The following is a 54,664-nucleotide window of genomic DNA, read 5'->3' as shown; positions in this document are numbered from 1 at the left end:
CGAGCTCCTCGACGAGGTGGAGGAGTGCTACGGAACGGGGATGTCACCCGACAGGCGCGTCCGCTGCCTGTGCCTCCGTTCCAGCCTCCTGGCGAAGACGGGTCGGGAGGGGCAGGCGCTGGCCCTGCTGGACGAGGCCGTCGGCCTCGGCCCCGACGTCACCGACCGGGCCGTCGTGCTGCGGATGCACGCGTCGAGGGGCTGGCACCTCGGGTTCACGGGCGACCTCGCGGCCGCACTCGCATCCTTCGACGCGGCCAGGGCGGTCCTCCGGCAGGAGACGACACCGCACGGCGAGGCGTTCCTCGCCATGATGCAGACGGACGTGCTGCTCCAGCACGCCCGCCCGCCGCAGGAGCTGGAGGCAGCGGCCCGCACGTCGCTGGAGCAGATCGTGGAGCTCGACCTGCGCTCCACCATCCCCCACATGGTCCGGAGCAACGTCGCGGAGGCCTGGCTCGATGCGGGCGAACCGGCGAGGGCACGCGCGTTGCTGGTCGACGACGTGCAGTCGAGCGACGAGTACTCGCTGTGGCCGCTGCGCCTCGTCGCGGCGCGGTTGGCCGTCATGGAGGACCGCTGCGCCGAGGCGCTCGACCTCACGAGCCTGCCCCACCAGGACGATCTCTTCGCCCGGCTCACGTTGGCCGTGCCGACCTGTGAGGCACTGCTCTGGCTGGGACGCCCGCGAGACGCCGTCGACCGGCTGACGGACCTCCTGAGGCAGACCCTGGACAACGACACGGCCACCATCGCGGGCCCCGGCTTCGCGACCCTGGCTCGTGCGACCGCCGATCTGCAGCGGCTCCAGCCTCGCGAGGGCGCGACCGGGCAGCTGCAGGTGCTCCGGCAGTCGGCCGGCACCGACCCCTTGGGACCGGGCCCCGTCCCGGCGACACGTCCCGGTCACGCCGCCCTGTGGGAGTGCGAGATCTCGCGCGCCACCGACGAGGACACACCCGAGCAGTGGAGTCGTGCCGCCACCGCGTGGGACCGGCTCACCCGCCCTCACGACGCGGCGTACTGCCGCTGGCGGGCGGCGCAGGCGGCGCTGCGCGACGGGCGGGCCACCCCGGCCCGACGCCTCCTCGCGAGCGCGGCCGCCGACGCGCGCGAGCACGTCCCCCTACACCGGGCGATCAGCGCCACCGTCGCAGGTGGATGCTGACCGCCCGGCCAGGGGACCTGGTCCTCGTGCGCTGGTCCTCGTGCGCTGGTCCTCGTGCTGCCGACCGGCGACGCGAGCCGCCGGGGTCGGTCGCCCGACCCCGACGGACTCCCCCGCGTCCACCCCCCGGTGCTGACCCCACTGAATCCCCCGATGCTGGTCTGACGGCGCCGGCCGTCCTGCTATCGCCGGATCGAGCGAGGGCAGGTCGGCTGCGGTCCGTCGTAGGCGGTGTTCCAGTGCGACTGGATCATGAAGCAGGGCCGGTCCTTGGGACCGTCCTTGCCGGCGGCCGCCGCGCTGCTCGCGATCGGCGCGAACGCGGTGGTCGTGATGATGGCGGCGGCCGCGCCGATGGCGGCGCAGCGGCGGCGGAACTGCCTGCTGTTCATGTCTGTCTCCCCTGTGTGGACCCCGCGGTTGCGGTGGTTGTCCATCCAGAGTTGGCCCGCTCGACCCCGGGTTGACGGGAGTTGACAGAAGTGGACAGCCGGGACGGCTCAGGCGCTGAGGTCGTCGTCCTCGGCCAGCACGCGGGCGACCGCGATCGCCGCGGCCCGACCGGCACGGTTGGCGCCGATCGTGCTGGCCGACGGCCCGTAGCCGACCAGCTGCACCCGCGGGTCGCGGACGGCCGTCACGGCGCTCTGCACGGCCCCGCTCACGTCGAGCTGGATGCCACCCGCCGGCGTGCGGAGCCGGAGCGGGGCGAGGTGGCCGATGGCCGGGCGGAAGCCGGTGGCCCAGAGGATCACGTCGACCCGCTCGAGCACCGCACCCGCGTCCCAGCGCACACCGGTCGGCTCGATCCGGTCGAACATCGGCCGCCGTCGGTAGGCGCCGAGCCGCTCCGCCTCCAGCTCCTGGGGCCGCAGGGCGAGGCCGGTGACGCCCACGACGCTCGTCGGCGGCAGCCCGCGGCGCACGCGATCAGCGACCAGCGTGACGGCGGCGAGGCCGGCCTCCGGGTCGAAGTCGTCGGTGCGCCACACCGGTGGGCGACGAGTCACCCACAGGGTGTCGGCCACGGGTGCCAGCTCGCCGAGGAACTGCACGGCGGAGGCACCGCCGCCGACCACGAGGACGCGGCGCCCGGCGAAGTGCTGCGGTCCGGGGTAGTCGACCGTGTGCAGCTGCTCGCCGGCGAACGTCTCGATGCCCGGGTAGTGCGGCACGAAGGGCTGCGTCCAGGTGCCGGTGGCGTTGACCAGGGTCCGGGTGCGCCAGGTCCGCTCGCCCGCCGTCACGACCAGCAGCCCGCCCTCGCTGGACACCGAGTCGACGAGGACGGGCCGCACCACCGGCAGGTCGAAGCGACGCTCGTAGTCCGAGAAGTACGCCGGTACGACGACATTGGCCCGCCGGTCCGAGCGCCCCGGGGCGATCGCGTCGGGCAGGTCCGCGACGCCGTGCACGTCCGCCATGCTGAGCGAGTCCCAGCGGTGCTGCCACGCGCCTCCGGGACGCTCGGCGGCGTCGAGCACGACGTGGTCGATGCCGCGGCGTGCCAGGTGCCGGGACGTGGAGAGGCCGGCCTGGCCGGCGCCGATGACGAGCGAGTCGAGGATCTGGTCGTGGACGTGCACATCGGCCCAACGCCCGGGCAGCGTCCGCTATGCCCGACCCCGCGGCGTACCCTCAGCCCTCGTGAGCGAAGCTGAGTTCCGTTACTCCGACCTCCTGCCGACGGGCCCCGACGAGACGCCGTACCGGTTGATCACCACCGAGGGCGTCTCCACCACCGAGGTGGACGGCCAGACCTTCCTGCGTGTGTCGCCGGAGGCGATCCAGCGGCTGACCGCCGAGGCGATGCACGACATCAGCCACTACCTGCGGCCCGCGCACCTCGCGCAGCTGCGGCGGATCATCGACGACCCCGAGGCGTCGGGCAACGACCGCTTCGTCGCCCTCGACCTGCTCAAGAACGTCAACATCTCCGCCGGCGGCGTGCTGCCGATGTGCCAGGACACCGGCACCGCGATCGTCATGGGCAAGAAGTCCGAGGGTGTCCTCACCGGCATCGACGACGGCGAGGCGATCAGCCGCGGCGTGTACGACGCGTACACCAGGCTCAACCTGCGCTACTCCCAGCTCGCGCCGCTGACGACGTTCGAGGAGAAGAACACCGGCACCAACCTGCCGGCGCAGATCGAGATCTACTCGACGCCGCAGAGCTCCGGCAAGCCGGAGTACAAGTTCCTCTTCATGGCCAAGGGCGGCGGCTCGGCCAACAAGTCGTTCCTGTTCCAGGAGACGAAGGCGATCCTCAACCCCGAGCGCCTGCTGACCTACCTCGACGAGAAGATCCGCTCGCTCGGCACGGCCGCGTGCCCGCCGTACCACCTCGCGGTCGTCATCGGCGGCACGAGCGCGGAGTACGCCCTCAAGACCGCGAAGTACGCCTCGGCCCACTACCTCGACAACCTCCCGACCGAGGGCTCCATGAGCGCGCACGGCTTCCGCGACCTCGAGCTCGAGGAGGAGGTCTTCAAGCTGACGCAGTCCTTCGGGATCGGCGCGCAGTTCGGCGGAAAGTACTTCTGCCACGACGTCCGCGTGGTGCGGCTCCCCCGCCACGGCGCCTCGTGCCCCGTCGCCATCGCGGTGTCCTGCTCGGCCGACCGGCAGGCGCTGGGCAAGATCACCGCCGAGGGCGTCTTCCTCGAGCAGCTCGAGACCGACCCGGCGCACTACATGCCCGACGCCGGGGTCTCCGACGAGATCTCGTCGGGCGAGGTCGTGCAGATCGACCTGAACCTGCCGATGTCGGAGATCCTCGCGGAGCTCTCGCGCCACCCCGTGAAGACGCGGCTGTCGCTGACCGGGCCGCTCGTCGTCGCCCGCGACATCGCCCACGCCAAGATCAAGGAGCGCCTCGACGCCGGGGAGGAGATGCCGTCGTACCTGCGCGACCACCCGGTCTACTACGCCGGCCCCGCCAAGACCCCCGCCGGGATGGCGTCCGGGTCGTTCGGACCCACGACGGCCGGTCGCATGGACTCGTACGTCGAGCAGTTCCAGGCCGCGGGCGGCTCGAAGGTGATGCTCGCCAAGGGCAACCGCTCCCGGGTGGTCACCGAGTCCTGCGACGCCCACGGCGGCTTCTACCTCGGCTCGATCGGCGGGCCGGCCGCCCGCCTCGCCCAGGACTGCATCACCTCGGTGTCGGTGCTGGAGTACGAGGAGCTGGGCATGGAGGCGGTCTGGAAGATCGAGGTCGAGGACTTCCCCGCGTTCATCGTGGTGGACGACAAGGGCAACGACTTCTTCACCGACCCCTCCGGTGCCGTCACCGTGCCCGTCTCCGGGATCCGGGTCCGCTCCGCCGAGAAGTGAGCCGAACTGGCTCAGATGGGGCATGACACCGTCCTGCTGCGGCGCGATGCTGGAGTGACCACGTCGCTCGGGCGACACCACGACAGCGGTCGACGAGGGAGTCGAGGTGGGAGGACTGCCACGACCTGACCTCCCGCCGGGGCCCCAGCGGGAGCTCGTGGACGCCCTGCACGACCTCCACCTCCGGGCCGGCTGGCCCAGCCTGCGGACGCTGGCCCGGGAGGCCGGGTGCAGCCACACCACCGTCTCGCACGTGTTCTCCTCCGCCCGGCTGCCGGCATGGGGCGTGCTCGAGCTGGTCGTCGAGGCACTGGGTGGTGACACGTCCCGGTTCCACGACCTCTGGCTCGCCGCCGGGCGGGACGAGGAGGGGCCCCAGACCCGCGCGCGGCCGACCATGGCCGGTCGGCGCGAGGAGCTCCGGGTCGTACGACGACACCTCGAGGCGGGCGACGGCCTGATGCTGCTCGTCGGCGAGGCAGGGATCGGGAAGACCCGCCTCGCCACGGTGGCGGCCGACAGCGCCGACGGTGTCGAGGTGCTCACGGGGCACTGCCTGCACCTGTCGGTCGACGTACCCCTCCTGCCGACGGCCACGGTGCTGCGGGCCGCCCACCAGGCCGGCGACGGGACGTGGCTGACGCAGGCGCTGGCCGCCTCGCCCGGGTACGTCGAGGAGTCCCTCAAGCGGCTGCTGCCCGAGATGGACAAGGACGGGTCGCCGCCGGCCCCCGAGGACGGCTGGTCCCGGCAACGACTGATGTCGGCGATCCGGACCGTGCTCGAGGCCCTGTGCCGGGTCCGGAGGATGGCCGTCCTCCTCGAGGACCTGCACTGGGCCGACACCGCCACGCTGGCCGTGCTGGAGCACCTCGCCAACGCCGGTGCCGGGCCCCCGCTGCTCGGCACCTTCCGGCTCGACGAGCAGACGACCCGCGCGGAGGCGACGGAGTGGTTCACCCGGATCCGGCGCGTCGCCGGGGTGACCACGCTGGAGCTGGAGCCGCTGAGCCTCCCCGAGACGGCGGTCCAGGTCGAGCTGCTGGGCATCTCGATGCCTCCCGGTGAGATCGACAGGCTGCACGCGCGCAGCCGCGGTCAGCCCCTCTTCACCGAGCAGCTGCTGGCCTTCCACGACACCGGCGACCACCTGCCGGCCCTGCTCCGCGACCTGCTGGACCAGCGTCTCGACGGGCTCCGCCCCGGGTCCTGGCCGGTCGTCGTGGCGCTGGCGGTCGCGGGCCACCCGCTGCGCCTCGACGTCCTCCGCGCCGCGAGCGGGCTGGACCACGACCGGCTGCTCGACTGCCTGCACGAGCTGCGCGACCAGCACCTGCTCGCCGAGGCTGCCGAAGGACGGATCGAGCTGCAGCACCCGTTGCTGGCGGAGGCCATCGAGCGGCGCCTCGTCCCCGGCGAGTCCGCGCCCTACCACCAGCGGCTCGCCGAGGCCCTCGAGGCCGCGCCCGCGTCGGTCCCGGCCTCCGCGGTGGCCGCACACTGGCAGGCCGCCGGGCGACCCGACCGCGAGGTCGTCTGCCGCGTCCGTGCCGCGCGCGAGGCCGAGCTCCGCTTCGCGGCCCCCCAGGCGGCCACGCACTGGCTGCGGGCCATCCGGATCTGGCCCCCGGGGGCGCACCACGTCGGCGAGCCTCCGGTGGACCTCGTCGGCGCCTACTTCGCCGCGATGGACGCCTTCGAGCAGTCGTCGGAGCCCGAGCGGGCGTCCGCCCTCGCGCAGGAGGCCCTCTCCCTCGCCGCCGGGATGGGCGACGAGCAGCTGGCCGGGCTCTACCGCCGGGCCGCGGACTACCTCGGTGAGGTCGACGAGGAGTCGGCCCTGGTCCTCATCAACAAGGCCACGGCCTACCTGCACCACGTCCCTACGTCGATGAGCCACCTCGACACCCTGCGCCTGCGGGCCCGGACCCTCAGCGGGCTGGGTCGCCTGGCCGAGGGCCTGCGCGACGCCCGCCGGGTGGTCGAGATCAGCCGCGAGCTCGACGACCCCGACGAGCTGCGCAGCTCGCTGATGCACGTCGCGTGGTACGAGGCGGTGACCGGCGACTCCGCGGACGCGGTCCAGCACGCCGTCGAGGCGGCGGCGCTCCCGACGCTGCGCGACGACCCGGTCCGCGAGGTCCAGTTCGGCGTGCGCCACACCGACCTGCTCCTGATCACCGGGGGCACCGCCGAGGCGATCGAGGCCGCCGGCGCGGCGGGGCTCGAGGCCGCCGACCGGTGGGGCATCGACACCCGTGAGTCGAGCTCGCTGCGCGCCAACGTCGCCGACGCGCTCCGCCGGTCCGGGCACACGCGCCGGGCGTCGGCCATCATCGACCCGCTGACCGAGGCCGACCTCGACCCCCACCGGTGGGCCCTGCACACCGAGCGGGCCACCCTGGACATGATGCGCGGGCGCCGCGACGACGCGCTGCGCCGCTTCGAGGCCCTCGACGCCGTCGAGCTGCCGTCGCTGTGGAACCGCGCCGACGTGACGCAGTACGCCGCCCGCTCAGAGCTGTGGCTCGGCCGGCCGCAGGCCGCCTGGGACCGTCTGGTCGAGATGCTGGAGATGGCCGCCCGCTTCGACGCGATCTCCTCGCTCGGCGAGCTGCTCATGCTCGGTGCGCGCGCGGCCGCGGACCTGGTCGAGACGACCCCGCCCGGCTCGACGGCGCGACGCCGCCACGCCGACCGCCTCCGCGCCATCCGGTCGACCCCCGACCGCGACCCGCTGGCCGAGCCGTCACCCAGGGCGGTCGCCGCCTCGTGGGCGGCCGAGACGGACCGGCTCGCCGGCGGGCACGACGTGCGCCCCTGGCTGGCCGCCGCGGCGGAGTGGGACGGCCTCGGCCGCCCCCACGACGCGGCGTACGCCCGGTGGCGTGCCGCGCAGGCGAGCGTGGCGGCCGGACAGGCCGGACGCGCGGCGGCGTTGCTGCGCAGGGCGGCCCGGGACGCCCGGGAGCACGCCCCCCTCCTGGCCGCCATCCTCGCGACGCAGCCGGAGGGGACCGCCGACCCGTCCGAGTGACCTCCGTCAGACCGGGGCGACGACGAGGGACCCCCGACGACGGGCGTCGAGCGGTGATGGCCGGCGGTCGAGGCGGGCGTCGAGGACCGCCAGGGCGGGCTCCGGCTGTCCCGAGCTGACGAGGGCGAAGAGGAGGGTCTCCTCGACGACCTCGCGCTGGGCGGCCGAGCCGCCGACGCGCACGAGCGTGGGCAGCAGGTCGCCGAGGATCTCCGCGGCCCGCGTCCACTGCTGCTGGCCGGCGGCGAGGAGCGCGTCGCAGAGCGCCGTGCCGGTCGCCCGGATCGCCGGGTCGGACGCCGACCGGCAGTGGTCGCGGAGCCGGGCCAGGCGGGCGAGGTCACCGGCTGCGGCCAGCGCGAGCGCCGAGTGCATCGCCACGAACGGCGTCTCCGGGCGGTCGATGAGGTCCGCGCCCGCCGCCTCGAGCACGCACTCGACCGGCGGCGGGGCGACCTCGTGGGGGAATGCCTGCGAGCCCGCGGCGGCGTCCCAGTCGGCGGTGGTGATCCGCCAGCGCCACAGCAGCGAGGCCGAGTCGATGAGCGAGCGGACGCCGGTCACGGCCGGCGGGGCGAGCTGGCTGTAGCAGCGCTGGCGCACCGCCTCGGTGTCGCCGATGGCCAGGTCGTGCAGCGCCGCGTGCCAGGAGAAGTGCGCCCGGTGCGAGGCGGAGCGACCGCTCTCGGCCACCCAGTGGTCGAGCCACACCCGTCCGCCCTCGTGCTTGCCGGTCTCGTACATCACGTGGGTCTGCGCGTGCACAGCGTGGCCCGAGGAGGGCTCGCAGAACAGCGCGCTCTCCGCGAGCAGCCCGGCCTCGTCGAAGCGGCCCTGGTCCTGCCGGGTGAAGGCGAGCAGCGAGATGTACCACCAGTGGTCGCCGTACGCCGGGGCGAGCCCGTCGACCAAGTCCCAGGCCTCCTGCTGGATGTCGGTGACCCCGGAGAACGCGATCGTCGGCACCGCCGCCGAGACGGCCAGGACGTCGCGCGGGTGGTGGGCGATGTGGTTCATCAGCGCCGTGGCGCCCTCGTGGCGGGCGTCGTCGACCCGACGACCGATGACGTCCACCAGGCTGCGCTCGCGCTCGTCGCCCCGCGTGAGGACCGCGCGACGGGCGGCCTGCAGCGAGCCGGCCACGTCGGTCGCCGCCCCGGCCTCGTGGCCGAGCATCGCCAGCGCGGCGTGGGCCAGCGCGAAGTCGGGGTCCAGCGCCGCCGCCTCGCGCAGCAGCTCCTCACCGCCGGACTGGAGGCGCATCACCCGCTCCAGGCCGGCGTTGTAGCGCGCCGCCGCCTCCGCCGTCGCCGACAGCGGCAGGCCGAGGGGGTCGCGGGGCCGGGCGACGGGGTGGTGGCCGCTGACCAGCCGGCCGTCCTCGAGGCGGCGCGGCATCGGGGCGACGGCGTCGAGCACGTCGACCGCCAGGCCGAGCGCCTGGCTGCGGATCTCGGGGACCGCGGTCGACTCCCACAGCTCCCCCCGCCGCAGCGCGCCCAACGTCCACACGGGTGCGTCCGCCCGCCCCGTCGAGTCCAGCAGGCGTCCGTCACGGGTCCGGAAACCCATCCCGGCGGTGGCCGGCTGCGCCAAGGAGACGCCGCCGCGCACGGTGAGGAGGTCGTCGAGCACGGGGTTGCCGAGGCGTCGTACGTCGAGGGCGGGGCCGGTGCAGTTGACCACCCACCCGACGTCGTGGGTCGAGCCGTCGGCGAGGGTGACCCGCAGCCCGCCGCCGGTGAGCGGCGCGGCGTCGGCGACCGTGCCGGTGAGGTGGCGCAGCCGGTCGGCCGTCGCCAGCTCGCGCAGCACCGCCGCCGAGGTGGGCGGCATCCGGTGGCGGACCCGGTTCCAGTCGCCGGCGTCGGTGGCGAGGAACTCGGCGCGGTCGTCCTCGGACAACCGCTGCCACAGCTCGCTGACCCGGAAGCGCAGCCCGTCCATCGCCGGGCGCCAGTCGCCGCCGGTGGCCCGCACCCGCTCCACGTGCTCGGCGACGCTGGCCCGCAGCTCGGCCAGCGTGGAGCCCCAGTCGTCGACGTCGGGGATCGCGGCCAGCTGCAGCTCGTCGGCGTGCCGCGCGGGCATCTCGCCGCTGCGGGACACGGCGAGCACGCGCCGCCCCTCGCGGCCGCCGGGCCGGGTCAGGGAGAGGACGACGTCGACCATGGTGAGGCCGGCACCGACGACCAGCACGTCACCGGCGCCGACGCGGTCGCGGCGTACGACGTCCAGCGCGCCCGGCGCCCACGGGTCCGGCACGAAGAACGGCGATCCGGTGAGGCCGGGCGGCGCCCAGGCGTGACCGGCGGCGGGGACGCCGGTGGCGACGACCACCGCACCGGCGACCACGTCGTGCCCGTCGTCGAGCAGCACGGTGGCACCGTCCGCGTGGCGTCGTACGCCGACGGCCCCGGCGCGGACGTGGCGCAGCGAGGCGGTGGCGGCCGCCAGGTCGAAGGCGTCGGTGAGCGTCTCGTCGCGGTAGCGGGCGTACTGACGACGCGGCGCGAAGGTCCCCGGCTCGGACCCGGTGGCGTGCTCCTGGCGGGCCCGCCAGGCCACGAAGTGGCCCGGGTCCTGCGGCAGCGCGGTCATGCCCGCGGCCGGCACGTTGAGGAGGTGCTCGTCGTCGGTCGTGCCGAACGCGGTGCCCCGACCGGGGCGGTCCGCCGGGTCCACGACCACCACGTCGACCCCCGTCCCGCGCTGGTGCGCGGTGCGCGCGAGGTGGAGCGCCACCAGCGTGCCCGCCGCACCGCCGCCGATGACCACGACCTGGGGGCGACCCGACCCCGGAGAACCCAGCACCACGACATACCTCCTTAGACGATTGACTCACTCTACTTTCCCGCGGGCGAGATCGGCGAACGGACACGACGAGGTCCCGCGACCGGATCGGCGTCCCGGGGCAGGCAGGATGGTGCGCATGTCCGGAGACACCACCACCTCCACCGAGATCGCCCGCGCCGAGTCCCCCCGCGGCGAGCTGGTGCTGCGGCGGCGCACCAACCCCGGCGCGGCCGACGTCGTCGAGCTGCGCGTCAACGGCGTCTTCGTGATGGACACCCTCGAGACGAGCACCGAGATCGAGATGGCGGGCGTCGCGCTCGACCTCGTCGACGACCCGCGCGACGTGGTGATCGGCGGGCTCGGCCTGGGCTTCACCCTCCAGCGCATCCTGGCCGACGTCCGCGTCGAGCGCGCCACGGTCGTCGAGATCGAGGAGTCGCTCGTCGGCTGGATGCGCGACGGCACGGTCCCGCACGGGCCGGCCCTGCTCGCCGACCAGCGGGTCAGGATCGTCAACGCCGACATCCTGATGGCGATCGCCGAGGCCCGCGACACCCACGACCTGCTGCTGCTCGACGTCGACAACGGCCCGGGCTACCTCGTCCACGACGGCAACGCCGACGTCTACGGCCGCGACTTCCTGGCCCGCTGCCGCGACGTCCTCCACCACCGGGGCGTGCTCGTCGTGTGGTCGGCGGCCCGCTCCCCCGAGCTCCTCGCCGCGCTGGAGGACGTCTTCGGCGCCGCCGAGGAGCGGGCGTACGACGTCCTGCTGCAGGACCGCCCCGAGGAGTACTTCCTCTACGTCGCCCGTCGCTCAACCCCGGAGGCCTCGCCCGCGTAGGGACGGGTGACGACGACGGGCAAGGGCACGAGGGGGACCGCATGGGTCGAGGAGACCGGGACCGCGAGTTCGAGGAGTTCGTGGCCGCCGCGTGGCCACGGCTGCGACGGGCGGCCTACCTGCTCAGCCACGACTCCCACGAGGCCGAGGACCTGGTGCAGTCGGCGCTCGCCCGCTGCTACGCGGGCTGGGGGCGGATCCGCACCGAGTCGGCCTACTCCTACGTCCACCGGGCGCTGGTCAACGGCTACATCGACAGCACCCGGCGGCGTACGCCGATCCCGGTCGACCACGCGGCGTACGACGCCGACGACCGGACCGCCGGACCCATCGACCGGGCCGACCAGCGCAGCGAGCTGACCGCCCTGCTGGCGCCGTTGTCACCCCGCGAGCGCTCCATCGTGGTGCTGCGCTACTACCTCGACACCTCCGAGCAGGAGGTCGCCCGCGAGCTGGGCGTCTCGGTCGGCACGGTGAAGAGCACGGCGTCCCGCGCCCTCGCCCGGCTGCGCTCGGCCCACGCCACGACGACCACCCAGGAGCACCGATGAACCGCACCGACGACGACCTCGCCCTGCTCGTGGCCCTCGAGCCGACCTCCACCCGCTCCCCCGACCTCGGTGCGATCCGGAGCGCCGGTCGTCGGCTGGAACGCCGCCGCCGGGCCATCCACGGCGTCGCCGCCCTGGCCGTCGTCGGAGCGCTGGGGGTGCCGGCGGCGCTCGTCGCCACCCACGGCGGTGCCGGCGTCACGCCGACCCCGACCCCGGCTCCCGCGACCACCACGCCCTCGGTGACCGAGGACGGGACAGGGCCGGTCGACCAGCTCACCGACGCGCCCCCGGAGGTCATCTCACGGGGCTGCGGCGTGCTCGGCTGCCCCCGCGACGCCGTCCCCGAGACCGGGGAGGTGGTGGGCGAGCCCTGGGCCGTCGCCGCCCTCGCCAACGGCACCGACGAGGTCTTCTACGCCGTGCGCCCGTCCCCCGCTTCCGAGGTCGTCGTCGCGACCGGCTTCGTCGTCGACGGAGACCTCCAGCGCCTGGCGCTCCCCCTGCGCCCGGGAGGGGAGCCCCTCCAGCTCGTGGGCGGCGGGCGGCGTCAGGGGCCGGACGGCGCGTCGTACAGCATCGTGGGCCTGGCCGAGGACGCCACCGAGGTCTCGTGGCAGAGCCGGCCGGGCACCTGGTACGGCACCATCGAGAACCGCGACCTCGTCCCGGGGTGGACCGTCTTCCACGTCTCGGGGCAGTGGGACGCGTCCTGGCCCGCGAGTGGCGGGGCGCTGGTGTCGCTGCGCATCGACGGCGAGGTCGTCCACGGGGGGTGAGACGCCTCGCTGGGCGGTGCCCCGGGGTGGCCCCCCGGGGTGGAACGGCCCACCCCGGCCCGGGAGTAGCGTCGGGGCCATGAGCCAGACACGCACCGAGCACGACTCCATGGGCGAGGTCGAGGTCCCGGCCGACGCCCTGTGGCGAGCCCAGACCCAGCGCGCGATCGACAACTTCCCGATCAGCGGGACGACCCTCGAGCGCCGCCACGTGCAGGCCCTCGCCCTGGTCAAGGGGGCGGCCGCGCGGGTCAACGGTGACCTCGGGGTCATCACCGCCGAGCAGGCGGCCGCGATCGTCGACGCCGCCACCACGGTGGCGACCGGCGAGCACGACGACCACTTCCCGCTCGACGTCTTCCAGACCGGGTCGGGCACCAGCTCCAACATGAACACCAACGAGGTGCTCGCCTCGCTCGCGGGCCGGGCCGGCGTCGAGGTCCACCCCAACGACCACGTCAACGCCTCGCAGAGCAGCAACGACACCTTCCCCACGTCGATCCACGTCGCCGCGACGCTGGCCGTGGTCGAGGACCTCCTCCCCGCACTCGACGTGCTCGCCACCTCGCTCGAGGCCAAGGCCACCGAGTTCGCCGACGTGGTCAAGTCCGGCCGCACGCACCTGATGGACGCCACCCCGGTGATGCTCGGCCAGGAGATGGGCGGGTACGCCGCGACCGTGCGCTACGCCGCCGAGCGCCTGGAGGCGGTCCTCCCCCGCGTCCGCGAGCTCCCCCTCGGCGGCACCGCGGTGGGCACGGGCATCAACACCCCGCCCGGCTTCGCCGCCGCGGTCATCGAGAGGCTCTCGGCCGACACCGGGCAGGACTTCACGGAGGCCCGCAACCACTTCGAGGCGCAGGGCACCCGCGACTCGCTCGTCGAGCTCAGTGGTGCGCTGCGCACCTACGCCGTCGGCCTCACCAAGATCTGCAACGACCTGCGGTGGATGTCGTCGGGTCCCACGACCGGCCTCGCCGAGATCCACCTCCCCGACCTGCAGCCCGGGTCGAGCATCATGCCCGGCAAGGTCAACCCGGTCCTGCCCGAGGCCACGCTGATGGTCTGCGCGCAGGTGGTCGGCAACGACGCGACCGTCGCGTGGGCCGGCGCCGCCGGCAGCTTCGAGCTCAACGTGATGATGCCGGTCATGGCCCGCAACCTCCTGGAGTCCATCCGCCTCCTCTCGACCTCCTCGACCGTCCTGGCCCAGCGCTGCGTCGACGGGATCACCGCCGACGTCGACCGGATGCGGGCCTACGCCGAGTCGTCACCGTCCGTCGTCACGCCCCTCAACAAGCACGTGGGCTACGAGCAGGCGGCGAAGATCGCCAAGCAGGCGATGAAGGACGGCACCACCATCCGCGAGACTGTGCTCTCGATGGGGTTCGTCGACCGCGGCGACCTCACCGAGCAGCAGCTCGACGACGCCCTCGACGTGGATCGGATGACCCGCCCGTGAACCAGCTCGACGACCCGGACCACGTCCGCACCCAGTACTCCACCGAGGACCACCTCGAGACCCGCCGGTCCGTGTGGCGGCCCACCGCCGACGGCCTGGACCCCGAGACCGAGGCGCTGCGCGCCATCGACCGCGCCCTGGTCGGCGACGCCCGCGTCCTCGAGGTGGGGTGCGGCACGGGCGTGATGGCCGAGCGGATCCACGGCCTCCCCGGGGTCACCCTGGTGGCGACCGACTTCTCGCCGCGGTTCGTCGACCTCACCGCCGCCCGTGGCGTCGACGCCCGGCAGGCCGACATCTGCTACCTGCCGTTCGAGGACGCGTCCTTCGACGTGGTCTACGCGGGCTGGATGCTCTACCACGTGCGCGACCTCGAGCGGGCGCTCAACGAGGTCCGCCGGGTGCTCCGTCCGGGCGGCACGTTCGTCTCCGTCACCAACGGCCAGGACCACCTCGTCGACCTGCACAAGGACGCCGGCGGCCGGGTGGCGCGCAGCCAGTTCAGCAGCGAGACGGGCGAGTCCGTCCTGCGGCGCCGCTTCGCCGACGTACGCCGCCACGACCTCGAGACGCGCGCGGTCTTCCCCGACCACGCCAGCGCCCAGGCCTACCTCGACTCGACCGGCGACGGCCTGGTGCTGCCGGGGTTCGAGGGTGGTCGTGAGTACGCCGGGTCGGTCACGGTCTTCGAGGCACGCTGACCTCAGCGGTCGCGACCCGCGTCCGTGGGACGCGGGGTGATGGTTAGCAACCCGGTGCCGGCGTCCGTCGGCGCACAGCACTCTCCCCCGCAACCAGCCCCGCAGGCCGCGTCGCCCTCGCTGCCGTGGGCACCGATGGCCCCGCAGCACCCCTCACCGCGCCATGCCTCGATCCCCTCGCGCACCGCCACGACCGCGATGACCAGGCCGGCCACCGGGTCGGCCCACGACCACCCGAGCGTCGCGTTGAGGAGCAGCCCGACCAGCAGCACTGCCGACAGATAGGTGCACAGCAGGGTCTGGGTCGAGTCGGCCACCACGGCATTCGAGCCGAGCGCTCGCCCGGTGCGGCGCTGGGCCCACGACAGGAAGGGCATCACCAGCAGCGAGGCCATGGCCAGGCCTATGCCGACCCGGGACGGGTCCGGCTCGTGCCCGGTGAGGAGCGCACGCGCGGACTCCACGGCGACGTACGCCGCGAGCCCGAAGAAGGAGATGGCCATCAACCGCAGGGCAGTGCGCTCTCGCGACTCGGGCAGCGGGTGGCGGAACTGCCACAGGATGATGAGGCCGGAGGACACCTCGACGATCGAGTCGAGCCCGAAGCCGACGAGGGCCACCGATCCAGCCACGATCCCGGCGGCGATGGCGATGACGGCCTCGACCACGTTGTAGGCCACCGAGGCTCCGGCCAGCAGCTGGGCCCGGCGGCCGTAGCGCCTCCGGTCGTCGGCCGACAGCACCGTCGCGTCCTGGTGGGCCGTCACGACACACCCTCCGCAGCCAGCGCGTCGGTGCCGTGGGTGGCGCACAAGGTGACCGCGTGGCCGGTCAGCTCGAGCAGCTGCTCCGCGGCGGCGAGGAGCGCGTCGAGCGCGTCGGGGTGCGCCAGCGAGAAGACAGACGCCCGCCCCACGGCGTGGGACTCGACGAGGCCACAGTCCTTCAGGCAGGCGAGGTGCTTGGAGACCGTCGACTGCGCCAGCCCGAGGTGCGCGACCAGGTCGGTGACCCGGTGCTCACCGAGCGCGAGGTGCCGCAGGATCACGAGGCGGGACGGGTCGGAGAACCCGTGGAAAAGGCACGCCGCGGCGTGGAGGGGTGCGACGTCCGTCGCTGTCATCGCCATGTGACGATGTTATCCCCTACCCCGGGCACACGGCCGCGGGGCGTCAGTACCAGTTGTTGCCGGCCTTGAAGGACCAGGCGTTGCACGGCGTGCCGTAGGTGTCCTGGATGTAGCCGAGGCCCCAGCGGATCTGCGACTCGGCCGACGTCATGTAGTCCGACGGCAGGTCGTGCAGCTGGGTGAGCGCCTGCGGGATGCCGTAGGCCGACGAGGTCGGGTTGTCGGCGGTGGTGCTCCAGCCGGACTCGCTCATGTAGAGGGAGTCGAGGCAGCTGAACTGCGAGGAGTCGAAGCCGAACTCCGGCAGCAGCGCGCGGGCGATGTCGCGCGGGTCGGCGCTCGAGAGGTCCTCGGTGCGGGTGACGGCCGGGCCCTCGGCCACCGACAGCGCCGCGCGCTTGGTCGCGTCGGTCGCACCGCGGCGGTCCGAGCGGGACACGGGTACGACGGACTCGCGACGCTCGAGGGCGCTCGGGTCGGCGTCCGCGGAGGCCACCGTGACGCCGCCGACGGCAGCCGAGGCCAGATCACCCGCGGCCGTGCCGGTCGGGGAGCCGAGGACGCCGCCGGACACGCTGACGCCGGTCACGGCGGCCGCGACGCCGGTGAGCACCACGGAGGTGCGCACCATCCTGGCGGGCAGCGAGCGGGTCGCCTTGTGCTTGCCGGGGGCGCGGTGTCGGGGGACGTACTTCTCGGGCTTCGACGCGGGTGTCAAGGGCACAGGGGAGCTCACGGGGTAGAGGTCAGGACGATGTCGCGCCCGTCAGGAATCAGGGGGGAACGGGCTGCGACAGGGTGTGGAGATCACGAAACGATCACGGGCCACCATGCAGGAGTGCGGAGGCCCATGCAAACCGAACGACGAAACTCGTGGCATTTTCCACCACATCCCCCGCCACACGAGTCACGGGGGTCACACGAGCCCCGCCGGCCACGCCTCAGCGGCGGCAGGTGAGGGATGACACGGAGCACGACGACCCGGCTCGCGCCCGGGACGTGGGCGCAAGCCGGGTCGGCGTACCGACCTCGACGGGGTCAGAGGACGACGTTCTCCAGCATCTCGGTCACCAGGGCGGCGATGGGCGACCGCTCGGACCGGGTCAGGGTCACGTGCGCGAAGAGCGGGTGGCCCTTGAGCTTGTCGATCACCGCCACGATGCCGTCATGGCGTCCGACGCGCAGGTTGTCGCGCTGCGCGACGTCGTGGGTCAGCACCACCTTGGAGTTGGCCCCGATCCGCGACAGCACCGTCAGGAGCACGTTGCGCTCCAGCGACTGTGCCTCGTCGACGATGACGAAGGCGTCGTGGAGGGAGCGGCCGCGGATGTGCGTGAGCGGCAGCACCTCGAGCATCCCGCGGTCCATCACCTCGTCGATGACGTCGGGCGTGGTGAGGGCGCCGAGGGTGTCGAACACCGCCTGGCCCCAGGGCGACATCTTCTCCGACTCCGACCCCGGCAGGTAGCCGAGCTCCTGGCCGCCGACGGCGAAGAGCGGCCGGAAGACGACGACCTTCTTGTGCTGGCCGCGCTCGAGGGTGGCCTCCAGCCCGGCACACAGCGCGAGGGCGGACTTGCCGGTGCCGGCCCGGCCACCGAGAGAGACGATCCCGACCTCCGGGTCGAGCAGCATCTCCAGGGCGATCCGCTGCTCGGCCGAGCGACCGTGGATGCCGAACGCCTCGCGGTCGCCGCGGACCAGGTGCACCTGCTTGTCGGGACCGACGCGACCCAGGGCGGTGCCCCGGTCGGAGAGGAGGACCAGCCCGTTGTGGCACGGCAGGTCGCGCGCCTCGGCGAGGTCGAGGACACCGTCGTCGTACAGCTCGTCGAGCTCGGTGGACGTCACCTCGAGCTCGGCCATGCCGGTGTAGCCGGTGTCGGAGTCGCTGATCGCCTCCGCGCGGTACTCCTCGGCGTCGAGCCCGACCGCCGAGGCCTTGATGCGCAGCGGCAGGTCCTTGGAGACCAGCGTGACCTGGTGCCCCTCGTTGGCGAGGTTGCGGGCCACCGCGAGGATCCGGGTGTCGTTGTCGCCGAGCCGGAAGCCCGACGGCAGCGACGCCGGGTCGGTGTGGTTGAGCTCGACGCGCACGGTGCCGCCCTCGTCCCCGACCGGCACGGGCTCGTCGAGCCGGCCGTGCTGGATGCGCAGCTCGTCGAGGCTCCGCAGCGCGGTGCGCGCGAAGAACCCGAGCTCCGGGTGGTGGCGTTTGCCCTCGAGCTCGGTGATGACGACCACCGGGAGGACCACCTCGTGCTCCGCGAAGCGACGCAGGGCGCCGGGATCGGCCAGCAGGACGCTGGTGTCGAGGACGTACGTGCGGTTCTGGCTGACCTGCTTGTTCGAGCTCACGGAGTGCCTACCCCTATCGGACCGGCGCGACGCACCACACCCGGTCCAGTTCAACTCATGGACCGGACGGCTCCTCGAAGTGGTGCGTGACTCCCACAGCTGCCTCCCGATTCAGCAGGCTTCCCCACCTGCCGATGAGGCCGAAAGTACGCCCGGCCAGGGCCGAATTCGGGCGACACGCCCGAACGCGGGATGAACGCTGTGTTACCGCGCTCAGCGCCCGCCCTTCGAGGCTCGGAGCTCCGCTCCTCGCACCTCAGGAACCGCCCTTCGAGGCTCGGAGCTCCGCTCCTCGCACCTCAGGAACCGCCCTTCGAGGCTCGGAGCTCCGCTCCTCGCACCTCAGGAACCGTAGCGGCGCTCGCGCTCGGCGTACGCGCGGATGGCCCGCAGGAAGTCGACGCGGCGGAAGTCGGGCCACAGCGCCTCGCAGAAGTAGAACTCCGAGTGCGCCGACTGCCACAGCAGGAAGCCGCCGAGGCGCTGCTCCCCCGACGTGCGGATCACGAGGTCGGGGTCGGGCTGGCCCTTGGTGTAGAGGTGGTCGGAGATGTGCTCGACGTCGATGACGTCGGCCAGCTCCTCCAGCGAGGTGCCGCGCGCGGCGTGCTCGTGGAGCAGCGAGCGTACGGCGTCCGCGATCTCGCGCCGCCCGCCGTAGCCGACCGCGATGTTGACCAGGATCCCGTCGACGTCGCGGGTGGCCTCCTCGGCGTCCTTGAGCTTCTGCGCGGTGCTCGCCGGGAGCAGGTCGAGGGCACCCACCGGGTGGATGCGCCAGCGGCCGGTGGCCGCAAGGGACTCGACCGCGCCCTCGATGATCTGGAGGAGGCCGGCCATCTGCTCAGGCGGGCGGTTGGTGAGGTTGTCGCTGGAGAGCAGCCACAGCGTCACGACCTTGACGCCCACCTCCTCGCACCAGCCGAGCAGCGGGAAGATGTTGTCGGCGCCGGCCTGGTAGCCGCCCGCCGTGTCGAGGCCGACGGCCTTGGCCCAACGTCGGTTGCCGTCGAGCATGAGGCCGACGTGCTGGGGGATGCGGTCGGCCGGGAGGAACTTCACGACCCGGTGCTCGTAGGCCGGGTAGAGCACCCGACGCACCGCGTCCTTCAACTTCGCCACGTCACCGATGGTAACCGGGCCCTAGGGTGTCGCCGTGCCTGATGCTTCCGACACCGACGTGTCCCTGGTCGGGATCGACGAGACCACCGCCGGCCTGCGCGACACCCCACCCCGTCGGCGGGGCCGCTGGTTCCGTCGCGCGGGAGTCGCGCTGCTGGTGCTCGTCGTCCTGCTCTCCGCCTTCGACCTCCTCGGCCCGCGCCAGGGCGACGTCACCGCGCAGAACGGCGGCTACACCCTGACGGTGGAGTATCCGCAGGTCACCCGGGCCGGGCAGCCCGCACCCCTGCACGTGACCGTGGACGCGAGCATGGGCTTCGGCGACACCGTGCAGGTGCGGTTCTGCGACGAGTTCTTCAACGACCTCGACTTCCAGAACTGGTATCCCAACCCCGCGGCCGAGACGACCGTGCCGCCCTGGATCATCTACGAGTTCGACCCGCCGCCGACCGGCACCACGATCGAGATCAGCCTCGACGCCCGCGTGTCGCCGGGGCAGTTCGGTGAGACCGACGACTGCCAGGTCAGCGTGCTCGTCGAGGACGAGCCGGTCATCTCGACCTCCTTCACGAGCTGGAGGATGCCCTGATGGACATCCTGATCAGGTCGCTCGCGATCTTCCTCTTCCTGTGGCTCATCGTCCGCGTCGGCGGCAAGCGCGAGGTCGCGCAGCTGTCCGCGTTCGACATGATCCTGCTGATCACCGTCGGTGACCTGGTGAGCCAGGGCATCGTCCAGGAGGACTACTCGGTGACCGCCGCGGTCATCGCCGTGGCCACCTTCGCGGTGGCGGGCATGGTCCTCAACTCGCTGGCCTTCCGCTATCCGGGCTTCCGTCCGTGGCTCGCCGGCCGTGCGCGCATCGTCGTACGCGACGGGGAGCCGCTGCTCGAGACCCTCGCCGGGGAGCGGATGACGATCCAGGACGTCCACGAGGCCGCCCGCCAGCAGGGCATCCGGCGGCTCAGCGACATCGAGCTCTGCGTGCTCGAGACCGACGGCTCGTTCTCCTTCTTCACCCGTGGCGAGGAGGACGAGCGGGACGGCTCGCCGGACGACCACGAGATCGCCTGAGGAGGCCCCCTGGGGGTGACCTCGGTCCCGTGACCGTGACTCTCGAGGTGCCTACGGGTAGTTTCGTGACATGAACGACCTACTCCGCCACCGGCTCGACGGGCTCCACGAGCGCGTCGACGGCGCGACGGAGGCGATCCACGAGGCGCTCGCCGAGGCCAAGCCGCACCTGCGTGGCTGGCTCCACCTCGCCACCGCTCCCCTCGCGCTCGCTGCAGGCATCGTCCTGATCGCGCTCTCCCCCGACGCCACCACCCGGATCGGCTCGGCCGTCTTCGCGGCCTCCGCACTGGTCCTCTTCACCGTCTCCGCGGTCTACCACCGCGGTACCTGGTCGCCGGGCACGCACTCGATGCTCAAGCGCTTCGACCACTCCAACATCTTCGTGCTCATCGCCGGCTCCTGCACGCCCTTCGCGCTGCTGCTGCTCGAGGGCCGCGACATGTGGACGATGCTCGGCGTGGTGTGGGGCGGTGCGCTGGCCGGCGTCCTGATGAAGGTCTTCTGGAAGGGCGCTCCCCGCGCCCTCTCCGCGCCGATCTACATCGCCCTCGGCTGGGCTCCGGTCTTCTTCTTCGGCGACTTCGTCAGCGGCGCCATGGACCGGTACGGCGCGAGCACCGGCACCGCCGTCATGGTGCTGGTCGCCGTCGGTGGAGCCCTCTACACGATCGGCGGGGTCGTCTACGGCACCAAGCGGCCCAACCCGTGGCCGCAGTGGTTCGGCTTCCACGAGGTCTTCCACACCTTCACGATCCTCGCGTTCGTCACGCACTACGTCGGCGTCTCTGTCGCCACCTACTCGCTGCGCTGAGGGCCCCCGCGACGCCCTGACCCCGGGTGAGTCCGCTCACGTCCGGGAACACGACGCGCCGGCAGGGCGTCGTACGGGGGACCACCCGTCCCCGACCCGGCTGATGTGATGACCGAACCCACCCAGAAGCACTCCCTCGACCTCTCCCTCCCCCAGGTGGTCGCCGGCGCCGTGGCGGCCGCCGCGGCGACCGTGCTCAGCTCCCGCCTCGGGCTGGTCGGGACCGTGCTCGGCGCGGTCTTCGCGAGCATCGTCTCGGCCGTGGTCACCGCGTCCGTCAGCGGCTGGTGGCACCGGGCGCACGAGGCCTCCCGCACCGCCCGCGACTGGGTGCCGCAGCGGGTCCGAGGCCTCGTGGTGGGTGCAGGCGCACTGGGGCTGCTGGTCGTGGCGTTCCACACCGGCGTCGAGCTGGTGACCCAGGACCTGCCGCGCGGCACCTTCGCCGCCCGCTGGCTCGCCGAGGTCGGCCTCACCCGAGGCTGAACCACCCGAAGACCACGAGCGCCGCGAGGACTACCGCCACCGCGAGGGCGATGGCGAGCCGTGGCGCGCGCGAGGCCAGGCGCTCGAGGAGCTGGTAGGCCAGCAGCACCGCGGCCAGCCCCAGCGTCACGTGCAGCAGCACCGCCAGCATCACCCCGGCGATCGCGCCGGCGATCCGGAAGCGGCCCCAGAGCAGGCCGAGCACCAGCGGGAGGACGACCGCGCCGGACACCCCGCCGAGGAGCTCGAGCCACCACGCCCCCTCCCCCATCCACGGCACCTCCCGCGCGAGCGGCCAGCTCCGGTCGACCAGGTCGGCGGTGGACCAGTAGCCGAGGAGGAGGATCGCCGCGATCGACGCCCCGGCGCCGATGCGGTGCGCCCACCGCACCGCGGGTGACCACGCCGGCGACCGGGGCAGTCCTCCGGGGGCGAAGATCGTCGCGGCGGTCACCGCGGTCCACACGATCCACCGCCGGACGATGCCGGTGCCGGTGTCGGCCATGGCGTCGCGGAAGACCCGGTCCGCCTCCACCCGGTCGATGGTGTGGCCCTCGGTCGAGTCGTAGGACGGCTCGCCGCCGCCCGCGACGAGGGCGTCGTGGACCAGCGCGGCCGGGAGGTGCGCCCCGGTCTTGGGCACCAACCAGGTGAAGAGCGCCGGGGTCGAGGTCAGGTCGGTGCGGAAGTCGGTGGTGGCCGGCACCAGGATCTCGCCGAGGTGGCGGTCGTCGTAGGCGATGCGCCGCTCGAGGCTGAAGACCTCCAGACCGTCCTCGAGGTGGCGCTCGAGCACGATCCGCGGGTCGTGCGCGGGGTCGGGCGGCAGCCCGATCCGGTCTCCGACGGGCAGCACCCCGCCGTCGTAGAAGCGGCGGGGCTGCGGGCGCACCTGCTCCCCCGTGGTGACGTGCTGGCTCCCGGACATGGGTCCACTGTGGCACCGACCACCGACGTGGACACGCGGACACAACTGCCCCGGCGGTCCGCACGCGCACGGGGTCGGGCGGTCGCCCCAGGGTTGTGTCCGCGTGTCTACGCGCGCGGCCGGCGAGGCGCGGGTACGCCGCTCAGGCCACGTGCGTCTCGTACATGCGCACCGCGACCAGGCCACCGGACAGGGCGGTGAGGACGGCGACAGTCCAGACGGCCGCGTCGATCCCCCAGGCGTCGGCGACGAGGCCGGCGGTCAGGGCGCCCACGGCGAAGCCGCCGTCGCGCCACAGGCGGTAGATGCCGACCGCCCGGCCGCGCCAGGCCGGGTGTGCCACGTCGCCGATGGCAGCGAGGAGCGTTGGGTAGACCATGGCGGTGCCGGCCCCGAGGAGGGCGGCGGCGACCGCCCAGGCGGCGAAGGAACCGCCGGCCGCCATCAGTCCCAGGGCGAGGGCCTGGACCCACATCCCGCCCGCGATCATCCACTTGCGACCGACCCGGTCCGACAGCGTGCCGGTCACCAGCTGGCCGAGACCCCAGACCGCCGGGTAGAGGGCGGCGAGCACGCCGATGCGCTCGACGGTGAGCCCGGCGGCGGCGAACATCACCGGGAAGAGGCCCCAGGCGAGCCCGTCGTTGAGGTTGTTGACCAGCCCGGCCTGGCTCGCGGAAGAGAGCGCCGGCTCACGGAAGCTCGTCTGCACGAAGACCTGCCGGTCGGTCAGCTCGTCGTGCAGGTGGTCGTGCCGGCCGTCCCCGCGGGCGACGTGGGTGGCCGCCTCGAGGCGGACGTGCTCCCTGGTCTCGCGGACCGCCAACGTCGACAACCCCAGGCCCAGGGCAGCGAAGGCCGCACCGAGGAGGAACGGCGCCGGCCGCAGGCCGTAGGCCTCGGCGAGGTAGCCGGTGGCCAGCGCGGTGACCGCGACCGCGCCGTAGCCGGCCGCCTCGTTGAGCCCCATCGCGAAGCCGCGCCGCTGCGGGCCGACGAGGTCGATCTTCATCACGACGGTCGTCGACCACGTGAGTCCCTGCGAGACGCCGAGCAGCACGTTGGCCGCGACCACCCAGCCCCAGCTCGGGGCCCAGATGAGCAGCAGCGGGACGGGCACGGCGATGAGCCAGCCCGCCACCAGGACCGGCTTGCGGCCGTAACGGTCCCCCCAGGTGCCCGCCAGGTAGTTGGCGACCGCCTTGGAGAGGCCGAAGACGAGGATGAAGGTGAGCCCGGCGGTGTAGCCGGTGAGCCCGAACTCCTCCACGCCGAGCAGAGGTACGACGGTGCGTTCCTGCCCGAGCATGCCCCCGACCAGCGCGTTGACCACCACCAGCAGGGTGAACTGGGCGGCGTTCTGGCGCAGGCCGAGGGTGGGCGGCGCGTGCGTGGCCCTCACGGACGCGCGAGGTGGCGGGGCTCCATCAGGCGCTCTGCGGAGCGCCGTCAGCAGCCAGCTGGGCCATGTCCAGGCCCCGGATGCCCTCGATGAGCTGCTCGAGGGCGGTCGCGGGCAGCGCGCCCGGCTGGGAGAAGACGAGCTTCCCGTCCTTGAAGGCCATCAACGTCGGGATGGAGCTGATCTGGGCAGCGGCGGACAGGGCCTGCTCGGCCTCGGTGTCGACCTTGCCGAACACCAGGTCCGGGTGGGCCTCGGAGGCCGCCTCGAACACGGGCGCGAAGTTGCGGCACGGGCCGCACCACGATGCCCAGAAGTCGACGATGACCATGTCGTGCGAGGTGATGGTGGCCTCGAAGTTGTCGGCGCCGAGAGCGATGGTTGCCAAGGGGTCCTCCTTCGGTGGGCCGGGGTGGATGTCGGATGTGGCACCCGACCCCGGGGGTTTCCTCAAGGGTAGATACCCCCGGGGGTATTTTCAAACCCTCGCCGAAGAGCCCTCGCCCAGCAGCGACCGAGGCGCCCGACAGGACAGTTCGCCGAGCAGCCGGCTGCGCAGCGCCCAGAGGAGGACCACGACGGCGACGCCCTGCAGGACGGGCTGGAACGGCTCGAACCACGCGATCGCCCCGGCACTGCCGAGGGCGAGGAGGACGAGCTTGTTGCAGACGGGACAGCCCACAGCGACGTAGGTGAGGAGGCCACCGACCCACCCACCACGGCGACTCGAGGCACGGTCGGGCTGGGACGGGGCACGCACGTACGTCGCGGTGAGCAGCCCGCCGAGCAGCGAGGACACCAGCAGCGCCGGCCACGCCCACCACGTCGGCGGGACCTCGCGGCCGAAGACCGGGGTGTCGACCAGGTCGGTCGGCACGGCGACGACGAGGACGAAGACCACGGTCGCGGCCAGGGCGACCAGCCACCGGCGCAGGGGCCAGGCCAGGAGGACCGCCGTCGGCGTCCTCATGCGAGGGACAGGAAGAGCTTTTCCATCTTCTTGACGTCCACGCCGTCGATGCCGTCGCCGGCCGTCAGGCACTGCTGGAGACCGCTGGCCACGATGGCGAAGCCGGCCCGGTCGAGCGCCTTGGAGACGGCGGCGAGCTGGGTGACGACGTCCTCGCAGTCGCGCCCCTCCTCGAGCAGGCGCAGCACGCCGGCGAGCTGGCCCTGGGCCCGCTTGATGCGGTTGATGACGGGGGTCATCTCGGTGGGGTCGAGCTCCATCAGTCCTCCTGGGTGAGCGCGGCGAGGGCCGCGGTGATGCGTTGGCGGGCGTCCGCGGCCACCCGGCCGAGGGCGGGCTGGTCGGACATCCCCATCATGACGGCCGGGTCGAAGGCCTCCACGACCGTGGTGCCCTCGTCGAGCGACCGGACCACCACGTTGCAGGGCAGCACGGCGGCGATCGACGGGTCGACCTGGATCGCCTCGTAGGCGAGGGGCGGCCGGCACGCACCCAGGATCACCTGGGGCGGCAGCTCCACGTCGAGCTTGGCCTTCATGGTGGCCGCCAGGTCGATCTCCGTGAGGATGCCGAACCCCTGGTCGGCCAGCGCCTCCCGCGTCGCGGCGACCGCGTCGTCGTACGGCAGGGCCAGTGTCGTGCTCAGCGTGTAGTCCATCCGCCGATCATCTCCTCGATCCGTCGATTCCCCTAGGAGGCTGGAATACCCCCGGGGGTGTTTTGCATTCATCGTACATACCCCCTAGGGTATTTCCCAACAGCCCGAGAACCGCACCGCAGAGAGGAACCGCATGTCCGACCAGACTCCCGAGATCTCGCTCGAGGCGTACGCCGCCGAGCGTGAGACCGGCGTGACCATCGACGTCCGCGAGCGTGCGGAGTACGCCCAGGCCCACGTGCCCGGCGCGGTCCTCCTGCCCATGGGCCAGCTGGCCTCCCGCCTCGACGAGATCGACCGGACCGCCCGAGTCCACGTCATCTGCGCCTCGGGCAACCGCTCGAAGGCCATGACCGACCTCCTCGTCGCCTCCGGCTTCGACGCCGTGTCGGTGGCCGGCGGCACCCGCGGCTGGATCGAGTCCGGTCGCTCGGTGGGGGTGGGTCTGTGATGTCGAACCTCACCATCGTCCCCATCGAGACCCCCACGCTCGGGGACCGCAGCTACCTCGTGCACGACGGCGCGGTCGCATTCGTGGTCGACCCGCAGCGCGACATCGACCGCGTCCTCGCCCTGCTCGACGAGCACGGCGTGCGCCTCACCCACGTCTTCGAGACCCACATCCACAACGACTACGTCACCGGCGGCTTCGCCCTCGCGGAGCGCACCGGTGCCCAGTACCTCGTCAACGGCGAGGACGACGTGTCCTTCACGCGCACCCCCCTGGCGGACGGACAGGTCGTCGAGGTGGGTGGACGTATGCGCGTCACCGCGCTGGCAACCCCCGGCCACACGTTCACCCACCTCTCCTACGCCCTGACGGACACCGGCGCAGGACTCGACCAGTCGGTCGGCGTCTTCTCCGGCGGCTCCCTGCTGTACGGCGCGACCGGTCGCCCGGACCTCCTCGGTCCCGACCACACCCACGACCTGGTGCGCCACCAGCACGCGTCCGCCCACCGGCTGGCCGACCTGCTGCCCGACGACGCGGAGGTCTTCCCGACCCACGGCTTCGGCTCGTTCTGCTCGGCCACCCAGTCGGACGCGACCTCCTCGACCATCGGACGGGAGAAGCAGGCCAACCCCGTCCTGACCCAGGACGAGCAGACCTACGTCGACGAGCTGCTGGCCGGCCTCGGCCCGTGGCCGGCCTACTACGCGCACATGGCCCCGGCCAACGCCGCCGGCCCCTCCGAGCCCGACCTCTCCGCCCCGGCGGTCGCCGACGCGGCCGAGCTGCGGCGTCGCATCGAGGCCGGCGAGTGGGTCGTGGACCTGCGCAGCCGTACGGCGTTCGCCGCGGGCCACGCGCCCGGCACGCTCAACTTCGGGCTGGACGGCGGCTTCGCGACGTACCTCGGCTGGCTGGTCGCCTGGGGCACCCCGATCACCCTCCTCGGCGAGACCGCCGAGGACGTGGCCGAGGCCCAGCGCGAGCTGGTCCGGATCGGCATCGACCGGCCGGCCGCCCACGCGACCGGCGGCCCCGAGGACTGGAGCGACCGCGAGCTGAGCTCGTTCGCCACGGCGACCTTCGCCGACCTGGCCCAGGTCCGGCACCACCGCGAGGTGGTCGTCCTGGACGTGCGCCGGGCCGACGAGCACGACGCCGCGCGCATCGACGGGGCGGTCAACATCCCGCTCCACGAGCTCTGGGACCGCCTCGCCGAGGTGCCCGCGGGCGAGGTCTGGGTCCACTGCGCCGGGGGCTACCGCGCCTCCGTCGCGGCCTCGATGCTGGACGCGGCCGGTCGGTCGCTGGTCGCCATCGACGACTCCTTCGACAACGCCGAGCAGGTCGGGCTGCACCTGGTGGGGCCCGCGGCGTGACCCTCGCCCTCGCCGTCGTCGCCGGCGCGCTCATCGGGCTCAGCCTGGGCGCGCTCGGCGGGGGCGGCTCCATCCTCGCGGTCCCGGTGCTGGTCTACGCCCTCGACCAGAGCCCCGCCCAGGCCACCACCGGGTCGCTGGTGGTGGTCGGGGTGACCTCGCTGGTCGGGGCCGTCGCGGCCTACCGCGCGGGCAACGTCCTGCTCGCCCGCGGCGTGGCCTTCGGGCTCGTCGCGACCGGCGGCGCGATCGCCGGGGCACGGGCCTCGGCGGCCGTCCCCGAGGCGGTGCTGCTCGGCGCCTTCGCGGTGCTGATGCTCGCCGTGGGCACCCTGCTCGCCGTCCGCCAGTGGCGCGGCCGGCACGACGACCCCGCCGACCGGCCCGCCCGCCGACCGGGGCTCGACGACCCGATCATCACCTTCAGCCCGACCTTCGCCTGCCAGTGCCCGCGCGCCCTCAAGGTGCTCGTCACCGCCACGGCCGTCGGCCTGCTGACCGGCTTCCTGGGCGTGGGCGGCGGGTTCCTCGTCGTCCCGGCGCTGCTGGTCGCCCTCAGCCTGCCGATGGAGTACGCCGCCGGCACGTCGCTCGTCGTCATCACCCTGACCAGCGGCGTCGCGCTGCTGGCCCGCGCCGGCAGCGGCGTGGCCCCCGACTGGTGGCCGGTCGTCGCGCTCACCGCGGCCGCGGCCGTGGCCGCCGTCGTCGGCGCCCGGATCGCCGACCGGGCCGACACCCGTCGCCTGTCGGCCGCCTTCACCGGGCTCGTCCTGGCCGTCGCGGCCTACACCGCCGTCCAGGCCCTGCCCGCCCTCGTCTGACCCCCGTTTCCCGCACGCCCCTCTTCCGCACGACCTGACCCACGATCCCCGAGCAGAGAGAGCCTTCCCATGACGTCGACGGCCACCCGCCGCCACGCTGCCCGCCCTTCCCCCGACCCCGATCCCGACGGCCTCGGCTACCGCCCCGGTCCCCTCGGCCGCCTCGGTGTGTGGGTCACCCACCACCGCCGGATCACCGCCGGCGTGTGGCTGCTGCTCATCGTCGGCCTCGGCGCCTTCGCGCCCAAGGTCGAGGCCAACCTGTCCGGCGCCGGCTGGCAGGCCGACGGCTCGGAGTCCGTCGCCGTGCGCGAGCTGGCCCAGGAGAGCTTCGGCGGCAACGCCAGCTCGGCCATCCAGGTCGTCGTGCACAGCACCGACGGCCCGGTGACCGAGGGTCGCGGCCAGGACGTGCTCGCCGAGGCCACCGCCCTCCTCGAGGACGAGCCGCGCATCGCGGACGTCATCGCGCCGCAGCCGGGAGCCTCCCTCAGCCAGGACGGCGAGACCGCCGTGATCCTGGCCGGCGCGGGTGCCGACCCCAACGAGATGGTGCGCGTCGCCGACGACATCAAGGGCGAGCTCGAGGCCCTCTCCGGTGACGGCATCGAGGTCAACCCGACCGGCGCCTCGCTGCTCTGGTCGGACTTCAACGAGGCCAACCTCGACGCGATGCTCAAGTCGGAGATGATCTCCTGGCCGGTGACCATGGCGATCCTCGTGCTCGCCTTCGGCGCCCTCGTCGCCGCCGGCCTGCCCCTCATCCTGACCCTCGCGGGCCTGGTCGCCTCGGCCGGCTCCCTGGTGCTCATCAACGAGCTCGTGCCCGTGTCGATCTGGGCGATGAACTTCGCGATGATGTTCGCCCTCGCGCTCGGCATCGACTACGCGCTCTTCCTCGTGGTGCGCTTCCGGGCGGCCCGGATGGGCCACCACGAGACGCCACGGCAGGCGATCGCGGAGACCATGGACACCGCCGGCAAGGCCGTCCTGCTGTCCGGCATCACCGTGCTCGTCTCGCTGTCGGCCGTGATGCTCGTGCCCTCACCCGCCTTCCGGTCGATGGCCGGCGGCATCATGCTCGCGGTCACCTTCGTGCTGGCCGCCACGCTGACGCTGCTCCCGCTCGTGCTCTTCAAGCTCGACCACCGGATCAACAAGCTGGCCCTGAAGTGGGTCCACACCGGGGAGCACCGCTCGGCGCGGTTCGCGGCCTGGGGCGAACGCCTCTGGAAGCGCCCGGTGGCCTTCGGCCTCGCCTCGCTGATCGTCCTGCTCGCCCTCGCCGCCCCGGTCCTCGGCCTCAGGACGGCCATGCCCTCCATCCAGGTGCTGCCCGAGGAGGCCAGTGCCCGCGTCGGCTACGACCAGGTCAAGGACGCCTTCGGTGACGGCGCCCCCGGCACCCTCCAGGTGATCGCGGACCGCTCCGAGGCGAAGGCCACCACCGCGGCGCTCGCCGCCGACACCGGCATCGCCGGCGCCATGCCCGCCCAGCCCGCGGCCGACGACAGCGACCTGGTGCTCATCCAGGCCGTGCCGACCGTCGACCCCTCGGACCCCGAGCTCGGCGCGACCGTCGACCGCCTGCGGGACGACCTGCCGGAGTCGGCCCTGGTCGGCGGCGCGGCGGTGGAGAACCTCGACCTCAAGACCCAGCTCGACGAGTCCACGCCCCTCGTCATCGGCGTCGTCCTGGCGCTCGGCTTCCTGCTCCTGCTGGTCGCCCTCCAGGCCCCGCTGATCTCGCTGCTCGGGACCCTGGCCAGCCTGCTGTCCACGGCCGCGGCCTTCGGTGTCGCCCGCCTGGTCTTCCAGGAGGGGTACGGCGCGGGCCTGCTCGGGTTCGAGTCCCAGGGCTTCCTCGACGCCTGGGCCCCGGTGTTCTTCTTCGCGATGATCTTCGCCATCGCGATGGACTACACGGTCTTCCTGCTGGCGTCGGCCAAGGAGCACTACGAGCGCTCGGGTGACCCCCGCGAGGCGATGGTGGGCTCGCTGGCCCACTCGGGCCGGGTGATCTTCGCCGCCGGCGCCGTGATGGTCGCGGTGTTCTTCACCTTCGCCCTGTCCGGTCCGCTGCCGCCCAAGGAGATGGGCATCGTGCTGGGCGTCGCCGTCCTGCTCGACGCCTTCCTCGTCCGGCTGGTGCTGCTGCCCGTGATGCTGCGCCTCACCGGCAAGGCCGCCTGGTGGAGCCCGCGCTGGCTCACCCGGATGCTGCCGAAGATCACCTTCTCCCACGGCTGACCCCGTCACCCGCACCAGTCACAACACACCCGTCACACCCCGCACAGATCCCCCTCACAGGAACGGAGCACCACCATGTGCCGAGCAACTCGATGCAAGACCTGCGGCAAGACCACCTGGGCCGGCTGCGGCCAGCACGTCGGCCAGGTCAAGGCGGGCGTCCCCGCCAAGGACTGGTGCAACGGCCAGCACACGCCGGCGGAGAAGGCGGCCGCCGGCTCCGGCGGCGGCTTCCTCTCGAAGATCTTCGGCCGCTGACCCCCTGACCGGGTGGGGGGATGCCCTCCCCCGAGCGTCCCCCCACCCACCTCCTCCCCCTGACCGGGTGGGGGGATGCCCTCCCCCGAGCGTCCCCCCACCCACCCCCGATCGGAGACCCCCCATGAACGTCGACCGCGCCGTCCTCTCCCTGGCCGGCACCGTCATCCTCGTGAGCGTGCTGCTGAGCGCGCTCGTCTCGACGTGGTGGCTGCTGCTCACCGCGTTCGTCGGCCTCAACCTGCTCCAGTCCAGCGTCACCGGCGTGTGCCCGGCCGCGACGATCTTCCGCCGGCTCGGTCTCTCGACCGGCTGCGCGTTCCGTTGACCCGTCCCCCACCCGTCCGGGTCGGACGAATCGGGAGATGCCCCGTGGGATCCGTATGGTCGCTCGGATGAGCATGAACCTGAGGGAGAGGGTCGACGCCCGGCTGGGCGACCCGATCTGGTGGAACGACGTCCTGCAGCTCCTCAAGACGGTGCTGGCCGCCGTCACCGCGTGGGTGCTGGCCGCCAGCGTGCTGGACCTGCCGCAGCCCTTCCTGGCCCCCTGGGCCGCGCTGCTGGTCGTGCACGCGACCGTCTACCGGACGTTCTCCAAGGGCACCCAGCAGGTCGCCGCCACGGTGGTCGCGGTCCTGCTGGCGACCGTCGTGGGCGAGCTGATGGGGCTGAGCACCGCGGCCGTGGCGGTGCTGCTCGTCGTGGCCCTCGTGCTCGGCGCGGTCCCGTGGCTGGGCGCCGAGGCCACCACGATCGCGACCACCGGCCTGGTGGTGCTCACGACCGGGTTCGAGAGCGACGTGCTCCTCATCTCCCGGCTGCTCGACACCGCGATCGGTGTCGCGGTCGGGCTGCTGGTCAACGTGATCGTGTGGCCTCCGCTGCGTCGTCGTACGGCGGCCGAGGCGATGGACCGGATCGACGACAACATCGGCGTGCTGCTCGTCGACATGGCCGGCGGACTCGGCGACGGCTGCCAGGACGAGGACGTCGACGGCTGGATCGAGCGCAGCCGGGACCTCGACGGCGATGTCGACCAGGCGTGGTCCTTGGTGCGCCAGGCCCAGGAGAGCGCCCGGATGAACCCCCGCCGCTCCGCGCGACCGATGAAGGATCCGCAGCAGTGGCACGGCCTCCTTCGGCGCATGGAGCAGTCCGTCGCCGAGACCCGCAGCCTGGCCCGCACCCTGGGCAGCCAGTCGGCGCACAAGGAGACGTGGGGCGACGACTTCGCCCTCCCGTGGATCGACATGCTCGGCGACACGGGACGGGCGGCGAGTGCTGCCGACCCGGTCGCGATGCGCGCGGTGCGGGAGCGGCTCGAGGAGTTCGCCGAGGGCATGCGGACGACGGAGCGCTCGGCCGAGTGGCCGGTCTACGGCGCCCTGATCATCAACCTGCGCAACATCATCGACGCGATGGACGTGGTCGCCGAGGCCAACCCCATCGGCGGCCGGCGGCTGCCGCTGCGCGTCCCGGGCCTGCCGGGCGTGTCGTCGTCGGACTGACGCCGGCGGCGTACCGGACGGGTCAGACCACGTCGACCCGCCCGTCGGCCCAGACGACCAGGCCGCCACGGTCCGGGCGCGAGCGCAGCCAGGACAGGGCGCCCGGGCCGTGCGCGTACGCCGCGGTGGCGTCGATGTCGGCCGTCGTCAGGTCGGCGGCGACCACCGTGACGGACGCGACGTCGGTCGGCGGCCGGCCGCTGCGCGCGTCCACGACGTGCTGGCCCCGGTGCGCCGCACCGGAGGTCGCCACGGCGCCACGGCGGCAGGGGACGCGGGCCACGAGCGAGGCCGGGTCGTGCGGGTGCTCGATGCCGATCAGCCAGGGCTCCCCGCCGGGGTCGGCGGTCCAGCACGCGACGTCACCCCCGCCACCGAGGCAGGAGTCGGTCCCCGGGAGCTCCGCGAGGTGCCGGGCGGCGCGGTGCACCGCCCACCCCTTGACGACCCCGTCCGTGTCGAGCAGTGTGCGCCCGTCCGGGCCGGGTCGCCAGACGTCGAAGGCCCCCTCCGAGGCCGTGCGTGCCTCCTCGGCGAGGGCCAGCACCTCGCGCACCTCGGGCGGCGCGTCGGCGAGACGGGCACGCCCGGCGTTGTGGCGACTCACCCAGGAGTCGTCGCGGTAGCGGCTGAACACCGCGTCGACCTCGCGCAGGTCGGCCTGCACCTGCGCCCAGGCGGCGCGGGCCGCGTCGTCACCGGCGTGCCGACCGCGCAGGGCCACGCTGACGGGCAGCCCCATCACGTGGACGACGTCGCGCCACGTGGCCGCCCGGGGCGTCGTACGGGCCGCGCTCACAGCCCCGCCCGGTCCAGGGCGCTCTGCAGGGACTGCTGGTAGCCGGCGCTGGTGTACGTCGCCCCGCTCACCATGTCGATGTCGGCGCCCTGGGCCGTCATGGTGGCGTCGACCAGGATCGGCAGCGCGTAGTCGTTGATCTGGACGTCCTGGGGGTTGTCGTCGGGGTACTGCAGCACCGAGACCCCGGTGATCTGCGAGCCCGCCAGTCCCACCTCGACCTGGACCGGACCCCAGCGGGTCTGCACGGTGTCGCCGGTCACCGTGGTGCTGGCCGCGGTGCCGCCGGTGGAGCCGCCGGTGGAGCCCGCGCTCCCGGAGCCCGTGCCGTTCCCCGCCGCCGGTGCGGTGGACGACCCGGAGGTGGCGGGATCGGCCAGGACACCGGTGCTGTAGACCGACGTCGTGCTGGTCACGGCCAGCGGGCCGGCGAAGGAGGTGTGGTAGCCGGCGAGCAGCATCAGCACGGCGACCGTGCTGGCGAACCACAGGGCGATCCGTCTCATCTCGTCACCAGTCCCATCTCGTCACACGTCCCCATCTCGTCACACGTCCTCATCTCGTCACCAGCCGAACGCTTCGACATGGATGTGGGTCTCGCGCACCCCGGCCCGGCGCAGGTCGGCCACGACCAGGTCCGCCCACGGCGTCGGGCCGCAGACGTAGACGTCGCGTCCGGCGATGTCGGGCACCCAGTGCCGCAGGGCGACCAGGTCGCTGTAGCGGCCGGCGTGGGCGTCGCCCAGCCACGACCGGGGGCCGCGCCGACGACCGGGCAGGTGCAGGACGCGCACGCCCCGCGCGGCCAGGCGCTCGAGTTCGGCGGTGAAGGCGCCGGGCCCGCTCGAGCGGTGCAGCACCACGACGTCACCGTCCGGGGCGAGCTCCTCGGCCAGGGCCACCAGCGGCGCCGAGCCGACGCCGGCACCGATCAGCGCGACCTTGTCGCCGTGCCTGCTGCGGGGGCTGAGCCGGCCGTAGGGACCTTCGACGAGCACCCGGGTGCCGCGGGACAGCGTGGCGGTCGAGCCACTGCCGTCACCGACCGACTGGACGGTGATCCGCAGCCGACGCCCGTCGGGGGCGGCGGAGAGCGAGTAGGGGTTGGCCCGGGTCCAGCCGTCGCGTCCCAGGAAGCGCCAGCTCATCCACTGGCCGCCCTGCACCGGGAGCCGGTCCAGCCGGCGACCGGTCACGACGACCGACACCACGCCGGGCGTCTCCTCGACGACCTCCTCGACGCGCAGCCGGTGGCGCAGGTTGCGGCTCACCGGCAGCGCAACCCGCCAGACGAGCACGGCGCCCGCCGCCGCGCCCCACGCGGTCCACCAGAAGATCGCGCGCCCGGTCGAGGAGACGAGCTCCTGTCCGGTCCAGAGCTGGTGGGGCAGCGCGAGGCCGGCGCCGAGGTAGGCGTAGAGGTGCATGAGGTGCCACGACTCGTAGCGCAGCCGCCGCCGGGCCGCCCGGACGCTGGTGACGACGACGAGCACGAGGGCCACGAAGCCGGCGTCCGCGAGGAGCAGCGCCGGGTAGGTGCGGGTGAGGTCCCACAGCTCGGCGGGCCACCGCAGCAGCGACCCCGCGGCGTACCCCCAGGTGATGAGGACGACGTGCGCGAGCATCAGGTTGAACGACGTGAAGCCGACGGTCCGGTGCACGTGGGCGAGGCGGTCCTGGCCGAACGCCCGCTCGAGCACCGGCACCCGGGCCATCAGCAGCACCTGGGCGAGCAGGAGCACCGACGCGACCAACCCGGTCCAGCGCCCGAGCGACGTCAGGGCCGTCGTCCAGCCCGCGAGGTCGCCGAGCCCACCCCCGTCGATCCACCACCAGGTCACCAGGGCCAGCGAACCCCCGAGCACGGTCGCTGCCGCGCGGCGTACGGCCAGGTCGAGGGTGGCACGGCTCGGGGTCATGGGCTCAGGCTGGTGCGCGTTGCTGGCACCCCCATGGGGTGGACCTGTGAGGAGGCTGTGGGTCCGCCGCCGGCCCGCCCGGGGCCGATCCATAGGGTGCGTCCATGACGACCGCCCGCACCGTCCCCGTCACCACCGAGATGGACGGTGACGAGCTCGACGCGATGGACGCGTGGCACCTCGCCCGCCAGCACGGGCTGAGGAAGATCGCGGTCGAGTCCTTCGTCCGGTTCCGGTACGGCGACGGCTTCACCAACTCCCGCGCCCTCGCCCTCCAGGCGTGCCTCGCGGTCGTGCCGTTCCTGCTGGCGCTGACCGGGCTCGCCGCCGACCTCGACGAGGAGCGACCCGCCCAGGTCGTCGCCCACGTCGTCGACTCGCTGTCGCCCGGGGCGGGCAGCAGCGACGCCCTGACGTCGGCGGTGGAGAAGTCCGACGAGTCCGAGCGCGCCGGCGAGGTGGCCCTCGTCTTCGGCCTCGGCTTCGCGCTGATCTCGATGACCACCGCGATGGCGCAGGTGGAGCGGGGTGCCAACCGCATCTACGGCATCCGCCGCGACCGTGCGGCGCGGGCCAAGTACGGCCGGGCGGCGGTGCTCACCGGGGTGCTCGCCGGCCCCGTCGGCATCGGCTTCCTGATGATCGTCGGCGGTGGCGCCTTCGGGGACGCGATGGCGGACAACTACGGCTGGTCGGAGACCACGCTGCAGTGGTGGAACGTGCTGCGCTGGCCGATCGGGCTCACCCTCCTGGTCTTCACCATCGCGGTGCTGCTCGACCACGCCCCACGCCGGCGGCAGCCGGCACTGTCGTGGCTGGCGCTGGGGTCGGGCATCGCCGTCGTGCTCAGCGCCCTGGCCACCGTCGGGCTGGCCCTCTACGTGTCGTTGAGCGGCTCGTTCGGCAGTGTTTACGGCCCGCTCGCCGGCGTCTTCGCCCTGCTGCTGTGGGCCCTGCTGTCCTCGATCGCCTTCTTCTTCGGCACCGCCGTGTGCGCCCAGCTCGAGGCGCTGCGCGCCGGTCAGGTCGACCCGGCGCTCGCCGATCCCGGGCGCCCGCACGCGCACACGGTCGGCGACCACCCCGACCTGGACTGACGGATCAGCCGCCGGTCACGACCGGGCCCACGACGTCGGCCACGTCCTCGAGGCCACCCGCGTTGTGGACGTCGGTGAAGCCCAGCTCGGTCATCCGCGCGAGGGCCTCGCCGGCCCGGCGGCCGGAGGCGCAGTAGAGGACGTACGCCGCGTCGCGGTCCAGCGGCTCGACCGCGGCGTCGAAGTCGCCGGACTCCCACGGGATCGACTCCGCACCCTCGACGTGGCCGGCGGCGTACTCGTCGGGGTTGCGCACGTCGACCAGGCTCGCGCCGGAGTCGACGAGGGCGCGGGCCTCGTCGGGGGTCATGACCTCGGCACCGGCTGTCGACGACTCCGACGTCGTCGGCTCCGGCTCGGGGTCGCTGTCGCCCGCGCAGCCCGTGAGGACGGCGAGCAGGGCCAGGGCGGTCAGGAGGGTGCGGATCACCTCGCCATCATGGCAAGCCGCCCCACGGCCACGGGGCTAGCGTGGCTCCATGGACGCAGCGGAGTGGGACGCCAGGTATGCCGACACGGACCTCGTGTGGTCGCGAGGGCCCAACGCCTTCGTCGAGGCCGAGTGCTCGGCCCTGCCTCCGGGGCGCGCCGTCGACCTGGCCTGCGGCGAGGGACGCAACGCCATCTGGCTGGCCTCGCGCGGCTGGGACGTGACCGCGGTCGACTTCTCGCAGGTCGCGCTGGACAAGGGCCGGCAGCTCGCGGGTGACCGCTCTGCCGGCGGTTCCGTCGACTGGGTGTGTGCCGACGCGACCGCGTGGCGGGGCGAGGGCTACGACCTCGCAGTCGTCGCCTACTTCCAGGTGCCGGCGACCGATCGTCGGACGGCGGTGCGACACGTCGTGGAGTCGCTGCGGCCCGGCGGCACGCTGGTGTGGGTGGGCCACGACAGCACCAACCTCGCCGAGGGCACCGGCGGCCCCCAGGACCCACGCGTGCTGATGACCGCCGAGGACCTGCTCGCCGACCTCGAGGGCATCGCGGTGGACGTCCAGCGGGCGGAGCGGGTGGCGCGCGTCGTCACCACCGCGGACGGGCACGGCGCCGAGGCCGAGCGGACGGCGTGGGACTGCTTCCTCCGGCTCCGTCGGGCCTGAGGTCCTGCGGCGTCGCCCGACGTACAGGCGCGCGGACGAGCACTGCTGCCCGCCTGCTGATCAGCGGGTGGGCTCGTCCCGCTCGGCCGCGTCCATCTCGGCCCTGGCCCGCGCCTCGGCCTCCCGGTCGACCGGCTCGTCGCCGTACAGGCCCAGGTCCTTGGCCGACTGCGCCTTGCGCAGCTGGCGGACCAGGCTCCAGCCGAGCCCGGCGACCGCCAGGGCGAGCAGCAGGAAGATGATCAGCGCCGTCCAACCGGCCTTGACGTCCTCCGGCTCGGGAGTCTTGTCGGTGAGCGTGATCAGCAGCAGGTCCAGCATGGCTCCAGTATCCGTCAGGCCCCCACACGCAGCGTCATCAGGGCCGCGATCCGACAGCGATCAGGGCACCGCGTCCGGGGTGATGCCGGCGAAGAGGTCGTCCTCGGGGGTGGGCGAGTCGACGTGGCTGACCACGAGCTCGTAGTCCTCGGTGGGCCACGTCGACTGCTGGATCTCGCGCGGGATCGCGAACCAGAAGCCGTCCGGGTCGATCTGGGTGGCGTGCGCGAGCAGGGCCTGGTCACGCACCCCGAAGTAGTCACCGCAGGGCACCCGGGTGGTGATCCGGTTGTCCCAGTCGTGGTCGCGCTCCCAGTTCTCCAGGCGCTCGGTGTAGGGCGACTCGAGGTCGTGGGCGAGCATCGCCTCGTGGAGGGCGTTGATCTTCGCCCAGCTCCAGCCGTGGTGGTAGTAGAGCTTGAGCGGCTGCCAGGGCTCCCCCGCGTCGGGGTAGCGCTCGGGGTCGCCGGCGGCCTCGAAGGCCGCCACGCTCACGAGGTGGCACTGGATGTGGTCGGGGTGCGGGTAGCCGCCGTTCTCGTCGTACGTCGTGACGACGTGCGGGCGGAAGGAGCGGATCAACGCGACCAGCCGCTCGGCGGCCTCCTCGACCGGCACCAGCCCGAAGCAGCCCTCGGGCAGCGGGGGCTTGGGGTCGCCCTCGGGCCAGCCCGAGTCGACGAAGCCCAGCCAGTCCTGGCGCACCCCGAGGATGTCGCGGGCCCGCTCCATCTCCTGGCGCCGGATCTCGGTGATGTTCTCGAGGATGTCGGGCCGCTCCATCTTGGGGTTGAGGATCGACCCGCGCTCCCCTCCGGTGCACGTCGCGACGTGGACGTCCACACCCTCCGCGACGTACTTGGCGGTCGACGCGGCCCCCTTGCTCGACTCGTCGTCCGGGTGGGCGTGCACGTGCATCAGGCGCAGGCCGGCGCGCGGCCCGCGACCGCTCGGGGACCCGCTCGCGTCCTCCGCCCTGGGGAGGACGGGGCTGCCGTCGAACGTGGACCGGGCGGTGCTGGTGGGGGTCTCCTGCGGCATGGTTGGAGCCTAGTTCCTAGGCTGGGGGCGTGAACGCACCACCGCCCGCCACCCCGCCGGCCCCGCCGTCGGCCACCGACCTGGCCGAGCGGTACGGCGCGCCCGCGCCGTGGCGGCGTACGGCGCTCGTCGCGGGGGTCGCGGTCCTCGCCCTGGTCTTCGTCGGCTGGGTGGCCTGGGCAGCGTGGTTCCACGGCACCCCGGCGGTCGAGTCCGAGCTCACCGCCTACGACGTCGCGGGCGAGCACGCCGCCACCGCCGTGGTGGAGGTGGACCTCGACGAGGGCGCCGACGCGAGCTGCCGGGTGCGCGCGCTGGCGGAGGACCACAGCACCGTCGGGGAGCTCGCGTTCGCGCCCACCGACGGGCGCAACGAGGTCGAGGTCCGCACCGAGCGCCGGGCCACCAGCGTCGAGCTCGTCGGGTGCACGACCCCCGACCAGCAGCGCCCCCGCTGACCCCCCGCCACCCGGAGCCACACCCCCTGCCCACCCCCCGCCCACCCCCCCGGGACGGCGGTGGACCTGCGCGGGCAGGCTTCAGTTGCTAATGTGGCAGACCTGCCCGACCGGCAGCGCCGGCCCGTCGTCGGCCGCGAGCGCACCGCACGTACGCAGACCAGCACCACCACCACCCACGCTGGGTGCGGATCGTCGCATCCACACAGCTCTTCGATCCACGTAGGAGTACACCCATGACCCAGGACGCCGGCACCATCTGGCTCACCCAGGACGCCTTCGACAAGCTCCAGGCCGAGCTCGAGGACCTCAAGGGTCCCCGCCGCCAGGAGATCATCGAGAAGATCTCCGCCGCGCGCGACGAGGGCGACCTCAAGGAGAACAGCGGCTACCACGCCGCCAAGGACGAGCAGGGCAAGCAGGAGGCCCGCATCCGTCAGCTCGAGGACATGCTCCGCCGCGCCGAGGTCGGCGAGACGCCGGCCAACGACGGCATCGTCGAGCCCGGCATGGTCGTCACCGTCCGCCTCACCGACTTCGAGGAGGAGGAGAAGTTCCTCCTCGGTGCCCGCGAGAACCTCGCCGAGGGCGACAAGCTCGACGTCTACTCCCCGCAGTCGGCGATGGGTGCCGCGATCAACGGCAAGTCCAAGGGCGAGACCGTCACCTACGAGGCCCCCAACGGCAAGGCCGTGACCGTCGAGATCCTCGACGCGGAGCCCTACCACTCCTGATCTACCGCGACGGGCCGCAGCACGCGCCCGTCGTACGACGCAGTGACCGCCACGAGGCCGGTCGGGCCCAGGCCCGACCGGCCTCGTGCGTGCTCGGGCGGGCGCACCGGTGGCGCGGACGGTGTCGAGTGTGCGTGGAAGCACGGCCCCGACGGCCGGGACGGTGCTTCCACGCACAGTGAGCGACGTGGGTGAGCGGGCTCAGGTGTAGACGCGGTAGCCGCGCTCGCGCAGCCGGTTCATCACGGTCTGGGCGTGCTCCGACCCCCGGGTCTCGAGCTGGATCAGCACCTCGACCTCGGTGAGGGCCAGGGTCGGTGAGATCCGCTCGTGGGCGACCTCGAGCACGTTGGCACCCGCGTCGCCGACCTCGTGCAGCAGGCCGGCCAGGCCGCCGGGCAGGTCGGGGATCACGACCCGGAGGTAGAGGTAGCGGCCCGCGGCGACCAGCCCGTGGCGGATCACCTTGCTCAGCAGCAGCGGGTCGATGTTGCCGCCCGACAGGACGGCCACGGCCGGCGTCTCGAAGGCGGTCGGGTCGTCCAGCACCGCGGCGACGGCAGCCGCCCCGGCCGGCTCCACGACCATCTTGGCCCGCTCGACCAGGGCCAGCAGGGCGCGCGAGAGCGACTCCTCCGAGACGGTGATGATGTCGTCGCAGTGCTCCTGGACCGCCGCGAACGTGATGTCGCCGGGCCGGCCGACCGCGATGCCGTCGGCCATCGTGGTCATCGACTGCAGCGGCACCGGACTGCCGACCCGCAGCGACTCCGGGAAGGCGGCGGCACCCTCGGCCTGCACACCGACGACGCGTACGTCGGGTCGCGCGGCCTTGATGGCGATGGCCATGCCGGCCAGCAGTCCCCCGCCGCCGGTCGGCACCAGCACCGTGCGGACCCCCGGCTCCTGCTCGAGCACCTCGAGGCCGGCGGTGCCCTGCCCCGCGACGATGTCGCGGTGGTCGAAGGGGTGGATCAGGACCGCCCCGGTCTCGTCGGCGAAGCGACGCGCCTCGACGAGCGCGTCCTCCAGGTAGCGGCCGTGGAAGCGCACGTCCGCGCCGTACCCGCGGGTCGCCTTCTCCTTGGGGATCGGCGCTCCCTCGGGCATGAAGACGGTCGACCTGATCCCCAGCGTGCTCGCGGCGAGCGCGACGCCCTGGGCGTGGTTGCCCGCGCTGGCAGCGACGACGCCGTGCCTGCGCTCCTCGGCCGAGAGCCGGGAGATGCGCACGTAGGCGCCGCGGATCTTGAAGGACCCGGTGCGCTGGAGGTTCTCGCACTTGAGGCTGACCGGTCCCCCGGCCAGCGCGGAGAGCCAGCGCGACTCCTCCATCGGGGTCCGCACCGCGATGTCGGCGAGCACCTCGCGTGCCTCCTCGATGTCGGCGAGCGTCACGGGTCCGGTGGGCTGGTCAGTCACTGCTGCGTTCCTCGTCGTCCTGATGGGTCGTCCTGCTGCGTCGTGATGACGGAGTCGTCCTGCGGATCACGGTCGAGGCCATCCTCGACCTCCTGTTCCTCGTCGTCGGTGGTCACCGGCGACTCGAAGTCCTCCGGGTCCTGCTCGCGGGCCAGGTGGTTGACCACCGCGTTGCCGGCGGCGGCCAGGGGTACGGCGATCAGCGCTCCCGCGATGCCCGCCACGAGCACGCCGCAGCCGATGGCCACGATGACCCCGAGCGGGTGCAGGGAGACGAAGCGGCCCATGAGGAACGGCTGGAGGATGTGTCCCTCGATCTGCTGCACCAGGATCACCCCGCCGAGCATCAGCAGGGCGGTGATGGGTCCCTGGTCGACGAGCGCGACGAGGACCGCGACGGTGCCGGCGACGGTGGCGCCCACCATCGGGACGAAGGCCCCGAGGAAGACCAGCACGCCGATCGCGAGCACGAAGGGCACGCCCAGGATCGCGGCGACGATGGTGATGCCGATGGCGTCGGCCATGGCCACCAGCACGGTGGCCCGCACGAACTGGGTGAGCGAGATCCAGGCGACGCGCCCCGAGCCGTCGACGTGCTCACGAGCGGCCCGCGGCGCCAGGTGCACCAGCCACGCCCAGATGCGGCCGCCATCGGCGAGGAAGAAGTAGGTCGCGAAGAGGATGATGAAGAAGCCGGCCACGACGTGCCCGACGACGGTCCCGACCTCGGTGACCCGGGTGACGGCCCCACCCTCACCGGTCGACTCCGTGATCGCGCGCTGGGTCGACTCGATCCAGCCGTCGAGCTGGCTGTCGCTCAGGTTGAGCGGCCCCGACAGGAGCCACTCGCGGACCTGGCCCAGTCCCTCGACGACCGAGGCGGCGAGGTCCTGCGCACCCCGGGCGACCTGCTGGCCCACGTAGGTCAGCAGCAGCCCCACGACCGCGATGCCCACGATCATCACCAGTCCCGTCGCCAGGGACCGGGGCACCCGGACGGCCTGCAGGCGGTCGACGGCCGGACCGACGAGCGCGGCGATCAGCAGCGCGATGGCCAGGGGCAGCGTGATCACGGCGAAGTAGGCGAGCACCCAGGCGGCTCCGAGCGCCGCCGCGGCGATGATGATGAGGCGCCACGACCAGGCCGCGGCGAGGTCGAGCCCCCACGGGACCTGGGCGCGGCTGAAGTTGCTGGTCCCGGTGGTGATGGGGACCGGCTCGGGGCGACGCTCGGCGCGGAGCAGCGCCCACTGCTGGAGGAGCTGGGAGGTCAGCCGCTCGCGCCGGGAGTCCTCGTCCCCGTCGTCGACTCCCCCACCGGGTGCGCCGCCCACGGTCGCGCCACTGTCGGTGGTACTGCTGGTGGCACTGCCGGCCGGTCCTGCGCGGCCCACGTCCTCCGGGCTCACCGGTTCGTCTCCCTCACGGATGCAGGCTACTCACCGTCTCCGCTGGCCAGTCGCTGCACCAGCCGGTGCGCGGCGGCGGGGTGCTCGGCGACGAGCAGGCCGGCGGCGGCGAGCACGTAGTCGTGGTCCACGACGACCCGGGGTGCGCGCGGCAGCTGCCACCCGCCCTCGACGTGCTCGCCCGTGCTGGGCGCGAGCACGCGTCGTACGACGCCGTCGGCGCCGTGCCGCAGCACGCCGCCCGACCCGACCAGCAGGTCGACCTCGCGCAGGTCCTTGCCGGTGCGCTCCACCACCCGCCCCTCGGGGCTGACGACGACCTTGCTGCGACCGGCGTGGCGCTTGAGGGCGAGGTCGACCGCGGCCCGCGCGATGGCCTCGTCCACCTCGCGCTCGGTGTCCTCGTGCCGCGGGTCGTCGGCGGGCAGGAAGCCGGGATCCGTACGACGCCGCGCGGCCGCCGCGGCCAGGTGGTCGAGGCCGGCCTCCTCGACCGTGCTGACCGCCGACCAGCGCATGCCGAGGTCGCCCTCGACGGTGCGGGTGACCGGGGTCAGGGCGACGACGTCGCGAGCGAGGCCGGCGTCTTCCGGGTCGAGCTCGACGACGCTGTGCACGTCGGTGGTGGCGCCGCCGATGTCGACGACGACGACGTCACCCGCTCCCGGCTGCTCCGGCCCGAGACCGCGGGAGAGCAGCTCGACGCCGGTGAGCACGACGTCGGGGGTGGCGCCCCGGACCATCGCGGTGAAGTCATCCCCCCGCGAGCTCAGGTGCTTGCCGCCGATGACGTGCGACAGGAACATCTCCCGGATCGCGGCCCGGGCGCTGTCGGGGGCGAGGACCCCGATGCGGGGCACGACGTTGTCGGCCAGCACCACGGGCAGCCCGGCGAGCACGGCGGCCACCTCGGTCTGGGCCTCCGCGTTGCCGGCGACCACGACGGGTCCCCGCCAGCCACCCTCGACGATCCCGCGCGCGGCGGCCAGCAGCGGCTCGGCGTTGCCGCCGTCGGTGCCACCGGTGAGCAGCACGACGTCGGGCTCCGCGAGGTCGGCGAGGTCGTCGTGGCGGCTGATCGCGCGGACGGCGACGACCTTGCCGCCGCTCGACAGTGCCACCCGACGGCCGGCCTCGGCGGTGACGAGCTCCTCGTTGCCGACGACGGCGATCCGCAGCCCGCCGCCGGCGCTGGAGCACGCGAGCACCACGGCGTCCGCGGCGCGGGCGTCCCGGAGGGCCAGCGACGCCAGGCACGCGTCGTACCCGTCGAGCACGTCACCGGCGCCGTGGGCGTCCGGCAGCGTGGTCGGGTGGCTCGCGGCGGCCACGATCGCGCCCTCCTCGACGTCGACCAGCGCCGCCTTGGTGAAGGTGGAGCCGAAGTCGACGCAGACGACGGTGCTTGCCGGGGCGGCTGCGCCGGGGCCGCTCATCCGACGAACACGCTGGCGGTGCCCGCCACGACGGCGAGGAGGACGCCCGCGGTCATCACGGCGAGGGTCAGGGTGCGGGTCGGCAGCGTCTCGCCGCGACGGATCGCCTGGTCGGCCGCGCGGAAGTGCGAGAAGCCGGCGATGCCCGAGAGCGCCGCCGACGCGAGGAGGATCAAGGACAGCGTCGTGGTCGCCACCGACTCGTCGAAGAGGTGGAACACCGCCACCCCGGCCGCGACCAGCCCGATGGCGGTCCGCACCCACGCGAGGAAGGTGCGCTCGTTGGCGAGCGTGAAGCGGATGTCGGGCTCGGCCATCGCAGTGCTCCCGTCAGCTCGCGCTGGTGCCCAGGGCACGGTCGAGGTCGGCCAGCAGGTCCTCGACGGTCTCGATCCCGACACTGAGGCGGACGAGGTCGTCGGGCACCTCGAGGTCGGTGCCTGCGACGCTCGCGTGGGTCATCCGGCCGGGGTGCTCGATGAGCGACTCGACGCCGCCGAGCGACTCCCCGAGGGTGAAGACCTCGGTCGACTCGCAGACCCGCAGGGCCTGCTCGACGCCGCCGGTGACGCGGAAGGACACCATCCCGCCGAAGCGCTTCATCTGCTTCGCGGCCACCGCGTGGCCCGGGTGGGACTCCAGGCCGGGGTAGATGACCTCGCTGACGGCTGGGTGGGAGGCGAGGAAGTCGACGACCTTCTCCGCGTTGTCGCAGTGCCGGTCCATCCGCACGCCGAGGGTCTTGAGCCCGCGGTGGGTCAGGAAGCAGTCGAAGGGACCGGCGACGGCGCCCATGGCGTTCTGGTGGAACGTGATCGCCTCGGCCAGCTCGTGGTCGCGGACGACGAGCGCGCCGCCGACGACGTCACTGTGCCCCCCGACGTACTTGGTCGTGGAGTGGACGACCACGTCGGCGCCGAGGGTGAGCGGCTGCTGGAGGTAGGGCGAGGCGAAGGTGTTGTCGACGACCAGCAGCGCGCCGGCGTCGTGGGCGACCGAGGCGAGGGCCTCGATGTCGCCGATGGTGAGCATCGGGTTGGTGGGCGTCTCGACCCAGACCAGCTTGGTGCGACCCGGCTGGACGGCGGCGCGGACGGCGTCGACGTCGCTCACCGGGGCCGGGCTGTGGTCGAGGCCCCAGACCTTCTCGACCTTGTCGAAGAGCCGGAACGTGCCGCCATAGGCGTCGTCGGGGATGACGGCGTGGTCGCCGGGCCGGGTGAGGGCGCGGACCAGGGTGTCCTCGGCGGCCAGCCCGCTGGCGAAGGCGAAGCCGCGCTCCCCCATCTCGACGGCCGCCAGGGCACCCTCCAGCGCGGTGCGCGTCGGGTTGGCCGAGCGGCTGTACTCGTAGCCGCCGCGCAGCCCGCCGACACCGTCCTGCTTGTAGGTGCTGGTGGCGTAGATGGGCGGGATCACCGCTCCGGTCATCTCGTCCGGTTCGTAGCCCGCGTGGATCGCCCGCGTCTCGAAACCGGCCTTGCTCGCGTGTTCGTGGGAGGTCACGGGATCGAGGGTAGACCCGGCGTTCGTCGGCCCCGAACCTCGTCGGGCAAATGCCTTTCCACCCGTCCACGGCAGCGGGACCATCGAGGATGACCACCTCCACCGACACCCCGCCCGACAGCTCCGCCGAGGGCCCTGCCACCGCTCCTGCCGAGGCCGCCGCAGAGCGGGTCCTCGGCGCGATCCTCGGCGCCGTCGACCTGCTCTCGATGTACCTCGGGGACCGCCTCGGCTACTACCGGAGCCTGGCCGACGAGGGCCCCGCGACCGCCACCGAGCTGGCGGCCCGCACCGGCACGGACCCGCGCTACACGCGGGAGTGGCTGGAGCAGCAGGCCGTCACGTCGCTCCTCACCGTCGAGCAGTCCCTCGATCCCGTCTTCGCGCTGCCGGACGGGATGCGTGAGGTGCTGACCGACGCGTCCAGCCTGGACTACCTCGCCCCCGTCGCGCGCCTCATAGCGTCCGTCGGGCCGGTCCTCCCCCACCTGCTCCGTGCCTATCGCGACGGCAGCGGCGTGAGCTGGGACGACCTCGGCGACGACGCGCGGATGGGCCAGGCGGACGCCAACCGCCCCTGGTACGAGCACCGGCTCGCCGGGGCGCTGGCGTCCGTCCCCGACCTCCACGAGCGGCTCTCCGCTCCCGGCGCCCGGATCCTCGACGTGGGCTTCGGCGGCGGTTGGTCGACGATCGCGCTGGCCCGGGCCTACCCGTCGGCGACGCTCACCGGGGTCGACATCGACGAGCCGTCCGTCGCGATGGCACGCACCCACGCGGCCGCCGCCGGGCTCGCCGACCGGATCACGTTCACGCTCGGCGACGCGGGCAGCCTGGAGGGCGAGGGGTACGACGCGGCGTTCGCCTTCGAGTGCGTCCACGACATGCCCCGCCCGGTCGAGGTGCTCGCGGCCGTCCACCGCGCGCTGGCCCCGGGCGCACCGCTGGTGGTGATGGACGAGGCGGTCGCCGACGAGTTCGCGCCGCACGGCGACGAGGTGGAGCGGCTGATGTACGGCTTCAGCCTCTTCGTCTGCCTGCCCGACGGCCTCTCCTCGCCGCCGAGCGTCGGCACCGGGACCGTGATGCGGCCCTCGACCCTCGCGGCGTACGGGCGCGACGCGGGCTTCTCCACGTGCGAGACGCTGCCGATCGAGGACTTCGGGTTCTGGCGGTTCTACCGCCTGCAGTGAGCCGCCCAGGGGTGACCGCCCCGAGGCGCTCCCGGCCCGCCCTTGTCCGCCCGGGGAGAATGGGGACATGTTCGGATTCGGCAAGCCCTCCACCCTCCCCTCCCCCGACGAGGCCCTCCCGGGCCGCGACTCCTCCCCGTGGACGCTCGGCGAGCACGTCGTCCTCAAGACCCCGGTCGTCACCGACGACGTGCCGGACGGCCACGAGGTCGCCATCTTCGGTCTCGGCTGCTTCTGGGGCGCCGAGGAGATCTACTGGCAGGTCCCCGGCGTCTGGTCGACGTCGGTCGGCTACGCGGGCGGCCACACCGCGCACCCGTCGTACGACGAGGTCTGCTCGGGCCGCACGGGCCACACCGAGGCCGTGCGCATCGTCTTCGACCCGTCGGTGGTGTCGTACGCCGATCTCGTCAAGAGGTTCTTCGAGATCCACGACCCGACGCAGGGCATGCGCCAGGGCAACGACGTGGGCACGCAGTACCGCTCGGCCCTCTACGTCACGACGCCCGAGCAGGAGGAGACCGCGCGCGAGCTGACCAAGGTGTACGGCGACGAGCTCGCCCGCCGCCGCCTCGGGTCGATCACCACCGAGATCCGGCCGGCGTCCGAGGCGGGCTACTACTACGCCGAGGACCAGCACCAGCAGTACCTCGCGAAGAACCCGTTCGGCTACCGCTGCCACGCCAACACCGGGGTCAGGTTCCCGGGCAGCTGACCGACCCCCACCGACCTGGCCGTCAGTCGCCCAGCACCGCCTTGAAGGTGAGATGCCCCATGAGGTTGGGCCGCCCGAGCCAGTAGGCGCCTCGGCTCCACACCGTCGCCAGCCCCGTCAACCTGTTCGGGAGGTAGGGCTCGTAGGAGCGCGGGAGATCCCACATCCGGAACTCCACCTCGGAGAATCCGGCGTGCTCGAGATGGCGACTGACGGAGCGGATGCTGTTGATCCGGTACTCGGTGTGGACGTGGTACTCGCCGACCTCCTCGGGGTTGCGCACCCGTCGGAGCAGCCACTCGTCGAGCCCGAGACGGGACGTCGCCCACGTCGTGAGCCCGAAGTAGTGCCACTGGTTGATAGTGAGCGCCATGAACGCGCCGCCCGGCTTGAGCACACGAGCCGCGGCTTCGGTGAACCCGACCGGGTCGGCGACGTGCTCCATGACGAAGACCGCGAAGGCGACGTCGAAACGACCCGCGTGCTCGTGGGCGAAGTCCTCCAACGGCAGCTGGAAGCGCTCGTCCGCCTCGCTGTTGGCCTCCACCCGGGCACTCGGGTCCACTGCGACGAGTAGCGCCGCGCGACGTCTGATGCGTGGGAAGTCACCCGACGCGTTGCAGCCACCCCCAACATTGAGGACCGCGGCACCACGTGGGGTCGAATCGGCGACCCAGCCGGCGAAGTGACGGACAGGACGCTCCGGGGGCGCGATCACGGCGACCGTTGTCGTTATCCGCCTCCGGCGCGAATGCACTGACATCGACGTCACCACCCCAGCACATTGTGCGCCGTCCTGGTGGTTCGCGGCCATGGGAATGCTGGGCGACCGATCGGCGCCGTACTGGCCGCACACGGCGACGTGATGGCGTGCGCTTTCACCCGCGCCGGGGGAGGCGGACCCTCCGCGGCCTCGACAACATCGATGCCTCGGCTGCGTGCCCTCGGTGCACGTCAGCGCCGATCGAGCAGGGCCGGATGAGAGGCACACGGGATGCGCAAGGTAGCGGCAATCACGTCCATCGCGGTCGGCATCGTCATGAGCATCGCCGGGATCGTCGCCTGGGTGGTCGTCTCCACCACCCTGGAGGACCAGAGGATCACGGTCGCCGACGACGCGAACTGTGCAGCAGGTGACGGCGTGAACGGTCCCATCTCGGCGTTCTGCCAGGCGGACATCATCGATCACCACACCCAGGAGATCACAGGCGGGAAGACGTACGCCGAGCTGGCGCAGGACGACCCGACGCGTGCGACCGCGATGGACTCCGCGTTCCTTCAGGCCTCGCTCTTCACCTCGGTCGTCGCCTTCGGCGTTGCAGGCATGGCGTTCGTGCTGGGAATCGTCCTGACCCTGATCGGCCTGGCGTTGCGTGCGCCCGCACCCGTCGCCTCCGGGACCACCACCTCGACGTGATGGCACGGTCGACCAAGGCGTCGCCGGGGCCGGAGCTCCTCAGTAGGCTCGAAAGCTCTTGACGGGGTGTCGATTCCGGTCGCGCTCGCCCGTCACACCGGTGGAGGGGGCCGTAGGGGCCGCCCGGGCAAGGGAGTGGACATGACCGAGTACCTCATCTACTTCAACCAGCAGTGGGTGGGCGACCACACCGCGGAGTGGTTCGAGAGCCGCGGCCCCACGTCCATGGCCGTCATCGACGAGATGAAGGCCGCCGGTGTGCTGATCTACGCCGGCGGGCTCGAGGAGGGCGCGACGCCCTTCAGCGCCGACGCGACCAGCGGCACGGTGGTGATCACCGACGGCCCGTACGTCGAGACCACGGAGTTCCTGGGTGGCCTCACCATCGTCGACGTCGAGGACGAGGAGGCCGCCCGGATGTGGGCGGGGAAGCTCGCGGTGGGTTGCGGGTGGCCCCAGGAGGTACGCCGCTTCGCGCCGATACCCGACATCCAGTAGCCGTTCGCGCCCGCCGACCGTCGGTGGGTGTCAGGATCGAGCATGGCCTCGGGCGACTACACCGGTGACGACTTCTACTGCGACGTCGCGCTGGCCGACCCCTCGTCGCTCGACGTCGTCCACGACGGGGTGGCCGTGCTCGCCTACCACCACACCCGGCCCTACTGGCCCGTGCACGTCGTCGTCGTGCCGAAGGTCCACGTGCCCTCGTTCACCGACCTGACGGGAGCCGACGAGGACGTGCTGCGCGAGCTGCTGGAGGTCGTCCAGCTGGTCGCGCGGGGCCTCGAGGTCGAGCACGGCGAGGCCCGGGTCCTCACCAACCTGGGTCGCTACCAGGACTCCAAGCACCTGCACGTCCACGTCGCGAGCGGTGAGCACGTGTGACCTCGACCCCCGCCGCGTCCCGCACCGGCCTGGCCGCCCTCGCCGTGCTCCTGCTGTCGGCGAGCGGCTGCGGCGCCCAGCGGCCGACCGAGGAGCCCGTGGACTCCTCCGGCGGGCCGGTCATCACACCGGCCGAGCCGTGGGAGTCGTACCCGCTGGCCGAGGTGGGTGGCGACCTCGCCCTGCGCGAGGGATGCCTCCTGCTCGGCGACGAGCTGGTCTTCTGGCCGCACGGCACGACCTTCGACGAGTCAGCCGGCTCGGTGGTGTTCGCGGACGGCCCACCTGCGGTGGTGGGCACCTCCTTCACCGGAGGGGGCGGGCACTACCCGGCGGGGACCGACTTCACGGCATGGCTGGGTGCCGAGACCGGCGAGGCCATCTCGGCGTGCCAGCAGTCGACGGGTGTCTCCAGGGTGGTCTTCGCCTATCCGGCGTGATCCTGCGTCGACCGTCGGCCTATCTGCGGTGGTGGAACCTGAGGTCGCCGTTGGGGAGGCGGTCGTGGAGGTACCGGTCGTCGTGGGCCCGGTGGTGGTGGTGCGAGCAGAGGAGGATGCCGTCGGCGAGGTCGGTCTTGCCGCCCTTGAGCCACGGGATCAGGTGGTGGGCCTCGCACCACGCGGCGGGGATGTCACACCCCTCGGCCCGGCAGTGCTTGTCGCGGAGGTCCATCGCCCGCCGTGGCCCCTTCTTGTAGAGCCGCTGGCCCCGGCCGAGGTCGAGGACCTCGGACTTCCCGCCCAGGACGGCGGGGATGACGTGGGAGGTGCACATCAACCGGCGTGCCTCCGACGCACTGATGCGGCCGCCGGTGTTGGTGGTCGCGACCCCGAGGCCGCTCATCATCGTGTCGTAGTCCATCGTCACGACCACGGACGTCGCGGTCCCGCCGTGGCGGGGGAGCTTGTTGGGGTCGAGGTGCTCGAGGAGCGTGCAGAACGCATGGCCCAGCCGGGTCGGGTACGACACCTTCGTCCCGGCATCCGCGCCGGCCGTCCCAGCCGGGTCTTGGCCGGCGTCGTGCTTGCGGGGGTTGGTCCACGCGTGCAGGTACGTCAACAACCGGTCCGCCGTCGCGTCCGGGACCCGGATCCGGATCGTCGTCGACCCATCCCCATGCGAACGCGTGGTCAGCGACGTCGTCTTAGGGGCCTTCCGCTCCTCGCCCTCGAGCTTCTTGCGTTCCTGCTCCTCCCCCACGCCCGGGGCGACGATGTCGAGGATCCGGCTGCCGAGCCGGCGGAGCTCCTTCGGCGCGAACGTCGCCGCGTAGCCCACCAACACCCGCTCCGCCTCCGCCCGGATGTCCGAGGGGGTGTCGTCGGGCAGGTCGTCCAACGCCCGGGCGACCACGTCGGCCTGCGCGGTCGACACATCCCCCACCCGGTGCGCCTGGGCCAGCACCGTCCACCGGCGCTCGAGCGCCCCCGCAAGGGTCATGTCGCGGCGGGCGGCACCCCGGTCGACGAGGAGCTCACGTTGGCACCACGCCGCGACATCGCGGTCGCCCTTCTCCTCGGTCACCTCGTCCGCGACCGCCATCAACCGCAACCGGGTCGCATCGACACGAGCAGCCACCGGGCGAACTCCCGCAACGCCGCAGCCTTGTCGCCCGGCGAGAGGTAGAGGAGCTCGACCGCGTCCGCCTTGTCCAGGGCCGCAGCGATCGCCTCGCCACACTCCTGGACCAGGTGTCCGGTCGTCATCCCAGCCCCCCGCTGATCAGCTCCTGAGCGTCCCCACGAGTGGAACCGCCGTCGTGGACCCATCCTACTCGAACATGTGTTCGAATAGCAGCAGGAACTTGTCAAGAGTTCGTCAAACCCCGGCGCACTAGGTGAGGACGTGCAAGCGCTGCCGGCGTCGTACTCCCAGCACAGCGGGGAAACTCCGACCGCCCACAGCCGAAAGATGTTCCCCGTTGACATGGCGTAGACGTGGACGTCGTGACCGCGGGCGTGCGACCCATCCCCACCGGATGAGTGATGGCCGCGGCGGCGTACCGTCCCAGACGTGGGCTCGCGCCGCGTGGCTACGCTCCCGACATGGTCGCGGCAGTTGTACGTCAGTGGGACGACGAGGAGGGGTGGGGCGTCCTCGATGCTCCGGAGACTCCCGGTGGCTGCTGGACGCACTTCAGCCACGTCGAGATGGAGGGATACCGGTCCCTCGCGCCGGGTCAACGGGTCGACCTCGTCTGGGAGTCACCTGGGCAGGACGGCTACGACTTCCGAGCCGTGCGCGTCCTTCCACGGCCCTGAACGCCGGCGGAGCACGTCAGCCACCCTCAGGCTGCCGGCTCGATGCGGCGGGACGGCTGACGACTGACGGTCGTGGCGCGCCTACATCCCCAGGCTGCGCGCCGCGGCGCGCACGGTCTCCGCGGAGGCGGTGAGCTGCTGCTCCTCCTCGGCGCTGAGCGGCGTCGCCAGCACGCTCTCGACGCCGGCCCGCCCGACGACCGACGGCATCGACAGGCAGACGTCCGAGAGCCCGTGGACCCCTTCGAGACGGGAGGTCACCGGCAGGACGCGGTGCTCGTCGTTGAGGATCGCCTCCAGGATCCGCGAGACGGCGAGCCCGACAGCGAGGCTGGTAGCCCCCTTGCCCGCGATGATCTCGTACGCCGCGGTGACGACCCGCTCGTGGATCCGCGCCCGACCCTCGGCGTCGAGACGGGAGCCGCCCGACTCCCAGTCCTGGACCGGCACGCCGCCGATGGTGGCCGTGGACCAGAGCGGCACCTCGGAGTCGCCGTGCTCGCCGGCGATGTAGGCGTGCACGTTCTGCACCGCCACGCCGGTGTGCTCGGCGATCAAGAAGCGCAGGCGGGACGAGTCCAGGACCGTGCCCGACCCGAAGACCCGGCCGGCGGGGAGGCCGGAGAGCTCCAGGGCGGCGTACGTCACGACGTCCACGGGGTTGGTGACGACCAGCAGCAGCGCGTCGGGCGCGAGCGCGACCAGCGCGGGCACCAGCTGGCGGCACATCTCGACGTTGGCGGCCGCGAGGTCGAGGCGCGTCTGGCCCGGCTTCTGCTTGGCGCCGGCGGTGATCACGACGACGTCGGCACCCGCGCACACCGCGAGGTCGTCGCTCCCGGTGATCCGGGCCATCGGCGTGAACTGCATGCCGTGGTTGAGGTCGAGCACCTCGGCCCGCACCTTGTCGGCGTTGAGGTCGAAGAGCGCCAGCTCGCGGCAGACCCCGCGGATCTGCGCGGCATAGGCGATGGCGGTGCCCACGGCACCCGCCCCGACGATCGCAACCTTGGACATGGGCCACTGTGGCACGGCCCGACCGGATCGTCGACCGGCAGGCACCCGTGGGCTGGGTCTTGGTCCAGGGCCGCCCGTGACGGTTCACTGACCGCATGGAGACGCGACTGCTGGTCCTGGCGGACACCCACGTGCCTCGACGCGCACGCGACCTCCCGGAGCAGGTGTGGGACGAGGTGGCACGGGCGGACGTCGTCGTGCACGCCGGCGACTGGGTCGACGAGCGTCTGCTCGACGAGCTCGAGTCCCGCGCCCGACGACTGGTCGGGGTCCACGGCAACAACGACCACGGGAACCTGCGCGACCGGCTGCCCGAGGTGGCCCGCGTGGAGATCCAGGGGGTGCGTCTGGGCGTGGTGCACGAGACCGGGCCGGCGAAGGGACGTGAGCAACGGTGCGGTGGGCTCTACCCGGACCTGGACGTGCTCGTCTTCGGGCACAGCCACATCCCGTGGGACACGACGACCGACACCGGTCTGCGACTCCTCAACCCCGGATCCCCCACCGACCGCCGGCGCCAGCCCCATTGCACGTACATGACGGCCACCGCGGGAGGTGGGCAGCTGCGGGACGTCACCCTGCACAGGCTCCCGCGGCCCACGAGAGCGTAGGACCGGGACTCACGGTCCGGGCGGCCAGGACCCGCAGAGGTCGGCGATCGCCGACAGCTGGTCCTTCGACACCCAGGACGGGTTGGACCCCTGCGGTTGCCGCAGGACCTCGAGGTCGTCGACGCCGGCCGACCGAATCTCCTCCTCCAGTACGCCCCGGCGCAGCAGTGGCAGGTGCACGGCACCTCCTTGGTCGGCGGCCCAGTGCCCTCGCGGTCGACCACGTCGCGCACCGCACCGGTGACCCACCCGAGGCCCCAGATGCCGCGGGCGACCCGACGACCGTCACCGGACACCCACAGGACGACCCGATCACCGGTCTTCATCATCCGGGTCCGGTAGTTGTCGGCGACGCACCACGTGGTGACGGGTCCACCCCCTCCAGCCAGGATCGCGGCCGGTACGTCGTGGTTGACCCGGGGCTGGCACTTGAGGAGCCAGGCGCCCAGGGAGTCGTCGCTGATGAGCCTGCGGGGCATCCGGTCGTTCTACCACCACCGAGCGGTCGAACCGTCCGCAGGAGGGTCGCGGGACCGGAGCCCGGCATCCCCGGTTCCGGGTGGCATGATCTCCCCACGATCCGGGACGCATCGGGTCCCCGCGCACAGCACGGTGAGCAGAGGAAACAGTGCCCCAGCAGCAGGTCCCGTCCGAGGCCGAGGCCGGTCCACGGACCTCGGGCGCCGCGACGTTCGCGGCGTGGATGGTCCACCTCTACACCGCCACCGGCGTGGCCGTCGCCTTCCTGACGGTGGTCGCGGTGATCGAGGGCGACACGGTCGAGGCGCTGTGGCTGGGCCTGGTGGCCATGGTGGTCGACGGCACCGACGGCATGCTGGCCCGCCACCTGCAGGTCAAGAAGCGGGTCCCGTGGTTCGACGGGGCCCTGCTGGACAACATCGTCGACTACCTCACCTACGCCTTCACCCCGATGGTCCTGCTCTGGAGCGCCGGCTACCTCGGCGAGGGCACGTCCGCGACGGTGCTGGCAGTGATCCCGCTGCTCGCATCCGCCTACCAGTTCTGCCGGGTCGA

General features: G+C 72.9%; 62 protein-coding genes (2 of these 62 running past the window's edge). 32 read left to right on the top strand and 30 right to left on the bottom strand.

The annotated features are described in order from the left end of the window. On the top strand, positions 1-1,168 hold part of the coding region annotated (locus tag ASG88_RS05530; RefSeq protein ID WP_056886431.1) for an ATP-binding protein (this coding region is incomplete at its 5' end). 1,454 nt of the annotated region lie to the left of the window's left edge; 1,168 of 2,622 annotated nt are visible. Between the two features lie 182 nt (positions 1,169-1,350). Here the strand turns inward: ASG88_RS05530 and ASG88_RS05525 are convergent. After that, complete coding sequence (locus tag ASG88_RS05525; RefSeq protein WP_056886430.1) at positions 1,351-1,560, bottom strand: hypothetical protein; 210 nt, start codon at positions 1,558-1,560, stop codon at positions 1,351-1,353. Between the two features lie 108 nt (positions 1,561-1,668). Further along, positions 1,669-2,754, bottom strand: a complete 1,086-nt coding sequence (locus ASG88_RS05520; protein ID WP_082599963.1) for an FAD-dependent oxidoreductase — start codon at positions 2,752-2,754, stop codon at positions 1,669-1,671. Positions 2,755-2,815: 61 nt separating this feature from the next. Between ASG88_RS05520 and ASG88_RS05515 the strand changes: the two genes are divergently transcribed. Both ASG88_RS05515 and ASG88_RS05510 read left to right on the top strand, forming a co-directional pair. Beyond that, on the top strand, positions 2,816-4,504 hold the full coding sequence (locus ASG88_RS05515) for a fumarate hydratase (RefSeq protein WP_056886429.1): 1,689 nt from the start codon (positions 2,816-2,818) through the stop codon (positions 4,502-4,504). A 157-nt stretch (positions 4,505-4,661) separates the two neighbouring features. Next, entirely contained in the window at positions 4,662-7,541 is a 2,880-nt protein-coding gene (locus ASG88_RS05510) for an ATP-binding protein (protein ID WP_056886428.1), read from the top strand. Between the two features lie 6 nt (positions 7,542-7,547). On the opposite strand, the gene ASG88_RS05505 is transcribed toward ASG88_RS05510, so the two are convergent. After that, the gene (locus ASG88_RS05505; protein WP_200956359.1) at positions 7,548-10,358 is read right to left on the bottom strand and encodes an FAD-dependent oxidoreductase; all 2,811 of its coding nucleotides are present in this window, start codon (positions 10,356-10,358) and stop codon (positions 7,548-7,550) included. Positions 10,359-10,473: 115 nt separating this feature from the next. Between ASG88_RS05505 and ASG88_RS05500 the strand changes: the two genes are divergently transcribed. From ASG88_RS05500 to ASG88_RS05480, 5 genes are all read left to right on the top strand, one after another. Further along, positions 10,474-11,181 carry a spermidine synthase gene (locus ASG88_RS05500; protein WP_056886442.1) on the top strand — a complete coding sequence of 236 codons (708 nt, stop codon included), beginning with the start codon at positions 10,474-10,476 and terminating at the stop codon, positions 11,179-11,181. Between the two features lie 41 nt (positions 11,182-11,222). Next, positions 11,223-11,732, top strand: coding sequence for a SigE family RNA polymerase sigma factor (locus ASG88_RS05495; protein WP_056886427.1), 510 nt, complete (start codon positions 11,223-11,225; stop codon positions 11,730-11,732). Beyond that, positions 11,729-12,511 (top strand): hypothetical protein, encoded by a 783-nt coding sequence (locus tag ASG88_RS05490; protein WP_056886426.1) that lies wholly within the window; start codon positions 11,729-11,731, stop codon positions 12,509-12,511. Before ASG88_RS05495 ends, ASG88_RS05490 begins: the two co-directional genes overlap by 4 nt. Positions 12,512-12,590: 79 nt before the next feature. Then, entirely contained in the window at positions 12,591-13,973 is a 1,383-nt protein-coding gene (locus ASG88_RS05485; protein WP_056886425.1) for a class II fumarate hydratase, read from the top strand. Then, complete coding sequence (locus tag ASG88_RS05480) at positions 13,970-14,674, top strand: class I SAM-dependent methyltransferase (protein WP_056886424.1); 705 nt, start codon at positions 13,970-13,972, stop codon at positions 14,672-14,674. The genes ASG88_RS05485 and ASG88_RS05480 overlap by 4 nt, the downstream gene beginning before the upstream one ends. A 2-nt stretch (positions 14,675-14,676) precedes the next feature. On the opposite strand, the gene ASG88_RS05475 is transcribed toward ASG88_RS05480, so the two are convergent. The 5 genes from ASG88_RS05475 to ASG88_RS05455 form a co-directional block, all read right to left on the bottom strand. Beyond that, the gene (locus ASG88_RS05475; RefSeq protein ID WP_082599959.1) at positions 14,677-15,441 is read right to left on the bottom strand and encodes a cation diffusion facilitator family transporter; all 765 of its coding nucleotides are present in this window, start codon (positions 15,439-15,441) and stop codon (positions 14,677-14,679) included. After that, positions 15,438-15,803, bottom strand: a complete 366-nt coding sequence (locus ASG88_RS05470; protein ID WP_414858628.1) for an ArsR/SmtB family transcription factor — start codon at positions 15,801-15,803, stop codon at positions 15,438-15,440. Before ASG88_RS05470 ends, ASG88_RS05475 begins: the two co-directional genes overlap by 4 nt. Before the next feature lie 43 nt (positions 15,804-15,846). Next, complete coding sequence (locus tag ASG88_RS05465; protein ID WP_082599976.1) at positions 15,847-16,521, bottom strand: hypothetical protein; 675 nt, start codon at positions 16,519-16,521, stop codon at positions 15,847-15,849. A 320-nt stretch (positions 16,522-16,841) separates the two neighbouring features. Further along, positions 16,842-18,161 carry a PhoH family protein gene (locus ASG88_RS05460; RefSeq protein WP_056886422.1) on the bottom strand — a complete coding sequence of 440 codons (1,320 nt, stop codon included), beginning with the start codon at positions 18,159-18,161 and terminating at the stop codon, positions 16,842-16,844. Between the two features lie 342 nt (positions 18,162-18,503). Next, positions 18,504-19,283, bottom strand: a complete 780-nt coding sequence (locus tag ASG88_RS05455) for an isoprenyl transferase (RefSeq protein WP_056886421.1) — start codon at positions 19,281-19,283, stop codon at positions 18,504-18,506. 34 nt (positions 19,284-19,317) lie between these two features. On the opposite strand from ASG88_RS05455, the gene ASG88_RS05450 reads away from it, so the two are divergent. The 4 genes from ASG88_RS05450 to ASG88_RS05435 all read left to right on the top strand — a co-directional run bounded on the left by ASG88_RS05450 (position 19,318) and on the right by ASG88_RS05435 (position 21,657). Then, entirely contained in the window at positions 19,318-19,872 is a 555-nt protein-coding gene (locus ASG88_RS05450) for a hypothetical protein (protein ID WP_157559576.1), read from the top strand. Further along, the gene (locus ASG88_RS05445; protein ID WP_056886419.1) at positions 19,872-20,357 is read left to right on the top strand and encodes a DUF421 domain-containing protein; all 486 of its coding nucleotides are present in this window, start codon (positions 19,872-19,874) and stop codon (positions 20,355-20,357) included. The genes ASG88_RS05450 and ASG88_RS05445 overlap by 1 nt, the downstream gene beginning before the upstream one ends. 70 nt (positions 20,358-20,427) lie before the next feature. Continuing rightward, positions 20,428-21,171 carry a PAQR family membrane homeostasis protein TrhA gene (trhA, locus tag ASG88_RS05440; RefSeq protein ID WP_056886418.1) on the top strand — a complete coding sequence of 248 codons (744 nt, stop codon included), beginning with the start codon at positions 20,428-20,430 and terminating at the stop codon, positions 21,169-21,171. A 108-nt stretch (positions 21,172-21,279) separates the two neighbouring features. Next, a complete protein-coding gene (locus tag ASG88_RS05435) occupies positions 21,280-21,657 on the top strand; it encodes a hypothetical protein (protein WP_056886417.1) in 378 nt (125 codons plus the stop codon). Here the strand turns inward: ASG88_RS05435 and ASG88_RS05430 are convergent. The 6 genes from ASG88_RS05430 to ASG88_RS05405 form a co-directional block, all read right to left on the bottom strand. Then, complete coding sequence (locus ASG88_RS05430) at positions 21,644-22,585, bottom strand: DUF1353 domain-containing protein (RefSeq protein WP_056886416.1); 942 nt, start codon at positions 22,583-22,585, stop codon at positions 21,644-21,646. The two genes, ASG88_RS05435 and ASG88_RS05430, sit on opposite strands and share 14 nt — an antisense overlap. 142 nt (positions 22,586-22,727) lie before the next feature. Further along, positions 22,728-23,987 (bottom strand): MFS transporter, encoded by a 1,260-nt coding sequence (locus ASG88_RS05425; protein ID WP_056886415.1) that lies wholly within the window; start codon positions 23,985-23,987, stop codon positions 22,728-22,730. A 25-nt stretch (positions 23,988-24,012) separates the two neighbouring features. Beyond that, positions 24,013-24,375 carry a thioredoxin gene (gene trxA / locus ASG88_RS05420; RefSeq protein ID WP_056886414.1) on the bottom strand — a complete coding sequence of 121 codons (363 nt, stop codon included), beginning with the start codon at positions 24,373-24,375 and terminating at the stop codon, positions 24,013-24,015. Positions 24,376-24,465: 90 nt separating this feature from the next. Beyond that, a complete protein-coding gene (locus ASG88_RS05415) occupies positions 24,466-24,957 on the bottom strand; it encodes a hypothetical protein (protein WP_056886413.1) in 492 nt (163 codons plus the stop codon). After that, a complete protein-coding gene (locus ASG88_RS05410; protein ID WP_056886412.1) occupies positions 24,954-25,217 on the bottom strand; it encodes a metal-sensitive transcriptional regulator in 264 nt (87 codons plus the stop codon). Before ASG88_RS05410 ends, ASG88_RS05415 begins: the two co-directional genes overlap by 4 nt. Next, positions 25,217-25,615, bottom strand: a complete 399-nt coding sequence (locus tag ASG88_RS05405; protein ID WP_056886411.1) for a DUF302 domain-containing protein — start codon at positions 25,613-25,615, stop codon at positions 25,217-25,219. Before ASG88_RS05405 ends, ASG88_RS05410 begins: the two co-directional genes overlap by 1 nt. A gap of 133 nt (positions 25,616-25,748) precedes the next feature. Here ASG88_RS05405 and ASG88_RS05400 point away from each other — a divergent pair, with 133 nt between their 5' ends. The 7 genes from ASG88_RS05400 to ASG88_RS05370 all read left to right on the top strand — a co-directional run bounded on the left by ASG88_RS05400 (position 25,749) and on the right by ASG88_RS05370 (position 32,288). Beyond that, the gene (locus ASG88_RS05400) at positions 25,749-26,066 is read left to right on the top strand and encodes a rhodanese-like domain-containing protein (RefSeq protein WP_056886410.1); all 318 of its coding nucleotides are present in this window, start codon (positions 25,749-25,751) and stop codon (positions 26,064-26,066) included. Beyond that, the gene (locus ASG88_RS05395; protein ID WP_056886409.1) at positions 26,066-27,445 is read left to right on the top strand and encodes an MBL fold metallo-hydrolase; all 1,380 of its coding nucleotides are present in this window, start codon (positions 26,066-26,068) and stop codon (positions 27,443-27,445) included. The genes ASG88_RS05400 and ASG88_RS05395 overlap by 1 nt, the downstream gene beginning before the upstream one ends. Continuing rightward, positions 27,442-28,269 carry a sulfite exporter TauE/SafE family protein gene (locus ASG88_RS05390; RefSeq protein WP_056886408.1) on the top strand — a complete coding sequence of 276 codons (828 nt, stop codon included), beginning with the start codon at positions 27,442-27,444 and terminating at the stop codon, positions 28,267-28,269. The genes ASG88_RS05395 and ASG88_RS05390 overlap by 4 nt, the downstream gene beginning before the upstream one ends. A 69-nt stretch (positions 28,270-28,338) precedes the next feature. Beyond that, entirely contained in the window at positions 28,339-30,519 is a 2,181-nt protein-coding gene (locus tag ASG88_RS05385; protein ID WP_056886407.1) for an MMPL family transporter, read from the top strand. Between the two features lie 75 nt (positions 30,520-30,594). Beyond that, positions 30,595-30,777: a hypothetical protein gene (locus ASG88_RS05380; RefSeq protein WP_056886406.1), complete on the top strand. Its 183-nt coding sequence runs from the start codon at positions 30,595-30,597 to the stop codon at positions 30,775-30,777. A gap of 124 nt (positions 30,778-30,901) precedes the next feature. Next, positions 30,902-31,105, top strand: a complete 204-nt coding sequence (locus tag ASG88_RS05375) for a DUF2892 domain-containing protein (protein ID WP_056886405.1) — start codon at positions 30,902-30,904, stop codon at positions 31,103-31,105. 67 nt (positions 31,106-31,172) lie between these two features. After that, positions 31,173-32,288 (top strand): FUSC family protein, encoded by a 1,116-nt coding sequence (locus ASG88_RS05370; RefSeq protein WP_056886404.1) that lies wholly within the window; start codon positions 31,173-31,175, stop codon positions 32,286-32,288. A gap of 22 nt (positions 32,289-32,310) precedes the next feature. On the opposite strand, the gene ASG88_RS05365 is transcribed toward ASG88_RS05370, so the two are convergent. The 3 genes from ASG88_RS05365 to ASG88_RS05355 are packed head-to-tail and all read right to left on the bottom strand — an operon-like array spanning position 32,311 to position 35,006. After that, the gene (locus tag ASG88_RS05365) at positions 32,311-33,087 is read right to left on the bottom strand and encodes an FAD:protein FMN transferase (protein ID WP_235534743.1); all 777 of its coding nucleotides are present in this window, start codon (positions 33,085-33,087) and stop codon (positions 32,311-32,313) included. Next, the gene (locus ASG88_RS05360; protein ID WP_056886403.1) at positions 33,084-33,593 is read right to left on the bottom strand and encodes an FMN-binding protein; all 510 of its coding nucleotides are present in this window, start codon (positions 33,591-33,593) and stop codon (positions 33,084-33,086) included. The genes ASG88_RS05365 and ASG88_RS05360 overlap by 4 nt, the downstream gene beginning before the upstream one ends. A 57-nt stretch (positions 33,594-33,650) precedes the next feature. Next, positions 33,651-35,006: a ferric reductase-like transmembrane domain-containing protein gene (locus ASG88_RS05355; RefSeq protein WP_082599956.1), complete on the bottom strand. Its 1,356-nt coding sequence runs from the start codon at positions 35,004-35,006 to the stop codon at positions 33,651-33,653. A 104-nt stretch (positions 35,007-35,110) separates the two neighbouring features. Here ASG88_RS05355 and ASG88_RS05350 point away from each other — a divergent pair, with 104 nt between their 5' ends. After that, positions 35,111-36,103, top strand: coding sequence for a YihY/virulence factor BrkB family protein (locus ASG88_RS05350; protein WP_056886402.1), 993 nt, complete (start codon positions 35,111-35,113; stop codon positions 36,101-36,103). 4 nt (positions 36,104-36,107) lie between these two features. Here the strand turns inward: ASG88_RS05350 and ASG88_RS05345 are convergent, their stop codons facing one another. After that, a complete protein-coding gene (locus ASG88_RS05345) occupies positions 36,108-36,533 on the bottom strand; it encodes a rhodanese-like domain-containing protein (RefSeq protein WP_056886401.1) in 426 nt (141 codons plus the stop codon). Between the two features lie 49 nt (positions 36,534-36,582). On the opposite strand from ASG88_RS05345, the gene ASG88_RS05340 reads away from it, so the two are divergent. After that, on the top strand, positions 36,583-37,200 hold the full coding sequence (locus ASG88_RS05340) for a class I SAM-dependent methyltransferase (protein ID WP_056886400.1): 618 nt from the start codon (positions 36,583-36,585) through the stop codon (positions 37,198-37,200). 60 nt (positions 37,201-37,260) lie between these two features. On the opposite strand, the gene ASG88_RS05335 is transcribed toward ASG88_RS05340, so the two are convergent. Continuing rightward, complete coding sequence (locus ASG88_RS05335; RefSeq protein ID WP_056886399.1) at positions 37,261-37,521, bottom strand: hypothetical protein; 261 nt, start codon at positions 37,519-37,521, stop codon at positions 37,261-37,263. 60 nt (positions 37,522-37,581) lie between these two features. Further along, positions 37,582-38,439 (bottom strand): mycothiol conjugate amidase Mca, encoded by an 858-nt coding sequence (gene mca / locus ASG88_RS05330; protein WP_056886438.1) that lies wholly within the window; start codon positions 38,437-38,439, stop codon positions 37,582-37,584. 152 nt (positions 38,440-38,591) lie between these two features. Here mca and ASG88_RS05325 point away from each other — a divergent pair, with 152 nt between their 5' ends. After that, a complete protein-coding gene (locus ASG88_RS05325) occupies positions 38,592-39,020 on the top strand; it encodes a DUF4307 domain-containing protein (RefSeq protein ID WP_056886398.1) in 429 nt (142 codons plus the stop codon). A 236-nt stretch (positions 39,021-39,256) separates the two neighbouring features. Then, positions 39,257-39,754 (top strand): transcription elongation factor GreA, encoded by a 498-nt coding sequence (gene greA / locus ASG88_RS05320; RefSeq protein ID WP_056886397.1) that lies wholly within the window; start codon positions 39,257-39,259, stop codon positions 39,752-39,754. Positions 39,755-39,955: 201 nt separating this feature from the next. Here the strand turns inward: greA and ilvA are convergent, their stop codons facing one another. From ilvA to ASG88_RS05295, 5 genes are all read right to left on the bottom strand, one after another. Further along, positions 39,956-41,176 carry a threonine ammonia-lyase gene (ilvA, locus tag ASG88_RS05315; RefSeq protein ID WP_056886396.1) on the bottom strand — a complete coding sequence of 407 codons (1,221 nt, stop codon included), beginning with the start codon at positions 41,174-41,176 and terminating at the stop codon, positions 39,956-39,958. Further along, positions 41,173-42,510, bottom strand: a complete 1,338-nt coding sequence (locus ASG88_RS05310; protein WP_235534742.1) for an AI-2E family transporter — start codon at positions 42,508-42,510, stop codon at positions 41,173-41,175. The genes ilvA and ASG88_RS05310 overlap by 4 nt, the downstream gene beginning before the upstream one ends. A gap of 101 nt (positions 42,511-42,611) precedes the next feature. Further along, on the bottom strand, positions 42,612-44,021 hold the full coding sequence (locus ASG88_RS05305; RefSeq protein ID WP_056886395.1) for a glutamate mutase L: 1,410 nt from the start codon (positions 44,019-44,021) through the stop codon (positions 42,612-42,614). Further along, positions 44,018-44,338 (bottom strand): YidH family protein, encoded by a 321-nt coding sequence (locus ASG88_RS05300; RefSeq protein WP_056886394.1) that lies wholly within the window; start codon positions 44,336-44,338, stop codon positions 44,018-44,020. Before ASG88_RS05300 ends, ASG88_RS05305 begins: the two co-directional genes overlap by 4 nt. Positions 44,339-44,351: 13 nt before the next feature. Next, the gene (locus tag ASG88_RS05295; protein WP_235534741.1) at positions 44,352-45,527 is read right to left on the bottom strand and encodes a cystathionine gamma-synthase; all 1,176 of its coding nucleotides are present in this window, start codon (positions 45,525-45,527) and stop codon (positions 44,352-44,354) included. Between the two features lie 89 nt (positions 45,528-45,616). On the opposite strand from ASG88_RS05295, the gene ASG88_RS05290 reads away from it, so the two are divergent. Together ASG88_RS05290 and msrA are read left to right on the top strand one after the other, a co-directional pair. Then, positions 45,617-46,720, top strand: a complete 1,104-nt coding sequence (locus ASG88_RS05290; protein WP_056886393.1) for a class I SAM-dependent methyltransferase — start codon at positions 45,617-45,619, stop codon at positions 46,718-46,720. A gap of 67 nt (positions 46,721-46,787) precedes the next feature. Next, positions 46,788-47,435, top strand: coding sequence for a peptide-methionine (S)-S-oxide reductase MsrA (gene msrA, locus ASG88_RS05285; RefSeq protein ID WP_056886392.1), 648 nt, complete (start codon positions 46,788-46,790; stop codon positions 47,433-47,435). 22 nt (positions 47,436-47,457) lie between these two features. Here the strand turns inward: msrA and ASG88_RS22480 are convergent, their stop codons facing one another. Beyond that, entirely contained in the window at positions 47,458-48,198 is a 741-nt protein-coding gene (locus tag ASG88_RS22480; protein ID WP_235534740.1) for a class I SAM-dependent methyltransferase, read from the bottom strand. Positions 48,199-48,429: 231 nt separating this feature from the next. Here ASG88_RS22480 and ASG88_RS05275 point away from each other — a divergent pair, with 231 nt between their 5' ends. The 4 genes from ASG88_RS05275 (at position 48,430) to ASG88_RS05260 (ending at position 50,177) form a co-directional block, all read left to right on the top strand. Further along, entirely contained in the window at positions 48,430-48,852 is a 423-nt protein-coding gene (locus tag ASG88_RS05275; protein WP_056886390.1) for a hypothetical protein, read from the top strand. 141 nt (positions 48,853-48,993) lie between these two features. Next, entirely contained in the window at positions 48,994-49,350 is a 357-nt protein-coding gene (locus ASG88_RS05270) for a YciI family protein (RefSeq protein WP_056886389.1), read from the top strand. 42 nt (positions 49,351-49,392) lie between these two features. Then, positions 49,393-49,737 carry an HIT domain-containing protein gene (locus ASG88_RS05265; RefSeq protein ID WP_056886388.1) on the top strand — a complete coding sequence of 115 codons (345 nt, stop codon included), beginning with the start codon at positions 49,393-49,395 and terminating at the stop codon, positions 49,735-49,737. After that, positions 49,734-50,177 (top strand): hypothetical protein, encoded by a 444-nt coding sequence (locus ASG88_RS05260; RefSeq protein ID WP_056886387.1) that lies wholly within the window; start codon positions 49,734-49,736, stop codon positions 50,175-50,177. Before ASG88_RS05265 ends, ASG88_RS05260 begins: the two co-directional genes overlap by 4 nt. 19 nt (positions 50,178-50,196) lie before the next feature. Here ASG88_RS05260 and ASG88_RS05255 read toward each other — a convergent pair whose 3' ends face one another. Further along, entirely contained in the window at positions 50,197-51,318 is a 1,122-nt protein-coding gene (locus ASG88_RS05255) for an HNH endonuclease signature motif containing protein (protein WP_157559574.1), read from the bottom strand. After that, on the bottom strand, positions 51,282-51,446 hold the full coding sequence (locus ASG88_RS22945; RefSeq protein ID WP_157559573.1) for a hypothetical protein: 165 nt from the start codon (positions 51,444-51,446) through the stop codon (positions 51,282-51,284). Before ASG88_RS22945 ends, ASG88_RS05255 begins: the two co-directional genes overlap by 37 nt. 339 nt (positions 51,447-51,785) lie before the next feature. Here ASG88_RS22945 and ASG88_RS05250 point away from each other — a divergent pair, with 339 nt between their 5' ends. Beyond that, positions 51,786-52,001, top strand: a complete 216-nt coding sequence (locus tag ASG88_RS05250; protein WP_056886385.1) for a cold-shock protein — start codon at positions 51,786-51,788, stop codon at positions 51,999-52,001. A gap of 81 nt (positions 52,002-52,082) precedes the next feature. On the opposite strand, the gene ASG88_RS05245 is transcribed toward ASG88_RS05250, so the two are convergent. After that, the gene (locus ASG88_RS05245) at positions 52,083-53,018 is read right to left on the bottom strand and encodes an L-lactate dehydrogenase (RefSeq protein ID WP_056886384.1); all 936 of its coding nucleotides are present in this window, start codon (positions 53,016-53,018) and stop codon (positions 52,083-52,085) included. Positions 53,019-53,113: 95 nt separating this feature from the next. Between ASG88_RS05245 and ASG88_RS05240 the strand changes: the two genes are divergently transcribed. Further along, complete coding sequence (locus ASG88_RS05240) at positions 53,114-53,629, top strand: metallophosphoesterase family protein (protein ID WP_056886383.1); 516 nt, start codon at positions 53,114-53,116, stop codon at positions 53,627-53,629. Positions 53,630-53,638: 9 nt separating this feature from the next. Here the strand turns inward: ASG88_RS05240 and ASG88_RS22940 are convergent, their stop codons facing one another. Beyond that, complete coding sequence (locus ASG88_RS22940; RefSeq protein ID WP_157559572.1) at positions 53,639-53,809, bottom strand: hypothetical protein; 171 nt, start codon at positions 53,807-53,809, stop codon at positions 53,639-53,641. A 448-nt stretch (positions 53,810-54,257) separates the two neighbouring features. Between ASG88_RS22940 and ASG88_RS05235 the strand changes: the two genes are divergently transcribed. Continuing rightward, positions 54,258-54,664, top strand: the 5' portion of a protein-coding gene (locus tag ASG88_RS05235; RefSeq protein WP_235534739.1) for a CDP-alcohol phosphatidyltransferase family protein. Its footprint extends 346 nt past the window's final position; the window shows 407 of its 753 coding nt (coding positions 1-407); the start codon lies at positions 54,258-54,260; its stop codon lies off the right edge, out of view.

The organism is Nocardioides sp. Soil777 (assembly GCF_001428425.1).
GTDB lineage: Bacteria > Actinomycetota > Actinomycetes > Propionibacteriales > Nocardioidaceae > Nocardioides > Nocardioides terrigena.
This window is presented reverse-complemented; position numbering and strand designations above follow the sequence as displayed.

Excerpts from the sequence above, each read along its gene's own strand:
- ASG88_RS05525 (WP_056886430.1), bottom strand. The coding sequence starts at position 1,560 with ATGAACAGCAGGCAGTTCCGCCGCCGCTGCGCCGCCATCGGCGCGGCC.
- ASG88_RS05500 (WP_056886442.1), top strand. The coding sequence starts at position 10,474 with ATGTCCGGAGACACCACCACCTCCACCGAGATCGCCCGCGCCGAGTCC.
- ASG88_RS05495 (WP_056886427.1), top strand. The coding sequence starts at position 11,223 with ATGGGTCGAGGAGACCGGGACCGCGAGTTCGAGGAGTTCGTGGCCGCC.
- ASG88_RS05490 (WP_056886426.1), top strand. The coding sequence starts at position 11,729 with ATGAACCGCACCGACGACGACCTCGCCCTGCTCGTGGCCCTCGAGCCG.
- ASG88_RS05485 (WP_056886425.1), top strand. The coding sequence starts at position 12,591 with ATGAGCCAGACACGCACCGAGCACGACTCCATGGGCGAGGTCGAGGTC.
- ASG88_RS05470 (WP_414858628.1), bottom strand. The coding sequence starts at position 15,803 with ATGGCGATGACAGCGACGGACGTCGCACCCCTCCACGCCGCGGCGTGC.
- ASG88_RS05445 (WP_056886419.1), top strand. The coding sequence starts at position 19,872 with ATGGACATCCTGATCAGGTCGCTCGCGATCTTCCTCTTCCTGTGGCTC.
- trhA (WP_056886418.1), top strand. The coding sequence starts at position 20,428 with ATGAACGACCTACTCCGCCACCGGCTCGACGGGCTCCACGAGCGCGTC.
- ASG88_RS05435 (WP_056886417.1), top strand. The coding sequence starts at position 21,280 with ATGACCGAACCCACCCAGAAGCACTCCCTCGACCTCTCCCTCCCCCAG.
- ASG88_RS05430 (WP_056886416.1), bottom strand. The coding sequence starts at position 22,585 with ATGTCCGGGAGCCAGCACGTCACCACGGGGGAGCAGGTGCGCCCGCAG.
- ASG88_RS05415 (WP_056886413.1), bottom strand. The coding sequence starts at position 24,957 with ATGAGGACGCCGACGGCGGTCCTCCTGGCCTGGCCCCTGCGCCGGTGG.
- ASG88_RS05410 (WP_056886412.1), bottom strand. The coding sequence starts at position 25,217 with ATGGAGCTCGACCCCACCGAGATGACCCCCGTCATCAACCGCATCAAG.
- ASG88_RS05405 (WP_056886411.1), bottom strand. The coding sequence starts at position 25,615 with ATGGACTACACGCTGAGCACGACACTGGCCCTGCCGTACGACGACGCG.
- ASG88_RS05400 (WP_056886410.1), top strand. The coding sequence starts at position 25,749 with ATGTCCGACCAGACTCCCGAGATCTCGCTCGAGGCGTACGCCGCCGAG.
- ASG88_RS05395 (WP_056886409.1), top strand. The coding sequence starts at position 26,066 with ATGTCGAACCTCACCATCGTCCCCATCGAGACCCCCACGCTCGGGGAC.
- ASG88_RS05385 (WP_056886407.1), top strand. The coding sequence starts at position 28,339 with ATGACGTCGACGGCCACCCGCCGCCACGCTGCCCGCCCTTCCCCCGAC.
- ASG88_RS05380 (WP_056886406.1), top strand. The coding sequence starts at position 30,595 with ATGTGCCGAGCAACTCGATGCAAGACCTGCGGCAAGACCACCTGGGCC.
- ASG88_RS05375 (WP_056886405.1), top strand. The coding sequence starts at position 30,902 with ATGAACGTCGACCGCGCCGTCCTCTCCCTGGCCGGCACCGTCATCCTC.
- ASG88_RS05370 (WP_056886404.1), top strand. The coding sequence starts at position 31,173 with ATGAGCATGAACCTGAGGGAGAGGGTCGACGCCCGGCTGGGCGACCCG.
- ASG88_RS05360 (WP_056886403.1), bottom strand. The coding sequence starts at position 33,593 with ATGAGACGGATCGCCCTGTGGTTCGCCAGCACGGTCGCCGTGCTGATG.
- ASG88_RS05355 (WP_082599956.1), bottom strand. The coding sequence starts at position 35,006 with ATGACCCCGAGCCGTGCCACCCTCGACCTGGCCGTACGCCGCGCGGCA.
- ASG88_RS05350 (WP_056886402.1), top strand. The coding sequence starts at position 35,111 with ATGACGACCGCCCGCACCGTCCCCGTCACCACCGAGATGGACGGTGAC.
- ASG88_RS05340 (WP_056886400.1), top strand. The coding sequence starts at position 36,583 with ATGGACGCAGCGGAGTGGGACGCCAGGTATGCCGACACGGACCTCGTG.
- ASG88_RS05335 (WP_056886399.1), bottom strand. The coding sequence starts at position 37,521 with ATGCTGGACCTGCTGCTGATCACGCTCACCGACAAGACTCCCGAGCCG.
- mca (WP_056886438.1), bottom strand. The coding sequence starts at position 38,439 with ATGCACGTGCACGCCCACCCGGACGACGAGTCGAGCAAGGGGGCCGCG.
- greA (WP_056886397.1), top strand. The coding sequence starts at position 39,257 with ATGACCCAGGACGCCGGCACCATCTGGCTCACCCAGGACGCCTTCGAC.
- ASG88_RS05305 (WP_056886395.1), bottom strand. The coding sequence starts at position 44,021 with ATGAGCGGCCCCGGCGCAGCCGCCCCGGCAAGCACCGTCGTCTGCGTC.
- ASG88_RS05300 (WP_056886394.1), bottom strand. The coding sequence starts at position 44,338 with ATGGCCGAGCCCGACATCCGCTTCACGCTCGCCAACGAGCGCACCTTC.
- ASG88_RS05290 (WP_056886393.1), top strand. The coding sequence starts at position 45,617 with ATGACCACCTCCACCGACACCCCGCCCGACAGCTCCGCCGAGGGCCCT.
- msrA (WP_056886392.1), top strand. The coding sequence starts at position 46,788 with ATGTTCGGATTCGGCAAGCCCTCCACCCTCCCCTCCCCCGACGAGGCC.
- ASG88_RS22480 (WP_235534740.1), bottom strand. The coding sequence starts at position 48,198 with ATGTCAGTGCATTCGCGCCGGAGGCGGATAACGACAACGGTCGCCGTG.
- ASG88_RS05275 (WP_056886390.1), top strand. The coding sequence starts at position 48,430 with ATGCGCAAGGTAGCGGCAATCACGTCCATCGCGGTCGGCATCGTCATG.
- ASG88_RS05270 (WP_056886389.1), top strand. The coding sequence starts at position 48,994 with ATGACCGAGTACCTCATCTACTTCAACCAGCAGTGGGTGGGCGACCAC.
- ASG88_RS05265 (WP_056886388.1), top strand. The coding sequence starts at position 49,393 with ATGGCCTCGGGCGACTACACCGGTGACGACTTCTACTGCGACGTCGCG.
- ASG88_RS22945 (WP_157559573.1), bottom strand. The coding sequence starts at position 51,446 with ATGACGACCGGACACCTGGTCCAGGAGTGTGGCGAGGCGATCGCTGCG.
- ASG88_RS05250 (WP_056886385.1), top strand. The coding sequence starts at position 51,786 with ATGGTCGCGGCAGTTGTACGTCAGTGGGACGACGAGGAGGGGTGGGGC.
- ASG88_RS05245 (WP_056886384.1), bottom strand. The coding sequence starts at position 53,018 with ATGTCCAAGGTTGCGATCGTCGGGGCGGGTGCCGTGGGCACCGCCATC.
- ASG88_RS05240 (WP_056886383.1), top strand. The coding sequence starts at position 53,114 with ATGGAGACGCGACTGCTGGTCCTGGCGGACACCCACGTGCCTCGACGC.